At 71.4% G+C, this 57,671-nt stretch carries 44 protein-coding genes and 2 pseudogenes (1 of these 46 running past the window's edge); 18 read left to right on the forward strand and 28 right to left on the reverse strand.

All coding sequences use genetic code 11. From position 1 onward, the window contains the following. Positions 1–123 precede the first annotated feature (123 nt). The 6 genes from FLX07_RS32045 to speB all read right to left on the reverse strand — a co-directional run bounded on the left by FLX07_RS32045 (position 124) and on the right by speB (position 6,543). Positions 124–1,131 (reverse strand): PDR/VanB family oxidoreductase, encoded by a 1,008-nt coding sequence (locus FLX07_RS32045; protein ID WP_142575435.1) that lies wholly within the window; start codon positions 1,129–1,131, stop codon positions 124–126. Between the two features lie 84 nt (positions 1,132–1,215). After that, positions 1,216–1,437 carry a hypothetical protein gene (locus FLX07_RS32050; protein ID WP_142575436.1) on the reverse strand — a complete coding sequence of 74 codons (222 nt, stop codon included), beginning with the start codon at positions 1,435–1,437 and terminating at the stop codon, positions 1,216–1,218. Next, complete coding sequence (locus FLX07_RS32055) at positions 1,434–2,495, reverse strand: aromatic ring-hydroxylating oxygenase subunit alpha (RefSeq protein WP_208762493.1); 1,062 nt, start codon at positions 2,493–2,495, stop codon at positions 1,434–1,436. The genes FLX07_RS32050 and FLX07_RS32055 overlap by 4 nt, the downstream gene beginning before the upstream one ends. Then, a complete protein-coding gene (locus FLX07_RS32060; protein WP_142575437.1) occupies positions 2,492–4,045 on the reverse strand; it encodes an acyl-CoA synthetase in 1,554 nt (517 codons plus the stop codon). Before FLX07_RS32060 ends, FLX07_RS32055 begins: the two co-directional genes overlap by 4 nt. Positions 4,046–4,060: 15 nt before the next feature. Then, on the reverse strand, positions 4,061–5,419 hold the full coding sequence (locus tag FLX07_RS32065; RefSeq protein WP_142575438.1) for an MFS transporter: 1,359 nt from the start codon (positions 5,417–5,419) through the stop codon (positions 4,061–4,063). 176 nt (positions 5,420–5,595) lie between these two features. Next, on the reverse strand, positions 5,596–6,543 hold the full coding sequence (speB, locus tag FLX07_RS32070) for an agmatinase (RefSeq protein ID WP_142575439.1): 948 nt from the start codon (positions 6,541–6,543) through the stop codon (positions 5,596–5,598). 493 nt (positions 6,544–7,036) lie between these two features. Here speB and FLX07_RS32075 point away from each other — a divergent pair, with 493 nt between their 5' ends. After that, positions 7,037–7,870, forward strand: a complete 834-nt coding sequence (locus FLX07_RS32075) for a PaaX family transcriptional regulator (RefSeq protein ID WP_229689934.1) — start codon at positions 7,037–7,039, stop codon at positions 7,868–7,870. A gap of 61 nt (positions 7,871–7,931) precedes the next feature. Here the strand turns inward: FLX07_RS32075 and FLX07_RS32080 are convergent, their stop codons facing one another. Continuing rightward, a complete protein-coding gene (locus FLX07_RS32080) occupies positions 7,932–9,389 on the reverse strand; it encodes an extracellular catalytic domain type 1 short-chain-length polyhydroxyalkanoate depolymerase (RefSeq protein ID WP_142575440.1) in 1,458 nt (485 codons plus the stop codon). A 256-nt stretch (positions 9,390–9,645) separates the two neighbouring features. Here FLX07_RS32080 and FLX07_RS32085 point away from each other — a divergent pair, with 256 nt between their 5' ends. Continuing rightward, the gene (locus tag FLX07_RS32085; RefSeq protein ID WP_142575441.1) at positions 9,646–10,113 is read left to right on the forward strand and encodes a MarR family winged helix-turn-helix transcriptional regulator; all 468 of its coding nucleotides are present in this window, start codon (positions 9,646–9,648) and stop codon (positions 10,111–10,113) included. A gap of 28 nt (positions 10,114–10,141) precedes the next feature. On the opposite strand, the gene FLX07_RS32090 is transcribed toward FLX07_RS32085, so the two are convergent. The 8 genes from FLX07_RS32090 to FLX07_RS32125 form a co-directional block, all read right to left on the reverse strand. After that, positions 10,142–10,597 (reverse strand): GNAT family N-acetyltransferase, encoded by a 456-nt coding sequence (locus tag FLX07_RS32090; RefSeq protein ID WP_142575442.1) that lies wholly within the window; start codon positions 10,595–10,597, stop codon positions 10,142–10,144. 134 nt (positions 10,598–10,731) lie between these two features. Beyond that, the gene (locus tag FLX07_RS32095) at positions 10,732–12,009 is read right to left on the reverse strand and encodes an SGNH/GDSL hydrolase family protein (RefSeq protein ID WP_142575443.1); all 1,278 of its coding nucleotides are present in this window, start codon (positions 12,007–12,009) and stop codon (positions 10,732–10,734) included. A 100-nt stretch (positions 12,010–12,109) separates the two neighbouring features. Continuing rightward, entirely contained in the window at positions 12,110–14,176 is a 2,067-nt protein-coding gene (locus tag FLX07_RS32100; protein WP_229689933.1) for an alpha-glucuronidase, read from the reverse strand. Beyond that, positions 14,163–14,897 (reverse strand): hypothetical protein, encoded by a 735-nt coding sequence (locus FLX07_RS32105; protein WP_229689932.1) that lies wholly within the window; start codon positions 14,895–14,897, stop codon positions 14,163–14,165. The genes FLX07_RS32100 and FLX07_RS32105 overlap by 14 nt, the downstream gene beginning before the upstream one ends. Further along, positions 14,894–16,447: a GH39 family glycosyl hydrolase gene (locus FLX07_RS32110; RefSeq protein ID WP_142575445.1), complete on the reverse strand. Its 1,554-nt coding sequence runs from the start codon at positions 16,445–16,447 to the stop codon at positions 14,894–14,896. The genes FLX07_RS32105 and FLX07_RS32110 overlap by 4 nt, the downstream gene beginning before the upstream one ends. 70 nt (positions 16,448–16,517) lie before the next feature. Continuing rightward, on the reverse strand, positions 16,518–18,182 hold the full coding sequence (locus FLX07_RS32115) for an ABC transporter substrate-binding protein (RefSeq protein WP_142575446.1): 1,665 nt from the start codon (positions 18,180–18,182) through the stop codon (positions 16,518–16,520). Positions 18,183–18,245: 63 nt separating this feature from the next. Beyond that, positions 18,246–19,118 (reverse strand): carbohydrate ABC transporter permease, encoded by an 873-nt coding sequence (locus FLX07_RS32120; protein ID WP_208762494.1) that lies wholly within the window; start codon positions 19,116–19,118, stop codon positions 18,246–18,248. Then, entirely contained in the window at positions 19,115–20,107 is a 993-nt protein-coding gene (locus FLX07_RS32125; protein ID WP_142575448.1) for an ABC transporter permease, read from the reverse strand. The genes FLX07_RS32120 and FLX07_RS32125 overlap by 4 nt, the downstream gene beginning before the upstream one ends. A 291-nt stretch (positions 20,108–20,398) precedes the next feature. On the opposite strand from FLX07_RS32125, the gene FLX07_RS32130 reads away from it, so the two are divergent. After that, positions 20,399–21,487 (forward strand): LacI family DNA-binding transcriptional regulator, encoded by a 1,089-nt coding sequence (locus FLX07_RS32130; protein WP_142575449.1) that lies wholly within the window; start codon positions 20,399–20,401, stop codon positions 21,485–21,487. Here the strand turns inward: FLX07_RS32130 and FLX07_RS32135 are convergent. Together FLX07_RS32135 and FLX07_RS38940 are read right to left on the reverse strand one after the other, a co-directional pair. Beyond that, on the reverse strand, positions 21,435–22,466 hold the full coding sequence (locus FLX07_RS32135; protein ID WP_229689931.1) for a beta-galactosidase: 1,032 nt from the start codon (positions 22,464–22,466) through the stop codon (positions 21,435–21,437). The genes FLX07_RS32130 and FLX07_RS32135 overlap by 53 nt on opposite strands. Then, a pseudogene (locus FLX07_RS38940) lies at positions 22,412–22,633 on the reverse strand (beta-galactosidase); the annotation flags it as partial. The gene FLX07_RS32135 and the pseudogene FLX07_RS38940, both read right to left, overlap by 55 nt. A gap of 381 nt (positions 22,634–23,014) precedes the next feature. Between FLX07_RS38940 and FLX07_RS32145 the strand changes: the two are divergent. After that, the gene (locus FLX07_RS32145; RefSeq protein ID WP_142575451.1) at positions 23,015–26,413 is read left to right on the forward strand and encodes a tetratricopeptide repeat protein; all 3,399 of its coding nucleotides are present in this window, start codon (positions 23,015–23,017) and stop codon (positions 26,411–26,413) included. A gap of 20 nt (positions 26,414–26,433) precedes the next feature. Here FLX07_RS32145 and FLX07_RS32150 read toward each other — a convergent pair whose 3' ends face one another. The 4 genes from FLX07_RS32150 to FLX07_RS32165 are packed head-to-tail and all read right to left on the reverse strand — an operon-like array spanning position 26,434 to position 29,812. Further along, positions 26,434–26,709, reverse strand: a complete 276-nt coding sequence (locus tag FLX07_RS32150; protein WP_167748472.1) for an MFS transporter — start codon at positions 26,707–26,709, stop codon at positions 26,434–26,436. A gap of 57 nt (positions 26,710–26,766) precedes the next feature. After that, positions 26,767–27,672, reverse strand: coding sequence for an MFS transporter (locus FLX07_RS32155; RefSeq protein ID WP_208762496.1), 906 nt, complete (start codon positions 27,670–27,672; stop codon positions 26,767–26,769). After that, positions 27,669–28,565: a polysaccharide deacetylase family protein gene (locus FLX07_RS32160; RefSeq protein ID WP_142575453.1), complete on the reverse strand. Its 897-nt coding sequence runs from the start codon at positions 28,563–28,565 to the stop codon at positions 27,669–27,671. The genes FLX07_RS32155 and FLX07_RS32160 overlap by 4 nt, the downstream gene beginning before the upstream one ends. Then, positions 28,562–29,812, reverse strand: coding sequence for an ROK family transcriptional regulator (locus tag FLX07_RS32165; RefSeq protein ID WP_167748473.1), 1,251 nt, complete (start codon positions 29,810–29,812; stop codon positions 28,562–28,564). The genes FLX07_RS32160 and FLX07_RS32165 overlap by 4 nt, the downstream gene beginning before the upstream one ends. A 122-nt stretch (positions 29,813–29,934) precedes the next feature. Between FLX07_RS32165 and FLX07_RS32170 the strand changes: the two genes are divergently transcribed. From FLX07_RS32170 to FLX07_RS32180, 3 genes are all read left to right on the forward strand, one after another. Continuing rightward, positions 29,935–31,029 (forward strand): ADP-ribosylglycohydrolase family protein, encoded by a 1,095-nt coding sequence (locus FLX07_RS32170; RefSeq protein ID WP_167748474.1) that lies wholly within the window; start codon positions 29,935–29,937, stop codon positions 31,027–31,029. 229 nt (positions 31,030–31,258) lie between these two features. Next, positions 31,259–33,079: a DUF2075 domain-containing protein gene (locus FLX07_RS32175; protein ID WP_229689930.1), complete on the forward strand. Its 1,821-nt coding sequence runs from the start codon at positions 31,259–31,261 to the stop codon at positions 33,077–33,079. A 123-nt stretch (positions 33,080–33,202) separates the two neighbouring features. Then, complete coding sequence (locus FLX07_RS32180) at positions 33,203–33,973, forward strand: phosphotransferase (protein WP_208762497.1); 771 nt, start codon at positions 33,203–33,205, stop codon at positions 33,971–33,973. Positions 33,974–33,997: 24 nt separating this feature from the next. On the opposite strand, the gene FLX07_RS32185 is transcribed toward FLX07_RS32180, so the two are convergent. After that, positions 33,998–34,417 (reverse strand): MarR family winged helix-turn-helix transcriptional regulator, encoded by a 420-nt coding sequence (locus FLX07_RS32185; protein WP_142575457.1) that lies wholly within the window; start codon positions 34,415–34,417, stop codon positions 33,998–34,000. A gap of 65 nt (positions 34,418–34,482) precedes the next feature. Here FLX07_RS32185 and FLX07_RS32190 point away from each other — a divergent pair, with 65 nt between their 5' ends. Further along, on the forward strand, positions 34,483–35,967 hold the full coding sequence (locus tag FLX07_RS32190) for an MFS transporter (RefSeq protein ID WP_317984482.1): 1,485 nt from the start codon (positions 34,483–34,485) through the stop codon (positions 35,965–35,967). Positions 35,968–35,978: 11 nt separating this feature from the next. Here FLX07_RS32190 and FLX07_RS32195 read toward each other — a convergent pair whose 3' ends face one another. Further along, complete coding sequence (locus FLX07_RS32195) at positions 35,979–36,593, reverse strand: O-methyltransferase (protein ID WP_142575458.1); 615 nt, start codon at positions 36,591–36,593, stop codon at positions 35,979–35,981. Between the two features lie 182 nt (positions 36,594–36,775). Between FLX07_RS32195 and FLX07_RS32200 the strand changes: the two genes are divergently transcribed. The 4 genes from FLX07_RS32200 to FLX07_RS32215 are packed head-to-tail and all read left to right on the forward strand — an operon-like array spanning position 36,776 to position 40,093. Further along, positions 36,776–37,963, forward strand: coding sequence for a thiolase family protein (locus tag FLX07_RS32200; protein WP_142575459.1), 1,188 nt, complete (start codon positions 36,776–36,778; stop codon positions 37,961–37,963). Next, positions 37,960–38,637 (forward strand): 3-oxoacid CoA-transferase subunit A, encoded by a 678-nt coding sequence (locus FLX07_RS32205; protein ID WP_142575460.1) that lies wholly within the window; start codon positions 37,960–37,962, stop codon positions 38,635–38,637. The genes FLX07_RS32200 and FLX07_RS32205 overlap by 4 nt, the downstream gene beginning before the upstream one ends. After that, the gene (locus FLX07_RS32210; protein WP_142575461.1) at positions 38,634–39,317 is read left to right on the forward strand and encodes a 3-oxoacid CoA-transferase subunit B; all 684 of its coding nucleotides are present in this window, start codon (positions 38,634–38,636) and stop codon (positions 39,315–39,317) included. Before FLX07_RS32205 ends, FLX07_RS32210 begins: the two co-directional genes overlap by 4 nt. Positions 39,318–39,346: 29 nt before the next feature. Beyond that, the gene (locus tag FLX07_RS32215; RefSeq protein ID WP_142575462.1) at positions 39,347–40,093 is read left to right on the forward strand and encodes an SDR family NAD(P)-dependent oxidoreductase; all 747 of its coding nucleotides are present in this window, start codon (positions 39,347–39,349) and stop codon (positions 40,091–40,093) included. A gap of 10 nt (positions 40,094–40,103) precedes the next feature. On the opposite strand, the gene FLX07_RS32220 is transcribed toward FLX07_RS32215, so the two are convergent. Further along, positions 40,104–40,523, reverse strand: coding sequence for a hypothetical protein (locus tag FLX07_RS32220; protein WP_142575463.1), 420 nt, complete (start codon positions 40,521–40,523; stop codon positions 40,104–40,106). 94 nt (positions 40,524–40,617) lie between these two features. Continuing rightward, a complete protein-coding gene (locus tag FLX07_RS32225; protein WP_142575464.1) occupies positions 40,618–41,214 on the reverse strand; it encodes a DedA family protein in 597 nt (198 codons plus the stop codon). Positions 41,215–41,301: 87 nt separating this feature from the next. On the opposite strand from FLX07_RS32225, the gene FLX07_RS32230 reads away from it, so the two are divergent. The 3 genes and pseudogenes from FLX07_RS32230 to FLX07_RS38105 all read left to right on the forward strand — a co-directional run bounded on the left by FLX07_RS32230 (position 41,302) and on the right by FLX07_RS38105 (position 42,915). After that, a complete protein-coding gene (locus tag FLX07_RS32230; RefSeq protein ID WP_208762498.1) occupies positions 41,302–42,093 on the forward strand; it encodes a TetR/AcrR family transcriptional regulator in 792 nt (263 codons plus the stop codon). A gap of 64 nt (positions 42,094–42,157) precedes the next feature. Further along, positions 42,158–42,421 (forward strand): annotated as a pseudogene (locus FLX07_RS38945) (FAD-dependent oxidoreductase); the annotation flags it as partial. 155 nt (positions 42,422–42,576) lie between these two features. Next, positions 42,577–42,915 (forward strand): FAD-dependent monooxygenase, encoded by a 339-nt coding sequence (locus FLX07_RS38105; protein ID WP_142575465.1) that lies wholly within the window; start codon positions 42,577–42,579, stop codon positions 42,913–42,915. On the opposite strand, the gene FLX07_RS32245 is transcribed toward FLX07_RS38105, so the two are convergent. From FLX07_RS32245 to FLX07_RS32255, 3 genes are all read right to left on the reverse strand, one after another. Beyond that, complete coding sequence (locus tag FLX07_RS32245; RefSeq protein ID WP_142575466.1) at positions 42,896–43,567, reverse strand: maltokinase N-terminal cap-like domain-containing protein; 672 nt, start codon at positions 43,565–43,567, stop codon at positions 42,896–42,898. The genes FLX07_RS38105 and FLX07_RS32245 overlap by 20 nt on opposite strands. Positions 43,568–43,676: 109 nt before the next feature. Continuing rightward, positions 43,677–44,519 (reverse strand): NAD(P)H-binding protein, encoded by an 843-nt coding sequence (locus FLX07_RS32250; RefSeq protein ID WP_223854035.1) that lies wholly within the window; start codon positions 44,517–44,519, stop codon positions 43,677–43,679. A 503-nt stretch (positions 44,520–45,022) separates the two neighbouring features. Then, entirely contained in the window at positions 45,023–45,625 is a 603-nt protein-coding gene (locus FLX07_RS32255) for a dihydrofolate reductase family protein (protein ID WP_142575467.1), read from the reverse strand. A 42-nt stretch (positions 45,626–45,667) separates the two neighbouring features. On the opposite strand from FLX07_RS32255, the gene FLX07_RS32260 reads away from it, so the two are divergent. The 3 genes from FLX07_RS32260 to FLX07_RS38595 all read left to right on the forward strand — a co-directional run. Next, positions 45,668–48,313: a LuxR C-terminal-related transcriptional regulator gene (locus FLX07_RS32260; RefSeq protein ID WP_142575468.1), complete on the forward strand. Its 2,646-nt coding sequence runs from the start codon at positions 45,668–45,670 to the stop codon at positions 48,311–48,313. A gap of 369 nt (positions 48,314–48,682) precedes the next feature. Further along, a complete protein-coding gene (locus tag FLX07_RS32265; protein ID WP_208762500.1) occupies positions 48,683–52,462 on the forward strand; it encodes a LamG-like jellyroll fold domain-containing protein in 3,780 nt (1,259 codons plus the stop codon). A gap of 99 nt (positions 52,463–52,561) precedes the next feature. Continuing rightward, positions 52,562–57,671, forward strand: partial view of an RHS repeat-associated core domain-containing protein gene (locus tag FLX07_RS38595; protein ID WP_142575469.1) — the 5' portion only. It continues 1,367 nt past the right edge of the window; only the first 5,110 of its 6,477 coding nucleotides appear in the window; its start codon is at positions 52,562–52,564; its stop codon lies off the right edge, out of view.

Consider the following 57,671-nt stretch of genomic DNA (forward strand, 5'->3'; position numbering starts at 1 on the left):
GCCACGTCCGGTGAGTGCACACGAGCATCTCCCGGCCAAGGCCGACACATCCCGTTGAAGACCCGAAGTCAGTCAGAGTTTGAGTCAGACCCTGCCGGGAGGTGCTCACCTACATCATCTCTGTCAGAGTTCGAGGACGAGGCGGGGCGAGCGGGCCCGCGACACGCAGATGAACATGACGTCCCCGGCCTCGCGCTCCTCCTCCGTGAGCAGGTCGTCGCGGTGGTCGGGGACGCCCCCGAGCACCGCCGTCTCGCAGGTGCCGCAGGTGCCCTCGCGGCAGGACGACAGCACCGCGACCCCCGCCTCCTCGACCACCTCCAGGATCGAGCGGCCCTCCGGCACCGTCAGCGTCGTGCCGGTCAGGGCCAGCTCCACCTCGAAGGCGCCCTCCGCCGGACCGGCCGCCGTGCCCTCCGCCGCGTCTTCTGCCGTACCTTCTGCCGTGCCCGCGCCGCTCCTGGCCGACGGCACGAAGCGTTCGACCCGCAGTGCTCCCTTCGGCCAGGAGGCGCACCGCTCCTGCGCCGCCGCCAGCAGCGGCTCGGGTCCGCAGCAGTAGACGAGGGTGTCCGCACGCGGGACGCCGAGCAGCGCGTCCAGGTCGAGCAGACCCGTCTCGTCCTGCGGGCACAGTTCCACCCGGCCCGGGTGCTGCCGCGCGAGCCGCTCGGCGAACGCCATCGAGGCGCGGGTGCGCCCGCCGTACACCAGCCGCCAGTCGCACCCGCGCCGCGCCGCCTCCTCGATCATCGGCAGGATCGGCGTGACGCCGATGCCGCCGGCGACGAACAGGTAGCGGGGTGACTCGGCGAGGCCGAAGCGGTTGCGGGGACCGCGCACCCGGATCGTGTCGCCCTCGGCGAGCCGGTCGTGCACGTACGCCGAGCCGCCTCGCCCGCCGGGCTCCCGCAGCACCGCCACCTGGAAGACCGAGGGGTCGCCGGGGTCGCCGCACAGCGAGTACTGCCTGACCAGTCCCGGGCCGAGCAGCAGGTCGACGTGTGCGCCCGGCGTCCAGACGGGCAGCGGGCCGCCGTCGGGGCGGACGAGACGCAGCAGGACGACGCCCTCGGCGACGGGCGCCTTACCCGCCACCTTCACGTCGAGCTCCGGTTCCGTGGCGGGCATGGTCGCCGAGGCTTCCTTTCTGGAGCAGGTCGCGTCAGATCAGGTCGCGTCAGATCAGGTACGTCAGATCTGGAGCAGGTCGCGTCAGACGAGCGCGGCGGCCGGGGCCGGGGAGTCCTGCGCCGCCGCGGGGCCGGGCAGGTGGCCCTCCGGGTGGCCGAGCAACCAGTCCCACAGGACCACCGGGTCCTCGAACTCGCGCTCCGCCCCGCAGAAGCAGGAGGCGTGCAGCCGGTCCGTCCCCGGCAGCCAGCGGATGCGGTAAACAGTGCGGCCGGCCCGCGCGCCGGAGTCCCGCGCGTTCATCGAACGGCGGTCTGCGCGGGCGCGGAGCCGGCCATCCGGGCGAGGAGGCGGCGAGCGGCCAGCCCGCCGGTGTCGATGTTCACCGACAGCTCCTGGTATCGGTCCGGCTCCGCGGCGATGACCTGCTCCAGCGTGTTGAGCGCGGTCACGTCCTGCAGGACGACGGTGCGGTTGCTGTCCCGCAGGAAGTCGGAGACCTTCTCGTCGTCGAGCGCGAAGTCGCGCGCCACCGCCCAGAAGTCGTAGGTGGAGTTCTCCGTCGACGGGGTGATCGCGTACACGACCTCGACGTGGAAGGCGTGCGAGTCCGTGCCGTCGTCGGCGGGCGGGGGCGACCCGACCGGGGCGATGCGGCTGTGCAGCAGATACAGGCACGGCGGGTGATACTCGATGTCCTGCCAGCGGGTGATCCGGCCCTTGATGCCGGTCGACTCGGCGTAGAACGGCGGGCAGGCCGCGTCGTCCATGTGGCGGCTGACGTAGACGACGCCCGCGTCCTCGTCGACCTCCGTCGTGATCGGGGTCTCGGCCACCTCGGGGGTGCCGATGTACCCGCCGTGCAGGTACGTCTCGTGGGAAAGGTCGAGGAGGTTGTCCACGAGCAGGCCGTACCGCGCGTTCAGCGGCTCCATCCCGCACACCGTGGCGTAGTCGGGCGAGACCAGCCAGGGAGCGCGCGGCGGCAGCACGTCGCCCGGCTCGCGGTCGCCGATCCACACCCAGACGAACGAGTCCTGCTCCACCACGGGGAAGGTGCGTAGCCGCGCGGTGCGCGGGATGCGCTGCTGGGCGGGCACGGCGACGCAGACGCCGTCCGGGCCGTAGGTGAAGCCGTGGTATCCGCAGACCACACGGTCGCCGACCAGGTGACTGGGCGACTCCGACAGGGGGAACCGGCGGTGCACGCAGCGGTCGGCCATCGCCACCGCCCGCCCGTCCTCGGTGCGGTAGAGCAGGATCGGCTCGTTCAGGATGGTGCGGCCGAGCTGACGCCGGCCCACCTCGTGGCCGTATGCGGCCACGTACCACTGGTTGCGCGCGAATTCGGTGACGATCACGGGTCACTCCTCGGGGCCGGCGGTAGGGGCCGCCTGCGCAGGTCGGGTTTGTGGATCTTACCGGAACCGGTCTTCGGCAGCGCGTCGACGACGTCGACGTAGGCCGGGATCTTGTACTTCGCGAGCCGGGGACGGAGGAAGTCGCGCAGCGCGCCGGGGGTGACGTCCGCACCGTCGCGCGGCACGACGAAGGCGCGGCCGACCTCACCCCACGTGTCGTCGGGCACCCCGACCACGGCGGCCTCCGCCACGGCCGGGTGCTCGAAGAGCACGCCCTCGACCTCCGCCGGGTAGACGTTCTCCCCGCCGGAGATGTACATGTCCTTCACCCGGTCGACGATGTGGAGGTGGCCCTCGTCGTCCAGGGTGGCGAGGTCGCCCGAGTGGAACCAGCCGCCCTCGGCCAGCGCGGCGGCGGTCGCCTCCGGGTCGCGCCAGTAGCCGGGGGTGACGTTGGGCCCCTGCACGAGCACCTCGCCCGGCTCGCCGGGCGCCACGGGGGTGAGGTCGGGCCGGACGACGCGCACGTTGGCGAAGAAGACCGGCACCCCGGCGGAGCCGACCTTGCGCACGCTCTCGCCCGCCTCCAGGAAGGTCGCGCCCGGCGAGGTCTCGGTCATCCCGTAGCCCTGGCAGAAGACCAGGCCCCGTTCCTGGTAGGCGCGGATCAACGCGACCGGGATGGCCGCTCCCCCGGACATGAGGGTGCGCAGCGAGGACAGGTCGGCGTCCGCCCACCGGGGCGAGCGCGCGAACGCGGCGAACATCGCGGTGACCCCGAACATCCAGGTGACCCGGTGCCTCTCGATGAGGTCGTAACACCGGTCGACGTCCCATGAGGGCATGATGACCGAGGTGCCGCCTTTGAGGAAGGTCGGCAGCAGGGTCTGGTTCAGCGCCGCGACGTGGAACAGCGGCGCGCTGATCAGCGTGACCTCGGTGCTCGTCACGTCCACACCGATCATGATGTGGAAGCAGTTCCACGTGAGGTTGGCGTGGCTGAGCATGGCGCCCTTGGGCCGTCCGGTGGTGCCGGAGGTGTAGAGGATGAGGGCGACGTCGTCGAGCGCGACCGGGGTGTCGATCGGCGTGGGATCGCCCTCCGCGAGCCAGGTCTCGTAGTGCCGCTCCCCCTCAGCCGGGGACTCCAGCGCCACCACCGTGCGCGGCCCCGACCGGTGCGGCCGGTCGCGCACCGCCGCCGCGCACTGCGCCGCGCATTCCGGGGCGTAGACGAGGACCGACGCGCCCGAGTGCTCAAGCATGTACGCGATCTCGGGCGCGGCCAGCCGGAAGTTCAGCGGGACGAAGATCCCGCCGAGGACGTGGGTGGCGAACATCGTCTCGGCGAAGGCGACGTGGTTGGGGCCGAGGTAGACCACCCGGTCCCCCGGCCGCACTCCCGCCTCACGCAGCCGCGACGCGAGCCTCGTCGTCCGCTCGTGGACCTCCGCGTAGCTGAGCGGCCGCTCCCCGTGGACGAACGCGGTGCGGTCCGGGCTCATCTGCGCCCGGCGCGCCGGCCAGCCTCCCAGTCCTGCGTTGCGCATCCGTGAGAACCCCCGTCAAGTGGTGGACGGTTTCGCCGTGCCGGCCGCACCCGTCTGGGGCGTCACCGCCGAGGCGACCGAGGTCAGGTCGTGCCGGCTGGTCTCCCGCAGAGCCAGCACGCAGACCACGGTCAGCAGGCAGGCGGCCGCGATGATCACTGAGATCGTCGTGGTCGCGCCGCCGCCCGACGACGCGTCGACCTGGGCGAACAGCAGCGGAGCCAGCCCGGCGCCGAGCCCGGCGATCTGGTAGCCGAGCGAGGCTCCCGTGTAGCGGCTCCGGGTGGTGAACAGCTCGGTGTACAACGCCGCGAGCGGGCCGTACATCAAGGGGTGGAGGACCGACTGTCCGAGCACGAGCGCAATGGTGAGCACAGCCGTGCTGCCGGAGTCAACCATCGGGAAGAGCACGAAGCCGAACACCGCCATGAGCACCGCGCCGGTCAGCACGACCGGGCGGCGTCCGACGCGGTCCGACAACGCCGACCATCCGACGATGCTCAGGACGGCCAGCGCGGACGACAGGGTGAGGCCGTTCAGCACGTCCTGCCGGGGGAAGCCGGCGCGCACGCCGTACGCGATGAGGTAGGTGGTGAGCGTGCCCTGGGCCACGAAGGCCGACAACCCGACGCCCACTCCGAGCAGGAGCGTCTTCGGGTGGTTGTGGAGCACGTCGAGCAGCGGCGCCTTCTGGCGGGAGGCCTCGGTCCTGGCGGCCTCGAACACCGGGGTCTCCTCGACCCGCAGCCGGACGAACAGGCCGACCACCAGCAGGACGATGCTGAGCAGGAACGGCACGCGCCAGCCCCAGCTCAGGAACGCCTCCTCCCCGAGGAGCGCCCCGGTGCCGGTCAGCGCCGCCGTGGACAGCACCATGCCGAAGGGCGCCCCGGCGTTGGTGAAGCTCGCCCACAGTCCCCGGCGGCTGGTCGCGTGCTCGGCCGACATCAGCACCGCGCCGCCCCACTCGCCGCCCACGGCGAGGCCCTGCAGGACCCGGAGCACGATGAGCGCGATGGGCGCGAGGCTGCCGATCTGCGCGTAGGTGGGGAGCAGGCCGATGAGGAAACTGGCGACGCCCATCAGGGTCATGGTCAGCACGAGCATGCGCTTGCGCCCAAGCCTGTCGCCGAAGTGGCCGAAGATCACCCCGCCGAGCGGCCTGGCCAGGTAGCCGGTGGCGAACGTGCCGAAGCTCGCGACCGTCGCCGTGAGCGGGTCGAGGGAGGAGAAGAAGACCTTGCTGAAGATCACGGCCGAGGCGGTCGCGTACAGCAGGAAGTCGTAGTACTCGATGACGCTGCCCACGAAGCTGGAGGTCACCGCGCGGCGGAGCTGAATCCGGTGGGGGGGTGCGACTGACAGGTTCGGCATGACCGAGCTCCTCGTCCGGGAGCGAGCTTAGACTCTCGCCTTCTCGTCCGGAGGTTAGGCAGATCCATAACGGAGGTCAATACTCTGCCCAAGATGGGTGCGGCAGGGCCGGTCCGGGCGCACGGCCGGACCACGACGAGGCCTCCGGACAGGACCAGGCCCGCCGGTGGCCTCGCTCACTTCTCCTCCTTGAGCGCGAGCAGGCCGATCAGGTCGTAGGCCACGTGGGAGGCCGCGATGGAGGTGATCTCGGCGTGGTCGTAGGCGGGCGCGACCTCCACGACGTCGGCGCCGACCAGGTCGGCCCCGGCGAGGCCCCGCAGGATCTCCAGCAGCTCCCGGCTGGTTAGTCCACCGGCCTCGGGAGTGCCGGTGCCGGGCGCGTGCGCCGGGTCGAGCACGTCGATGTCGATGGAGAGGTAGAGCGGGCGGCCTCCGACCCGCTGCCGCAGCGCGTCCGCGACCTCGTCCACACCACGGCGCAGCACATCGGCGCTGGTCACGATGCCGAACCCCAGCCGGCGGTCGTCACCGAGGTCCTTCTTGCCGTACAGCGGGCCGCGGGTGCCGACGTGGCACATCGCCTCGGTGTCGAGGATGCCCTCCTCGACCGCCCGGCGAAACGGCGTGCCGTGCGTGTACTCGGCCCCGAAGTAGGTGTCCCAGGTGTCGAGGTGGGCGTCGAAGTGCAGCAGCGCGACCGGGCCGTGCCGCCGGGCGGCCGCCCGCAGCAGCGGCAGCGCGATCGTGTGGTCGCCGCCGATCGTGACCAACCGGGTGCCGCCCTCCATCAGCCCGGAGGCGGCCTCATCGACGGTCTCGACCGCCTCGCGGATGTCGAACGGGTTGCACGCGATGTCGCCCGCGTCCGCCACCTGCATCCGCGCGAACGGCGAGACGTCCAGACCCGGGTTGTACGGCCGGAGCAGGCGGCTGGCCTCGCGGACGGCCGAGGGGCCGAACCGGGCGCCGGGGCGGTAGGAGACCCCACTGTCGAACGGCACGCCCACCACCGCCACATCGGCGTGCCCGACCTCGTCCAGCCGCGGCAGCCGCGCGAAGGTGGCCGGTCCGGCGAATCGCGGAACCCGTACGGAATCGACGGGCCCCCGGGGCAGGCTCATACCTGATCCTTTCTCTCCGCCGCGAAGCCGCGGTTCAGGGACCCATTGATCGACAGTCTGCACACAACCCAACTAAACCGGCAACGGGTGCAAAAACGAAGAGTCAGCGGCACCGGTCGGTGGATGAGAACAACCGCGGACGACCCGGCGGCCAGTGCCGCCGGGGCCAGGGCAAGGCGGGCGAGTCCTGCGCGCCGCACGTCTTCGAGCGTGGCCACCGGCGGCCGATCACGACCGGGTGCCGCCCGCACCACCCGTGCCACCGGGCTTTCCTGAAGGCGCGGTCCGGCATCGCGGATCGTTCGGGGGTGGGATATACACCCTGTACGCCGCACGCATGCTCGCGTTCCGACATGCCTTGCCGCGCTCGTCAGTAGAAGGAGAAAGGCATGAGCGCTTCACGCTCCGAGTTGTCCCGGCTTCGCCGGGCCGCCCCTTGCGAGGTACGGGTTCCTCCCGTCCCCGGCGAGCCGGCCTTCCTCTGGAGGATTCGGTGACCCTCGGCGGCGAAGACGACCAGACGGCGCCGTCACTGCGCCCACAGTCCCTGATGTTCAGCTTCCTCGGCATCTACGTGCTGCATCGCGACATCGCCGTCTACTCCGGGAGCGTCATCGACGTCTTCGCCCGCCTCGGCGTCTCCGAGGAGGCCGTACGGTCGACGCTCGCGCGGATGGTGAAGCGGAACCTGCTGGCACGGCATCGGCAGGGCCGGAAGGTGTATTTCGGGCTCACCTCGCATGCCGTGGAGGTGCTGGAGGACGGGCGCAAGCGGGTGTGGGAGACCGGCGCGGTGAATCGCGACTGGGACGGCACCTGGACGCTCGTCGGCTTCTCCATTCCGGACAGCCGCCGCAGCACCCGGCACGACCTGCGGTCGCGGCTCATCTGGAACGGCTTCGGCCTGCTGCAGAGCGGTCTGTGGATCGCGCCGGGCGTCAGGGATGTCACCGACGTCCTCGCCTCCCTCGATCTGGGCGACCACGTGACCGTGCTGACCGCCAGGGCGTTCACGCCGACCGAGGCGGCCGACCTCGTCGGGAAGGCGTTCGACATCGAGCAGATCGCCGCGCGCCACCGGGCGTTCCTCGCCCAGTGGGACGTCGCGCGGCCGCTCCCCGGCGCACCCGACGACCTCGCGCGGCAGCTGCTGCTGCACACCGACTGGCTACAGCTCGTCCGCCAGGATCCGCACCTGCCCGCCGAGCACCTGCCCCGGGACTGGCCGGCGATCCAGGCCGAGCAGACCTTCCAGACCCTCGCCCAGCGGTACGAGCAGCCCGCCGCCGAGCTGGCCGCCGCGGTCCTGGACACGCTGGCCGTCTGACGCCCGGCCGCGCCGCCCCCCGATGGATCGAAGCGGCGCGGCCGGGCGCGGCCGGAGCCGGTCAGCCGGTGGCGCAGGCCGCGCCGTTGAGGGAGAAACCGGCCGGTGCGGTGTTGCTGCCGCCGTAGGTGGCCTGGAAGCCGAAGTTCGTGCTGCCTCCGGCGGGGATGGCGGGGTTGTAGGAGACGTTACGCGCGGTGACCTGGGCGCCGGACTGGGTCACGCCGGCGTTCCACGCGTTGGTGACCTGCTGGTTGCCCGGCCACGTCCAGGTGACGGTCCAGCCGTTGACCGGCGTGGTGCCGGTGTTCGTGATCGTGACCTCCGCCGTGAAGCCGTTGTTCCACGAGTTGGGCCGGTAGGTGATCCGGCAGGATCCCTGCTGCGGATTCGACGGGCTCGCGGACGGACTCGCGGACGGGCTGACGCTGGGGCTGGGGCTGGCGCTCGGGCTCGCGGACGGACTCGGGGACGGGCTGACGCTGGGGCTCGCGCTCGGGCTCGCGGACGGACTGGCACTCGGGCTCGGGCTCGGGCTCGGGGACGGGCTGGCGGACGGGCTGGCGCTCGGGCTCGGACTCGGGCCGCTACCGGTGAGGCCGAAGAACTGGATGGCGACGGCCGCCATGCCGCTCATGGGGAGACTGTGGCCCGCGCCCTGGATGGTGTAGGCCTCGACCCGCACCGTTGCGGAGGAGTCGGCGTAGCGGCGACGGTTCCACCCGGCCTGCGGGGTGTCGCTGGAGGTCGGCGTCTGGCTCAGGCCGTGCACGTTCGTCCACTGCTTGATTTCCTCCTCCAGCTCCGAATAGGCCACGACGTTGTCGGAGGTGCCGTGCCACAGCTGCATCCGCGGCCAGGGGCCGTGATAGGAGGGGTTGGCGTTGCGGACCACGTCGCCCCACTGCTGGGCGGTCTTGCCGACGCACGGCGCGGAGTTGCCGCCGGGCTGGTAGGCGGCCTCGTTCGGGAAGCAGGTGAACGGCACTCCCATGAACGCGGCGCCCGCCTTGAACACCTCGGGATACAGGGCGAGCATGGCGTTGGTCATCATGGCGCCCGAGGAGGCGCCGGTCGCGAACACCCGGTTCGAGTCGCCGTGATACTGCTGCTCGACATAGGTCACCATCGACATCAGCGAGACCGGGTCGGTCTGGCCGCCGCGCACCTTGGACGCCTCGGACCAGTTGTCGAAGCAGTTGGCCTTCTTCGACGCCGACGGGTAGATCACGATGAAGCCGTACCGGTCGGCCAGCGACGCGAATTCGGTGGACGAGTAGAAGCCCGGCCCCGTGCCGCCGCACGTGTGCATGGCCAGCACGATCGCCGGGTTCTGCTGGGCGCTGTTCGGGACGTACACGTACATGCGCAGATTGCCGGGGTTGGCGCCGAAGTTGGTCACCTCGGTCAGCGTGGCCGCGGCGGCGGGGTGCGCGGACACCAGCACCGACGCCAGGGCCGCGGCGGCGCACAGCACCGCGGCGACGGCACCGGCGAGCGCCGCGAGTAATCGCCTCATCCGCTCCTCCTTTTCGATCAGTGGCGGTTCCTTCTTTTCTTTGTGCCTTTCCGCACACGCTCCAGAATCGCCGTCCGCTCAGATATCGTGACGTCAGCCGGTATAGAAGCGGTGTCGTCCCGCAGTCAAGGCATGACCGCGAGGGCCTCGGCGATCAAATAGGCGTTTCCGCTGAATATCAAGGTACTTGCTATCAAGTAACTTGATAGGAATCCGCGAAACTTACATCGTGATGATCGCGCGGTATGGTCGTCCGGTGACCGCCCGCCGCCCCCGCCCCGCCGCCCAGCCGGCCGCCTCCGGGGCACGCCTGAGCTACCTGGTGTTCCGCCTGGAGCGCCGCATCCGCGCCCGCCTGGACGACACGCTCGCCCGGCACGGCGTCACCACGACCGAATACATGGCGCTCAGCGAACTGCGCACGCGCGACGGGGCGTCGTCGGCGGAGCTGGCCCGCATCGCCTTCGTCACGCCGCAGGCGATGAACCTCGTCATCCGCGACCTGGAACGGCGCGGCCTGATCCGCCGCGACCCGCACCCGGAGGGCGGGCGCACACTGTGCGCCCGCCTCACCGCCGAGGGGGTGTCCGTGCTGCGGCGCTGCGACATCTCGCTCGACGACATCGAAGCGGTCATGCTCGCGAAGGTCGACGACACGACGCGTGAGACCCTCAGAGACGGCCTCACCGTGTGCGCCCGGGCCCTGCGTCCCGACGCGGACTGACGCGGACCGACGCGGACCGGCGAGGTCGTCAGAGCAGCCTGGTCATGAACACGCTGTGCGGATCGGGCCGGTAGTCGGCGAAGGGTTCGCAGTAGCCGAACCCGAACTTCTCATAAAGCCTTCTGGCGGGCAGGAAGAAGTCGGCCGAACCGGTCTCCAGGCTCAGCCGGGTGAAGCCCATCCGCCCGGCCTCGGCGAGGATGTGGCTCAGCAGCAGGGACGCGATCCCGCCGCGCTTGCGCGCCACAGCGGTGCGCATCGACTTCAGCTCGGCGTGCGCCGGGTCGAGCCTCTTGAGCGCGCCGCAGCCCACGACGGTGTCGCCGTCCATCACCGACCAGAACGTGACCTCGGGCGTGCGCAGGCCGTCGAGATCGAGGGCGTGCTTGCTCTCCAGCGGCGTGATGGACCGCATCTCCCGCACGTGTTCCCGCAGGAACTCGGCGATCCGCGGGCCGGACAGGTCGTCCACGACGATTCTCATCGCGCTCGTTCGTCCATCGGTGCTCGGTTCACATCGGTGCTCGATTCACATCGGCGCTCGGCGACATCGGTGTCGGTGCTCGGTATCTGTGGTCGGGGGGACCACGGCCGGACGCCACTCTAGCCGCCGGTGCGTCAGGCGAATCCGAAGCCCGGGGGCAGCGGCTCCCGCCGGAACAGGTGCGCGGGTACGGCGTCGGCGAGGGCCTGATATCCCGCCGGGTTCAGGTGCAGGTGGTCACCCACGTCGTACGCGGCGAGCAGCCGGCGGGGATCGGCCGGGTCGCGGGCGGCGCGGTCGAAGTCGATCATGGCGTCGAACCGGCGGCCGGCCCGGATCCATTGGTTGACCGCCTGCCGGGCCGCCTCCCGGCAGCCCTGCGCGTCGTCGTAGGAGGAGTTGCCGCCGAACGGCGTCAGCGTGGCCCCGTAGACACGGATGCCCCGGGCATGCGCCCGCGTGATGATCTGGTCGTAGGCGAAGACCAGGTCGTCGGCCACCTGCTTCTGCGCGGCCGGGGTCGCCTCGGCGGTGCCGATGTCGTTGACCCCCTCGAACAGGACCAGCCACGCCACGCCGCTGTGGGCGAGCACGTCGCGGTCCAGCCGGGCCAGCACGTTGGGGCCCAGGCCGTCGTTGAGCACCCGGTTGCCCCCGGCCGCCTGGTTGACCACCGCCACGCCGTCCATGCCGTGCCGGGACCGCAGGCGGTCGAGCAACCGGTCGGGCCAGCGATCGTTGCCGTTGGTGGTCGAGCCCCGGCCGTCGGACAGCGAGTCGCCCACCACCGCCACCGCGGCGACCGAAGGATCGGCCCACACCTCCACTCCGCTGAGGAAGTACCAGTGATCCACCGCGGTCGCACCGGGCAGGTCCTCCGCGTCGGCGTGGTCGCCGGGCAGCAGGTAGGAGGTGGTTCGCGAGCCCGGATGCGAGGTGATGCCCGCCGAGCGCTGCCCGTCGGCCAGATGGACCGTCACCGTCAGGTTCGACCCGGGCGCCGGCTCGACGTCCAGCGGGTCGGAGACCGCCTGCGCCCCTGCGGGGATCGTCAGCGACGGGCGCCCGTGGAAGGTCACCGGCCGCACCGTTCCCGGCTGGACCGCGCTCACCCCCGCCCGCCCCTCGGCCGGTGCCGCCACGGTCACCTTCGTGATGGGCAGCGCCGCGCCGCCGAAGGCGTTCGACACCCTCACCCGCATCCGCCACCCGCCCACCGAGACCCGGACCGTCTGGCGCAGCGTCGCGTTCGCGAGAACGAGGTCGTCCCGGAGGAACGGTGAAGGCGGCATGTTGTCCGGCTCCGTCAACTGCGGCATCGCCGTCCAGGTGGGGACCCAGTGCCCGTTCGCCTCCAGCACCACGGGCATCTCGGGCGTCTCCGGCATCATGGGCATCTCCGGCAGGGACATCGTGGGCCCCGCGGCATCTCGGGCACCACGGGCATCTCGGGCGCCACATCGGGCTGCGAAACCACGGGCTCCCCCGGCATGCCGTGGCGGTCCGGCGCCCTCACGGTATGCGCCGGCCGCGGAGGTCGGGCACGCCCGACTTGCGGAAGAAATAGGCGTTGACCTGGTCGCGCCACTCCTCCGCGCAGCGGACCTGCTCGTCGAGGAGCCGTTCGACCCGGGCGTGCAGGGACGGGTCGAACAGCCCTGCGGCCTCCTGCCATCGCCGTCTGGCCTCGACCGCCTCCTCGGCCCCCGCGAAATGCGTGTCGTAGATGTGCTGGATGACGGTCGATCCGCTGTGCAGCACGTGCCCGTACGGGACGTGGTGGAAGAACAGCAGCAGTTCGTCGGGGCACCGGTCGAGCGACTCGTACACCTGCGACCACGGCGGCGGATACTGGCCGGTGAAGCCGGTCCCGGTGGCGCGGGTGCGGTCCACGCCGACGCCGTCCCGGTCGGCGAAGTGATAGGTGCCCCACGGCGTGTACTCGTATCCGTCCACGTCGGGCCCGTAGTGGTGGCCGGGACGGACCATGAATCCGACACCCAGCGGCGCGGTGTACCGCTCGTAGGTGCGCCAGGAGCCGCCCATGATCGCATGCAGGGTGCGGCGCAACCGTTCGGTCTCCGCGGTCCCCGCAGGCTCCGCGTCCCCGTTCGCCGTCCCGGACGGCGTCGCCGGCGTGAAGGTGAGGTCGATCCACTCGTCGAGGATCGCCGCCGGGTCGGTCCCCGGCGTCCAGGCGAGCCTGCCGAAGGCGTACAGGTTGGCCTGGGCGAGCGGGTGGCCGGTCCAGTAGGGGTCGTCGCCCACGTTGGAGACCCCCACCAGATCGCCGCCGCCGACGAGCTCCGCCACGTCGGCCCCGCCGTCTCCCCAGGGGCGGAAGCCGAGCACCTCGCGCCACATCGGGGGGAGGTAGCAGACGTGCCGCTGCTGGCCGGTGTACTCCTGCGTCACCTGCAGTTCCACGGCCAGGCGGGTGGCGGGCATGGCCGCGATCACCGGCGACACCGGCTCGCGCACCTGGAAATCCACCGGGCCGTGCTTCACCTGCAGGATCACGTTGTCGCGGAACCGCCCGTCGAGCGGGGCGAAGTGGTCGTACGCGGCGCGGGCCCGGTCGGTGGACCGGTCGCGCCAGTCCTGCCGGTGGTTGTACACGAAGGCCCGCCAGTGGACGACCCCGCCGTACGGCTCCAGCGCCTCGGCCAGCAGGTTCGCGCCGTCGGCGTGGTCGCGCCCGTACGCGAACGGGCCGGGCTGCCCCTCGGAGTCGGCCTTCACGACGTAGCCGCCGAAGTCGGGGATCGCGTCGTACACCCGCTCGGTGACGCCCGCCCACCATTTCCGCACGTCCTCGTCGAGCGGGTCGGCGGTCGCCGGCCCCCCGAGGACGACGGGCGAGGCGAAGCTCACCGACAGGTGGACTCCGATCCCGTACGGCCGCAGCACGTCCGCGAGCGCGGCGACGTCGCCGAGCCGGTCGGTCAGCAGGTGGGCCTCGGTGGCGTGCACGTTGACGTTGTTCACGGAGATCGCGTTCACGCCGCACGCGGCCAGCAGCCGCCCGTAGGCCCGCACCCTGGCCAGGTCGCCGCGTGGCGCGCCGTCGCGCCAGAAGATCGACCCGCCCGCGTAGCCGCGTTCGACCTGGCCCATCACCGGATGGACGTCGACGTTGTCCCAGTGGTCGAGCATGCGCCGCCGCATCGCGGGCCGGTGATGCTCGGCCTGCCGCTCGCCGGCGAACGCCCGCTCACCGAGCCGCACGACGTGGAACAGGCCGTAGAGCAGCCCGGCGGGCTCGTCGGCGAGGACCACGGTGACGCCGTCGCGCCGCGCGAGTACGTATCCCTCGGCGCCGATCGCGGAGCCGGGCCGGACCTCGCCCGCGACGCCCGGCAGCGGTTCCGCGGTGGTGAGCGCGAGCACGAGGTCGTGCGGCCCGTCTCCGGCGCCCCGGCGCACGCGTCCGCCGTGCCGGGCACAGGCGTCCGCCACCTCGTCGTGCACGGTCCCGGCGAGGAGCCCGTCGCCGAGCACGAGCGTGCGGCGCGAGCCGATCGCCCGGAACGCCTCCGGCGGCAGCCACGCCGGATGGACAGGATCAGGAAGCGTCACGAGGCCTCTCCGGGGAATCGCCCTGCACGGTATCGCCCTGAACGGTGAACTTCTCCGTGACCTCGGCGATCAGCGACCGGCTGTTCAGCAGCAGCGCCGCCGCGAACACCGAGGCCAGCAGCGCCAGCGCGGCCTCGGAGCCGACCAGCGTGACGCCGGCCGCGACGACGAGCAGGCAGGCGTCGGCCAGCGCGACCCGGGGCGAGGAGAACAGGAAGTAGGCGGCCAGGCGGGCGACGTCTCTAGCCCGGAACGTGAACAGCGATGTGATCACGAGGGCGTTCGCGCCCCAGAGAGCCGCCGCCAGCGCGATGAGGACCAGCAGGATCGCCCACCACCCCGGGACGCCTGCGGCGCCGAAGTTCCCCAGCGTCGATCCGACGACGGTCAGCAACGCCAGCAACGGGATCCAGAGCTTCACCACCCCGCCGACGTTCATCCGGTAGCCGCGCCAGAACGCCGTCGCCGGGTGGAGATCCGCCAGGTCCAGCCGGCGGTGGTGCACCGCGTACAGCGCGGCCGACAGCGCCGGGCCGGCCGGCAGCGCGCAGACCGCGGCCAGCGGGACGTTGGCGGCGTCGTGGTCGAGCAGCACGAGCCCGGCCAGGCCGGGCACGGTGGTGGCCAGGACCAGGAGCTCGACCACGAGCAGGGTGTAGATCAGCGCGGAGGCGCGCGAGAGCGGTCCCTGACCGAAGCGCCGCATCGTCGTCTCGGTCACAGCGCGGATTCCTCACCCGAGACGAGCGGGTCCAGGCCGAGCAGGCGGCGGTCGTCCCACCTGTCCCCCCAGGGCGGGGTCTCGTCGGCCACCGGCGTGATCTCCAGCAGGGTGACCTCGTGGCGGTCGAGGGTGACGTCCAGGACGACCCTTCCGTCCTCGATCGGCAGGCTGCGATGGCTGCGGACCGGCTCCGCCGCCTCCCGCAGCGCGTCGAGCTGCCGTGGGCCGGGCGAGGCCGGGCGGCCCATCTCGCACCACGCCCTCCAGGCGTTGCCCTTCTCCTCGCTCACCGACGAGCGCAGCAGGAAGGCCCGGCCGGACGGGGAGCCGACCGGGACCGACAGCCGCACGGTGTGCCCGTCGGCGGGCGGGCCGCCGGTGACGTCCACCGGCGCCCAGGCCAGCGCGGTGACCCGGCCGGCGTCGTCCCGCGTGACCAGGTGATCCTCTCCGCGCGCCAGGATCTCCTCGCCCATTCGGGCCATGAAGGCGTACAGGTGGTAGGTCGGCTTCTTGATCTGACGGTGGGTCAGCAGGCCGAAGCCGCCGTGGAACAGCGACGTCGGCACCCCCGCCTCCTCGAACACGTCGCAGAAGGTCCAGTAGGAGAAGGAGTCGGCCAGGTCTCCCCCGGCGGCCAGCACCGGCGCGAGGTACGCGGCGTGGAACGCCGTGTCGTGGATCGGGTTGTCCGGCCGGTAGGAGGAGTTGAACTCGGTGATGTGCACGGGCAGGTCCGCCAGCGGGCCGCCCCGGAGCTGCCGCCGTGGGGTGGCGAACTGCTCCAGCAGCCGCGACGGCGGCGCCAGCGTCTGGTGCACGCCGAACGGCACGTGCTGGGCCGGGCCGGAGGTGTAGGCGTGCCGGCTGACGAAGTCGATCGGCACAGACCGTTCGACGACGAAGTCGGCGAAGCGCACCAGCCACTCGTCGGAGCCGGGAGAGATGGCCGGTCCGCCCACCTGCAGTGAGGCGTCCACGTCCTTGACGGTGTTCGCGGTCAGCTCGTACAGGCGGTGGTAGGCGGCCTCGTCGGCGTCGAGCCAGAACTCCTTGAGGTTGGGCTCGTTCCACACCTCGATGGGCCAGGTGCGCACCTGGTCGAGCCCGTACCGGCCGACCAGGTGCGTCACCGTGGCCCGCACCAGCGCGGCCCACTCCTGCCAGTCCCGGGGCGGGGTGACGTTGCCCCGCCACCAGAACACGGTCTGCTCGCCGGACGCGAGCCCGGAGGGCATGAAACCCAGCTCCAGGAACGGCTTGACGCCGAGGTCGAGGTAGGCGTCGATCACCTGGTCCACGTAGGTGAACGCGTGCCGCACGCGCCGGGTCCCCCCGTGCTCGTACGGCCGGTGGACGCCCACCCCGTCGCTCAGCAGCCCGTGCCCCCGGATGTGCCGGAAGCCGATCTCCCGCTGCACCAGCGCCAGCGACTCCTGGTAGTCCCGGCGCAGGGCCAGGTCGAACCGGCCGGTGCCGACGCAGAACCGCCAGGCGTCCGTCAGCCGGCTCGGGGTCTCGTGGACATCGGGGGCAGGGCTGGGCATCATCGTCCTTCGCTCGCCGTCGGATGGGGCTCGCGCCGGCCGCGGGACAGGCACGGCCGGCCTGGCCCGGTCAGCCGTGCTCCTTCTTGTAGCGCTCGTACGCGCCGTTGACAAGGTTCACGTAGGACGACATGTTCTTCGCCTCGAGCTCCTTGACGTACGCGTCCCACTCGTCGAAGCTCCGCTTGCCGAGAATGAACTCGAGCGTGTTCTGGGTGGCGTGGTCCTTCAGCGGGGTCTGCCACAGCGCGGCCTGCTCGCGCTCCTCGTCGTTGAGCGGGCTCGGCGGCTTCGGCGGCAGCGCCTGCCTGGCGTTCATCGTCTTCTGCCATTCGACCTCCTCCTCGGAGAAGGTCGACTGGAGCAGCTCGGTGCTGCCGCCGTAGGCGAACACGCCGTTGGAGAAGCCGAAGTCCTTCTGCAGGTGCTTGGGCGCGCCGGGGTTGAGGCCGATGAAGTCGACGTCCTTCGTGAGCTCGAACTTGCCGGAGCCGTCCTTGGTGTAGGTGGTCCCCTCAATGCCCCACTTGGCGAACACCTGGCCCTCGTCGGAGTACCAGAGCCAGTCGATGAACTGCATCATCGCGACGAAGTTCTTGCTGTCGCGGGCCTTCTTGGAGATCATGATGCCGTTCTCCAGCCGGCTGTCGTTGGCGTCGGCCTTGACCGGCCCCTGCGGCCCGATGGGCACCGGGATCTTGATGAGCGTCGCCTTCGGGTTGGCCTTCTTCAGCGGCGGGCGATACTCGTTCACCAGCGTCTGGGCGTTGCCGCTGATCACGAAGGACTTGCCGGACGCCAGCTTCTGGATCGCCTGGTCGTCCTGCTGAGTGAAGCTCTCCGGGTCGAGCAGCTTCTCCTCCACCAGCGTGTGGAGGAACTGCAGCATCTGCTTGTACTGCTCCATCGCGCCGGTGAAGGCGAACTTCTGCGCGTTGGGATCCCACGTGATGCCGGTCGTGAAGCCCCAGCCGCCGCGTGCGCCGCTGCCCAGGCCGAAGACCTGGTTCAGCATGGCGCCGCCCGGCGTGGGGATGCCCCATCGGTCCGAGTAGGGGTAGGAGTCGGGATACTCCTTCTTCATCGCCTTCAGCATGTTGTGCACGTCGTCCCAGGTCTGCGGGATCTCCAGCCCGAGCTTGTCGAGGATGTCGCCGCGCACCACGAGCGTGTAGTCCGTCCAGTAGTCCTCGTGGAGGCCGGGGAGCAGGTAGAAGCGGCCGTCGGCCTGCCGGAGCGTGTCAAGGTCGGGCTGCAGGTTCCACTTGGCGATCTTCTCCTTGAAGTTCGGCATCAGGTCGAGGTAGTCGCTGACCGGCAGGACACTGCCCGAGGCGACGAAGGGGGTCTCCTGGCCGGGGTAGGTCTTCGGGATGATCATCGGGGCGTCGCCGGCCCCGATCATCAGGCTGCGCTTGTTCTCGTAGTCGCTCAGCGGCACCACGTTCGGCTGCAGCGTCACGTTGGTCCGCTTGGTCAGCTCCGACCAGAACAGCCAGTCGTTCTTGATGGGATAGAACGGGTGGTTGTTGTAGAGGACGCTGAACGACAGCGGAGCAGCGGCCGTGAACTGCTTGCCCACGCCGTAGTCGGCCATCGCGCCGTCGCGGTTCGCCGCGAAGTCGTCACCGCTCTTCTTGGCGCCGGCGCCGGAATCGCCGTCGGTGCTGCAGGCGGCGAGCGCGAGGAAGGCTCCCACGGCGACCATCGCCTGACGCCGGTTGATCTCATACATGAAAGGGGGGTCCTTTCCCTTCGGAACGGGGCTGGGTGAAAGTCGGTGAGAGATCCGGCGTGGCTATCCCTTGACCGCGCCGAGCATGACGCCCTTGACGAAGTACCGCTGGAGGAAGGGGTAGACCACCAGGATCGGGATGACCGTGAGCACCATCGTCACGGACTTGATGTTGGTGGCCACCGTCATGTCGGTGGCGTCGGCGCCGACGGACGTGCCCGTGGTGGCGCCGGCGATGAGGTTGCGCAGGTAGACGGTCACCGGGAACAGGTCGTTCTGGCTCATGTAGAGGAAGGCCGCGAACCACGAGTTCCAGAACGACACGGCGTAGAACAGCACCATGGTCGCGAGGACCGCCTTCGACAGCGGCAGCACGATCCGGAGCAGGATGCCGTAGGTGCTCATGCCGTCGATCGCGGCGGCCTCCTCCAGCTCGGCCGGCATGCCCTCGAAGAACGCCTTCATCACCAGGAGGTTGAAGACGCTGACCGCGTTCGGCAGCACGATGGCCCAGATGCTGTCCTTCAGCCCGAGGCTGGAGATGAGGATGTAGTTGGGCACGAGCCCGCCGGAGAAGAACATCGTGAAGACCGCGATCCCGATCAGGAACGTGCGGCCCTTCAGGTGTTTCTTCGACAGGACGTACGCGTAGCACGTGGTCATGACCATCGCGATGGCCGTGGCGACGACCGTGTAGACCACGGTGTTGCGGTAGTTGATCCAGAACGTCGGGTCGGAGGCCACGAACTCGTACGTGCGGAAGGTGAACCCGACGGGGACGAGGTTGACCTTGCCGGCGCGGATGGCGAACTCGTCGCTGAGCGAGCGGGCCACGATGTTGATGAAGGGGTACAGGGTCACGACCACGACGCCGGTCAGGATGACCGCGTTGACGGCCCGGAACACCCGCTGACCCCGGGTCCTGTCGACGGTCACCACAGGCTCGTCCCCACCGTGCGCCGGGAGATCAGGTTCGCCGACATGACCAGGGCCAGCCCGATCACGGCCTCGAAGAGGCCGATCGCCGCGGCGTAGCTGAAGCTGTTGGACACGATGCCCATCCGGTAGAGGTACGTGGAGATCACATCGGCGGTGGGATACGTCAGCGGGTTGTAGAGCAGCAGGACCTTCTCGAAGCCCACCGCCATGAACGTGCCGATGTTGAGGATCAGCAGGGTGACCGCGGTCGGCCGGATACCGGGGAGCGTCACGTGCCAGACCTGCCGCCAGCGGCTCGCACCGTCGATCCTGGCCGCCTCGTACAGCTGATCGTCGATGGTCGTGAGCGCGGCCAGGTAGATGATCGTCCCCCAGCCGACCGTCTGCCACATCTCGGAGGAGACGTAGATCGTGCGGAACCAGCCCGCTTCCTGCATGAACGCGATGGGCTCGTTGCCGGCCGCGCGCAGGAGCTGGTTGACCGGCCCGTCCACCGACAGCATCTCCATGACCAGCCCGGCCACGACCACCATCGACAGGAAGTGCGGCAGGTAGGACACCGACTGGACGAACCGCTTGACCTTCCGGCCGCGCAGCTCGTTGATCAGCAGGGCGAGCACGATCGGCGTCGGAAAGCAGAACAGCAGGGTCAGCCCCCCGATGACCACGGTGTTGGTGAACACCTGCCAGAACGACGGGTCGTTCAGGAACATCTTTATGTAACGCAGGCCGACCCATTCCTCGCCGAACACGCTGCCGCCCGGCTGGAACTTCCGGAAGGCGATGACGTTCCCGAGCATCGGCAGATATCGGAAGATCACGAAAAACAGCAGCGGAAGAATCGCCAGCGAGTAGAGCTGCCAGTCACGGCGCAGCGCCTGGCGCCAGGTGCGGCGCGGCGGGCGCTGCTTACGGGCCGGATCGGACCGCGCCCGCCGGGGATCCCCGGTGTCCGGCGACGCGTCGATCGTCCTGGTGGTGCTCATCCCGTGCCTCCGGTGCCATCCGAACGGATCCAGGGCGGCGCGTGCGGCCGCCGAAAGGGGCGGCTTCGCGCACCCCGCCCCGGAAAACGGCACGGCAGCGCGAACCGAAAGTTTCGAAAGTTGCCATTAATATTGCGGAAATATAGGACCCGGGCATGAGTGCGTCAAGAGGGAAGTCAATCACCGAGACGCTCCCGGCGCCACGCCCAATACCGGCTGGATCTCGGTATATCTCAGGGCCCTCCGATGGTAGAGTTTCGCGAAACTTTCGGAGAAACGACGAGCGGACAGATGACCAGCCCTTCCCCCGCCCGCGATCCACGCCCCGCCACGATCGCCTCCATCGCCGAAGAGCTCGGCGTCTCGGTGACCACGGTCTCCAAGGTCCTCAACGGCCGGCCCGACGTCGCGCCCGACACGCGGGAACGCGTCGAGGCGAGCCTCGCGCGGCACCGGTACCGCCGCCGTTCGAAGCGGCGCACGCTCAAGGGGCAGATCGACCTCGTCTTCCACGAGTTGAACTCCATGTGGTCGATGGAGATCATCCGGGGGGTCGACACCGTCGCCTCCGCCGCGCGGATCGAGGTCGTCCTGTCCCAGCTGAAAGGGGCGCACCGGCCGCCGGAGGAGTGGCTGGACGGTGTGCTCGACCATCGGCCCCTCGGCGTGCTGTTCGTCATGTCCAGCCCGTCCCAGTCGCAGCAGCAGAAGCTGCGGCGGGCGCAGGTCCCGTTCGTCGTCGTCGACACCGACGGAGAGATCGCCGAGTCCGTGCCCGTCGTAGGCTCGAACAACTGGGACGGCGGCCTGCTCGCCACCCGTCATCTCCTTGAGCTGGGCCACCGCCGCATCGCGGTCGTCTCCGGCCCGAAGGACGTGATGTGCAGCAGGGCACGCGTCGCCGGCTTCCGGGTCGCCCACGACGAGGCGGGGATCACCGTCGACCCCAGCCTCGTCAGGTACGGCAACTTCTACGTCGACGCCGGATACAAGCACGCCATGGACCTGCTGTCACGCCCGGACCGGCCGACCGCGATCTTCGCCGGGTCGGACCTGCAGGCGCTCGGCGTCCTGCGCGCGGCCCGGCGGCTCAACCTCGACGTGCCCGGGGACCTGTCGGTGGTCGGCTACGACAACGTGCCTGTCGCCGACTGGGTCGAGCCCGCCCTGACCACGGTGGGCCAGCCGCTGTGCGACATGGCGACGGTCGCGGCCCAGATGCTGCTCGACCTGGCCCGCGGCGTGGAGCCGGCCACGAGCCGGATCGACCTCGCCAACGAGCTCGTGGTCCGTGAGAGCACCGCGCCGCCGAAGAGCCGGGCCACGGTCACGCCCGCCGCGCCCGGCGGACGACCGCCGCGCCGAGGGGAGGCACGGTGATCTCCCCTGACGCCGACCGCCCGGTGAGGAGATCCGTGCCCGACCCCACCGGGACGGCGACGGGCGCCTCCGCGTCATGGTTGAGCAGGAAGAGGTATTCGTGCCGCTCGTCCTCGCGGACGGCGCATTCGAGGTGGGCGGGGAGTCCGTCGAAGCGGTTGTCCACGCCCGCCGCTGTCAGCTCGCCGATCAGCACCCGGTCGAAGGCGTCCTGTTCCAGGAGGGTGGCGAAGTAGACGACCCGGCCGGCTCCGAAGTCGTTGGCGACGACCGCGGCGCGTCCCGCGAGCAGGCCGTCCGCGTAGGTCGCCAGTGCCGTCCCGGTTTCGAGGTGGATGTCCTCACGCCACCAGTCCGCCGTCGCCGTGCGTCCGTCGGTGAACTCGACCGTGAACCGTTCGCCGGGCCGCGCCGGCCAGTACTCGTCGATCTTCGCGCCGATGAGGCGGCGGAACGCGCCCGGGTAGCCGTCCGGGCGGACGCGGTTGCACGCGTCCACGACGCCCGAGAAGAACGACATCACGACGGTTCCACCGTCGCGGGCGAACTCGGTGACGGCGTTCACTCCCTCGTCGTCCATCAGGTAGGCGTTGGGCACGACCAGCACCTTGTACGGCGACAGGTCGCTGTGGGGCGACACGACGTCGGCCGCGTAGTGGTGCTCCCACAGCGGCCGGTAGTGCCGCATGACGGTGTCCACGTAGCTGAAGTCGTTTCGGGCAAGGCCCCACAGCTCCTCCAGCCCCCACCAGCCGTTCCAGTCGAACAGGACCGCGACCTCGGCCCGCGACCTCGGCCCGCGTCGTCGTCCCCGCCACGGGCGACAGCAGCCCCACCTCGCGGCCGAGCTCGGCGACCTCGCGGAAGGTGCTCGCGGTAGATAGGGGACGAGGGATCGTAGTGGAGGCGGTTGCCGAAGCCGAACCGCTCGCCGTCGGCCATGACGGGGAGGACCTCGGGGTGCCGGTGGGTCAGCCACGCGGGCGGCGCGGCGGTGGGGGTGGCCAGGTTGACCGCGATGCCGTTCTCGTGGAGCAGGTCCATGACCTCGTCGAGCCAGCCGAACTCGTATTCTCCGGGCTCCGGTTCGAGCGAGGCCCACGCGAAGACGCCGAGCGACACGAGGTTCACCCCCGCCTCGCGCATGAGCCGGACGTCCTCCCGCCCACGCCCGGGTCCCACTGCTCAGGGTTGTAGTCCCCGCCGTACGCCAAGCCGCCGAGGCGGTCCCGGAGGGCGCGCATGCGAGCGTCTGTCATCTGTCACGCCCGGGCTGCGAGGTCGTCGCGTCCCCGTCCGTTCCGTACGCCGTCGCGAGCTGCCACCAGAGCTGATCGGACGTACAGGGATGAGTCAATCGACGACCGGCGCACGAGCATACGCCGACGGCTTGCCCCGGATTATCCGGGGTCTTTCCGGTGGCCGCGACTGCCGTGCAGAGCGGCCTATCCGGTTTTAGCCTGAAATCACCGCCGAAGCTGGTGGTACCGGGGACCTGTCGGGGGAGGACAGCGAAGGAGCCACGACATGGCTAATCCGCCCAGCGACCACGGCGACGGTATGCGACTCTTCCTCGATTACCTGGTGGGGGCGCGGGCGGCGGCCTGGAACCCCTCGGCGCAGTGGCTGTCCCGCCACTCCGGTATCCCGAAGACCACGGTCGAGTCGCTCATCCACGGCACGCGTAAGCGGCTGCCGAGCTGGAGCGAACAGGTCGAGCGCCTGCTGGAGGCCTACCGCAAGAAGGTGACAGAGGACAAGCGCGGGGATCCCGACGCGGTGCTGGGCGACATGGCGGCGTGGAAGCAGGCCTATGACGACGCGCAGAACGGACGGCCGCCGGCCTGCCCTCTCCCGACAGCCGCCTTCCCCACCCCGCCCCCGGCCGCGGCGGAACCAGGCCGGCCGATCGGACAGTTCCGGCCGCTGGACCTGGAGGTCCATCCGGCGATTCGCGTGGACACCGCCGGTCGGGAGCTGGAGGAGTTGCCCGCCTACGTCCCTCGGGCGCATGACGAAGCCCTCGCACAGATGGTCCGCCAGGTACAGACAGGGGCGTCCCGGCTGGTCGTGCTGGTCGGCGACTCGTCGACGGGCAAGACCCGCACTTTGTGGGAAGCGGTCCGGACCCTGCCCGAACCGTGGCGGCTGTGGCACCCGATCGAGCCGAGCCGTCCGGCGGCGGTCCTCACCGAGCTGAGGTCGATCGGCCCGCACACCGTGGTGTGGTTGAACGAGACCCAGCACTATCTGCTCACCGCCGATCCAGCCGTCGGGGAGCGGATCGCCGGCGGGCTCCGGGAGTTGCTGCGTGCTCGGGAGCGAGGGCCGGTGCTGGTGCTGGGCACCCTGTGGCCCGCCTACTGGAAGACCCTCACCGCGGTCCCGCACACCGGTCAGCCCGATCCGTACGCTCAGGCCCGCGAGCTGATCAAGAGCGCCAGCATCCGCCTTCCCGAGTCCTTTGCCGACGCCGATCTCGATGCCGCAGGCCGACAGGCGGCGAACACCGGCGATCTCCGTCTGGCCGAGGCGTTGCGCCGGGCCCCGGAGGGGCGGTTGACCCAGTACCTGGCGGGTGGTCCGGCTCTGCTGGAGCTCTACGACAACGCGGAACCCGGTGCCCGCGCCGTCCTGGACGCCGCGATCGACGCCCGCCGGTTCGGTCACGGCCCAGCCCTGCCCCGTCTCCTGCTCGTGGAAGCCGCCCCCGGCTATCTCAGTGACGAACAATGGCATCTACTCGACGACGACTGGCTCGAACGCGCCTTCGCCTACCTGACCGATCACCGCCCGTGCCGGGGAGCCCGCCCACCGCTGGCCCTGATCAAACCCCGTCCCGGCACCGGTCACGCTCCCGCCGCACACAGTGGAGGCGAGCCGGCCTATCGCCTCGCCGACTATCTCGAACAACACGGCAGCCGCACACGCCGCTTCCTCTGTCCCCCCGCCACCTTCTGGAACGCCGCCACCCGCCACGCCGCCTCCGTGAGCGACCACCGCGCTTTCGCTCGGGCCGCCCGCGACCGCGGGCGCCACCGTCACGCCTTCGCGCTGTACCGAGCAGTCGCCGACGCGGGCGACACCACCGCGCTGCGGGAGCTGACGCGGATCCGGGAGCAGGCCGGCGACCACGAAGGCGCAGAACGCCTCGCCCGGGCCGCCGCCGACGCGGGCGACACCATTGCGCTGCGGGACCTGGCGCGGACGTGGGAGGAGGCCGGCGACCAGGAAGGCGCAGAACGTCTCGCCCGGGCCTTGAACGACGCCGGCCGTACTTCCGCGCTGTACAGCCTGACCGAGATGCGGAAGCAGACCGGCGACCACGAAGGCGCAGAACGCCTCGCCCGAGCCGCCGCCGACACCGGTGACGTCCTCACGCTCTACAACCTGGCACGGACACGCGATCAGGCCGGCGACCTCGAACGCGCCGAACGCCTGTACCAGGCAGCCGCAGACGCCGGCTTCACCAGCGCGCTGATCGATGCGTTCTACATGCGCGAGCTGGCCGGCGACCATGAAAGCGCAGAACGCCTCGCCCGAGCCGCCGCCGACGCCGGCCACACCACCGCGCTGCGGCACCTGGCGGAGCTGCGGCAGCAGGCCGGCGACCACGAAGGCGCAGAACGCGTCGCCCAGATGGCCGCCAACGCCGGCCACCCCTTATCACTGAGGTATCTGACCAGGCTCCGCGAGCTGGCCGGCGACTACGGAGGCGCAGAACACCTCGCCCGGACCGCCGCCGACGCCGGCGACACCGACGCTCTCCTGGTTCTCGCGCATCTCCGGCGACAGGCCGGCGACTACGGAGGCGCCGAACGCCTGTACCAGGCCGCCGCCGACGCCGACGATACCAGCAGGCTGCACGAGCAGGCGTGGATGCGCGAGCGGGCCGGCGACCACAAGGGCGCCGAACGCATGTTCCAGGCCGCCGCCGACACCGGCGACAACCTCGCGCTGCGGGAGCTGGCGCGGCTGCGCGAGCTGGCAGGCGACCACGAAGGCGCCGAACGCCTCGCCCGGGCCGGCGACACCACCGCGCTCCCGATTCTGGCGCGGATGCGGCAGCAGGCCGGCGACCACGAAGGCGCAGAACGCGCCGCTCGGATGGCCGCCGACGCCGGTGCCCGCGACGCCGCCGCACTGCTCCAGAACCTGGCCGAGATGCGGCAGCAGGCCGGCGACCACGAAGGCGCAGAACGCCTCGCCCGCGCCGCCGCCGACGCCGGCCTCACCGCCGCGCTGCAGCACCTGGCCGTGATGTGGGAGCAGGCCGGCGACCACGAAGGGGCAGAACGCATGTTCCAGGCCGCCGCCGACACCGGCCAGATCGACGCGCTTTACGGCCTGGCACGAATACGGGAGAAGGCCGGCGACCACGAAGGCGCCGAACGCTTCACCTGGGCCGCCGCCGACGCCGGCCTCACCGCCGCGCTGCACGCCCTGGCGCGGATGCGGCACGAGGCCGGCGACCACGAAGGCGCAGAACGCATGTACCAGGCCGCCGCCGACACCGGCGACACCGCCTCGATGTCCGCCCTGGCGGAGCTGCGGCAGCAGGCCGGCGACCACGAGGGCGCAGAACGCCTCGCCCGCGCCGCCGCCGACGCCGGCCACACCTTCCCGCTGCAAGAGCTGGTGCGGAGGCGGTACCGGGCCGGCGACCACGAAGGCGCAGAACGCCTCGCCCGCGCCGCCGCCGACGCGGGCGACACCACCGCGATGCGCAATCTGGTTCAGATGCGGGAGCAGGCCGGCGACCACGAAGGCGCCGAACGCCTCGCCCGGACCGCCGCCGACGCCGGCGGCACCACCGCACTGTACGACCTGGCCAAGCGGCGAGTGCAGGAGGGAAAGGGGGGCCGGTGGGCAGACCTGGTGCGGTTCGGGCTGGAGGCGGACGGGTCGGCTGCCCGGCCATGGTGAGGCGATAAGCCGGCGCCCGGTCACGACTGCGGGCGGCCCTTTCCGGACTCCCGGGCCGCGACGGACTCCCGGCCCGCGACGGACTCGCGGGCCGCGACGGACTCGCGGGCCGCGACGGGAGAACGGTGCGACCCGCCGTCACGCAGCGGGTAGAGAAGGAAGCAGCCGAAGGCCAGCGCCAGCACCACCAGGGGCACCACGCCCATCATCAGCCGGACGCCGGTCACGACGGAGTCCGGCTGCACCGCGGCCCCGTTGTGGTAGCCCGATCGGGACAGCACGACCGTGGTGATCACGGCCTGGAGGGCACCGCCCAGCGGACGATGAACCCGTTCATGCCGAAGTACATCCCCTCACGACGGGTGCCCGTCCTGCGCTCGTCGTCGTCGATGACCTCGGCGAGCAGGATCTCCAGGAGCCCAGGACGACGGTGTTGGCGGAGTCGGCCTCGCCCAGGGCGTACTTAGTGAAGAACGGGATCCCCGCCTGCAGCAGGGCGAAGGTGAGCTGCAGCAGGAAGCTGCCCGTGACGTATGTGACGAAGGCGCGGTTGGCGAGCGTGTAGCGGAGCGCGGCGAGGAACCCGAAGCTCTCACGCTCCGCGTGCACCCGCTCGGCCGAGCTCGCGCAGCGACAGCGCGAAGAAGGCCAGCGCCACGACGCCGAAGGACACGCCCATGGCACGATGGCGCCGTACAGCAGGGGCGCCGCGGCGACGCCGCGATCATGCCGACGATGGCGAACATCTGCCGCCACGACGCGGCGCCGGCCCGCTCGGCGATGGTGGTGAACATCTCGGGGAACAGCGCCACATAGTCCAGGACCACGACGACGAACAGCACATCGTAGACGAGGACCACGACCAGGAAGTACCAGAACCTCGCGGTCGCGCCGTCCACGAGCGGGATCCAGATCATGGTGAAGGCCGCGGCCAGCGGCGCCATGCCGATCGCGATGTACGGCACCCGCCTGCCCCAGCGCGTGCGAGTCCGGTCGGAGACGTGCCCCACGAGCGGGTTGAGCACCGCGTTGACGATGCCGTGGATCACCATGGCGACGCCGATGAGCGACGGATCGACGCCCAGGTGGTCGACGTAGTAGAAGGTGGCGAAGGTCGCGAACGCCTGGCTGAGCAGATTGACCGACAGGTTGCCCGATCCGTAGGCCAGCATCTGCCCGCGCCGCACCAGACCCTCCGAGCCGCGCAGCATCTGGCCCTCCGGGCCGCGCGTCACCGGGCCCTCTGGACCGCGCTTCATCGGGCCCTCTGGGCGGTGCGGAGATCCGACCAGCCGATGAGGCGGACGCCCTCCTCCGCGATGGCGCGGCGGACCTCCGGATCGGTGAACAGCCGCAGCTCCATGCCGCGTTTGGCGTGATGCGGCATGATCTGCTGGAGTTCGCCGTCGTCCTCGAACGGGTGGATGTAGATCTTGGTCACGCCGGGGCGCAGCGCCCGGACCAGCCCGATCATGTCGCTTCTGACGCTCTCGTACGTCTCCCCCTCGGCCAGTTCGAGGGGCAGCGTCCACAGCCGGTCGAGGATCACCACGCCCGCCGCGTCCGCGGCCTCGGCCCTCGCCCGCGCGAACGGCTCCAGCTCCTCCGGCAGGCCCATGCCGTCGAGGGTCCTGGGCAGCCGGAACGGCAGGCCGTGCTCCGCGCACACCTTGAAGACGACGTCGAGGAAGTCACGGCCGGTCGCCAGGCCGTACAGGCTGCCCATGTGGTTGTCGGCGTGCGACGGGTCGAGGCCGAGGGCGACGGCCCTGCGGATCTGCGCGTCGATCTCCGCCCGGACCTCCTCGGGGTCGGCCCGCTCCTCGACCGTCCGGCTGTCGGCGGGGAAGTAGCCGGCCTCGTCCACGAGCGAGGACACCGCGCGGTCGCGGGTCACCGGTCCCCACCGGTATCCCTCCCACTCGCTGGTGAACGTCAGGTGGACGCCCACGTCGTAACCGCCCGCGACGGCCCTACGGACCGCGTCGGGGGCCCACGGGCACGGCGTCATGACGGTCGCCGAGCTGATCGCGCGGGCGGCGAGCAGCGAGGTGATGCCGGTGTTGGCCGCACGGCACATGCCGTAGTCGTCGGCGTTCACTATCAGCAGCCGGTCGTCCGGCCCGGCTCCGAGCCGTCGCGCGAGGTTCACGTGATGTCCCCTTTCCCTGCCCCGGTGAGGTCCGTGTCGTTCGGTCCGCCGGTCGCGGTGTCGTACGGTCCCCCGGCTGCCGTCTCGTGTGGCCGCCCGCCCACGGCGGCGGCGAAGGCGCGTTCCCGCGCACGATGGCGGGCGAGCCAGGACGCGCCGCGCAGCACCGGATCCCCGGGGACGCCGCTCGCGACGATCCTGATCGGGAGCGGCGCGGCGTCCCTCGCCAGGTGGCGGCGGATGCGGCCCAGCAGCAGATCGGCGCTGGCGCCGAACGCGCCGCCGAGCACGAACAGCTCCGGCTTGATCACGAGGGCGACCGACGCCGCGACGTGGGCGATCCTGCGGGCGGTCGCGTCGACCACGGCGAGTGCCCTCTCGTCGCCGGCCCTGGCGCTGTCGAAGATCTCCCGCGTGGACGGGCTGCCCTCGATGCCGGCCTGCCTGGCCTGTTCGGCGATGCGGCGGGCGCCGAGCACCTCGGTGCCGAGCTCGGTCGCGGGGTGGGGCAGGAATGCGACCTCGCCCGCTCCCCCGGCGAAGCCCTGGTGGAGCCGGCCGCCCAGTACGATCCCGGCGCCGAGGCCGACCCCGACGCCGAGCAGGACGAAGTCGGCGACGCCGGCGCACGCGCCGAACCGCTGCTCGGCGACGGCGGCGAGGTTGACGTCATTCTCCAGCAGCAGAGGCACGGGCAGGTCGCGCTCGATCGCCTCGGCCAGGCCGCGGCCCCCCTGCGGCAGCCCGTAGGCCCGCCTCACGGTGCGGCCGTCGCGCGCCACGACCGCGCGGACGCCGACGACGGCCTGACCGACGGCGCCCGGCTCGGTCCCGGCGCGTCCGGCGCACTCGGCGGCGAGTGCGGCCACCGCCGCTGCCGTGTCGGCCACCCTGCGGCGCGGCGCCCGGGTCTCCGCCTGGGCGAGCGTCTCCCCCACCGCGTCGACGAGTACGGCGCGGATGCGCAGGTGGCCGATGTCGACGCCGAGCGCGAGCGCGCAGCGGGGGGCGATCCGGTAGAGGGTCGCGGCGGGCCCGCGACGAGTGGTGTCGGCGCCCGCCTCCTCCACGGCCCCGCGTGCGACGAGCTCGCGCAGCGCCTGGGCGACGGTGGTCTTGGACAGGCCGGTGGCCCTGGTGATCTCCGGTCGGCCGAGCGGCCCCTCACGGTCGATGACGTCGAGCACCGCGCGGGCGTTGATCGACCAGAGCAGGCCCTGCGGCCCGGCCAGGTAGTTCGCGCTCACGCTCACCTCGGGTCCCGGCCCGGGTAGGCCGGACGGTTTCTCCTCAGAGTGAGCCGTTCCATCCGATCGGCCACCACGCGACAAGACCGCTACCGTTCTTGGGAGGCAGAAAGGGGATCATCGTGAGCAATGCCAATGCGGGCGACATTCCATTCGGGGCGCGAGTGCGCGGCTGCCTGCTCGCCGGGGCCGTCGGCGACGCCCTCGGCGCGCCCGTGGAATTCGACTCGATCGCCGTCATCCGCCGCAACCACGGCAGGGCGGGGCTGACCGATCTCGCGCCCGGCTGGCACGGCAAGACCGGCCTGGTCACCGACGACACGCAGATGACGCTGTTCACCGTCGAAGGGCTGATCCGCGCGGACGTGCGCGTCAGGGAGAAGGGCATCGGCGGCGGTGAGGTGCAGGTGGTCCGCCACGCCTACCTGCGCTGGCTCGACACACAGGAGCACCGCGTGCCGCCGCCCGCCGACGGCCTCGTCCGTACCGGCCGGCTCCGCGAGCAGACCTGGCTCTACTCCCGTCGCGCGCCCGGCAACACCTGCGTGTCCGGGCTGCACGCCGACCTCGGTTCGCTCGCGGCCCCCGGTATGCCCGGGCCGGTCAACCCCGGCTCCAAGGGCTGCGGCACCGTCATGCGCTCCGCCCCGTTCGGACTGGCCGTCCGCGACCCGCGGGCGGCCTTCACGCTCGCGGCCGGCTGCGCCCAGATCACGCACGGGCATCCCACGGGCTATCTGGCGGCCGGCGCCTTCGCCGCGCTGGTCTGCTCCCTGTCCCAGGGCGCGCCGCTCGCGACGGCCGTGCACGACACCCTGGGCCTGCTCGCCGAGTTGCCCGCGCACGAGGAGACCACCGCCGCGATCGAGGCGGCGGTCGCCCTGGCCGGCACGGCGGAGCCGTCGCCCGAGGCGGTGGAGACGCTCGGCGGCGGGTGGGTGGCTGAGGAGGCGCTCGCCATCGCGGTCTACTGCGCGCTGGTGAGCGGCGACGACATCGAGCGGGCCCTGCTGCTGGCGGTCAACCACTCCGGCGACAGCGACTCCACCGGCTCCCTGTGCGGCAACCTCCTCGGCACGGTGCACGGCGACGCGGCCCTCCCCGGGCACTGGGTGTCCCGGCTGGAGGGCCGGGACACCGTCATCGAACTCGCCGACGACTTCACCACGCATTTCACCGGCGGCCGCATCGACCGCGACAAGTACCCCGGCTGCTGACCCCGCCACCCGATCCGGCCCGAACGGCATGAGACGCCCGCATCACCGGATCATGCCGCATGGAACGGTGTAATCTTCCGGGCGTACTGGTGATGCGGCCCGACGGGCTTCCGTTCTCTCGTCCGGGAACGGACATGCCCCCATACCGCACGAGTCTTTCGTGCTGCCTGGGGGTAGGTCCGTGGCCGTTGTCCGGCATTCCGCGGAAGGTCTGCTTCAGCTCGCGTCCGTGCCGGAGAGGGTGCTCAGCGAGGTGATCGCCGAGCAGCTTCGCATCACTCAAGGCGTCAATCCCGGCAGGAGCGAGCGGAGGTCATGGGACCGCAGCCTGCCCGTTCTCGCCCGTGACCTCGTCGAGGCCGGGCTGGGCAGCGTCGAGATGCTGCTGGAATACCAGTTACCGCTCACCAGCAAGCGGGCCGACGTGATCCTCGCCGGCGTCGACCGGCACAGTGGTGACGACGCGTACGTCGTCGTGGAGCTCAAGCAGTGGAGCCACGCCGAGTTGTACGAGGACGACGCCGACCTCGTTCTCGTCCCCGGCATGGGCAACCACCCCAAACTTCACCCGGTCGTGCAGGTGCACGGCTACTGCGACTACCTCGCCGACTTCGTCGGCGCCCTGGAGCATCGCCGTCATGCCGTACGCGGCGTCGCGTACCTGCACAACGCGAACGACCTCGACATCCACGACCTGTACGACCGCGTGGAGGACGAGCGGACCCGTCTGTTCAGCCAGAGCCGTCGTGGTCAGTTCGTCGACTACCTTCGGGCGCAGTTCGCGCCCGAACCCGGTGCGCGCGCCGCCGACAGGCTGCTGGCGTCGGCGATCCGGCCGTCCAAGCAACTGCTGAAGGTGGCCGCGGCCGAGATCAAGCATCGGGACCAGTTCGTCCTGCTGGACCAGCAGCGCCTGGCGTACGAAATTGTGCTGCACGCGGTGGAGAAGGCCAGGGCGTCCGACTCCAAGGAAGTCGTCATCGTCACCGGCGGTCCCGGGTCGGGCAAGAGCGTCATCGCCCTGTCGCTGCTCGGCGAACTCGCCGAGCGCGGCTATCCGGCACACCACGCCACCGGATCGCGGTCCTTCACCGAGACCATGCGCCGCCACGTGGCCAGGGGATCCACGCGCACGAAGGCGATGTTCAAGTACTTCAACAACTTCATGACCGCCAAGCCCAACGACCTCGACGTACTCATCTGCGACGAGGCCCACCGGATCCGCGAGACGTCGGCCAACCGCTTCACCAAGGCCGTCGAGCGGACGGGGCGGTCCCAGCTCGACGAGCTGATGAGCGCCGCCCGCGTTCCCGTCTTCCTCCTCGACGAACACCAGGTGGTGCGGCCGGGCGAGACCGGGACCGTCGCGGACATCAGGGCACACGCACAGACCCGCGGCCTGGCCGTGCAGCAGGTGGATCTCGACGCCCAGTACCGCTGCGGCGGCAGCCGGGCGTACGAGGAGTGGGTGCTGCGGCTGCTCGGCCTGAACGGTGAGGATCCCGAGCCGTGGACCGGCGACCCCCACTTCGAGGTCACCCTCGCCGACTCGCCGTACGAGTTGGAAGGACTGCTGCGGGGGAAGCTGAACGACGGCTACTCGGCCCGCATGACGGCCGGTTTTTGCTGGCGGTGGAGCGACCCCGACGGCGACCGCCTCGTCTCCGACGTGCGGATCGACGGCTGGTCCAAGCCGTGGAACGTCAAGGGCGACCGCGCTGTCGGCGACGCCCCTCCCAGCGCGCTGTGGGCCACCATGCCGGGCGGCTTCGAGCAGGTCGGCTGCGTGTACACCGCCCAGGGCTTCGAGTACGACTGGAACGGCGTCGTGCTGGGCCCTGACCTCGTCTACCGGGACGGCCGTCTGATCACCGTGCGCGGCGCCAGCAAGGACCCGGCGCTGATGAAGAAGTCCGTGACGGACGAGCAGGCTGACCGGCTGATTCGCAACACCTACAAGGTGCTGCTCACTCGCGGCATGATCGGCACGGCCGTCCACTCCGTCGACGCCAGGACACAGGAGTTCCTCACCACTCTGCTTGATCGATAGGGTGGCGCGGCGCGCACATTCGTGCGGTCCCATCGCCTACGTGACCCTGCCGGCGCACGAGCACTCCGTCCCGATGGCTGTCAGGGCCCGCGGAGGCGGCGCCGGGAAGTCATCATGGGACGCGTGATCGAAGAGCGACGTCTTCCGGGCGGAAACACGAATGGGGCGGTCCGGGTCGGCGACACGGTCCGGCGTGTCCCCGGGCCCTGGACGCCCGCCGTGCATGCGCTGCTCCGGCATCTGGAGGACGCCGGTTTCGACCGGGCCCCGCGTGCGCGAGGGTTCGACGACCAGGGGCGGGAGGTCCTCTCGTACCTGCCGGGAGAGGTGGTCGGGACCGCGCGGCCGTGGCCCGCCTGGGTGCACAGTGACGACGCGCTCCGTCAAGTGGCCGTCTGGCTGCGCGACTTCCACACCGCGGTGGCGAGTTTCGTCCCTCCGCCGGACGCGGTCTGGCGCGAGGGAGAGACCTGGCGGCCCGGCCTGGTCGTCGGCCACAACGACGCGGCGCCGTACAACGCGGCGTGGGCCGACGGGCGCCTCATCGGTTTCTTCGACTGGGACTTCGCCGCTCCGGTCGCCCCGGAGTGGGACCTCGCCTTCACCGCCTTCTCCTGGGTGCCGCTCCACGCCCGCCATGTCGTGGCGGCGGACGGGTTCACCGCGTTCGCCGAGCGGCCCCGGAGACTGCGACTGTTCCTCGACACCTACGGCTGGGACGGCCCGGCTGGCCGGTTCATCGAGACGGTCCGCCAGCGGGTCAGCGCCTCCGCCGACGGCATCCGGCGTCTCGCGGCGGCGGGCGACCCGGCGTATCGGAAGCTCGTCGACGACGGCGTCGACAGGTCATTGGACACGGCGGTGGAGGAACTGACCGGCTTCCCCGGCGAGTGAGGCCGGCGCCTGCGAATCCGCTGCTCAGGGGCGGGGCCAGGGCCGTCCGGCGAGGTTTTCGATATCGGTGTTGAAGCGTCTCAGGTAGGCGGCGAAGGCCGTGACGTCCTCGGCTGTCCAACCGGCCAGCACCTTCTCCAGGCCGAGGATGTTCTTCTCACGCTCCTCACCGAGCCACCGCTCGCCGTCATCGGTCAGGCGGAACTTGCGGGCGATGCCGCCGCCGGGGTCCGGGATGCGTTCCGCCAGCCCGGCGCGCAGCAGGGCCGAGGTGTGCCGGTTGAGGGTGGACACGTCCAGCCCGAGCGCCTCGCTGAGCTGGCCGATGGACATCGGGCCCGTGATGTGGATGCGATTGAGCAGCAGGTATGCGCTGCGGTCGAGGTGCCGGTGCCGCCCGAGCAGCATGGTCTCGAACTCGATGAGATGCGTGGGCTTGTCCATGCCGGTTCCTTCTCACAGATATGTGCACCCTACACGAATTGTGTGTGTAACACATGATGTGTAGGGTGCACATCGTTTTGACCATCTATCTAAGGGAGACCCTCGTGGGAGGCTCCACGTCCGCCGCTCGCCCCGGCGGCATCGTCAGCGTGATGGCGGTGGCCGGCATCGTCGCCTCGCTGATGCAGACCCTGGTGGTGCCGCTGATCGCCGAACTGCCGAACCTGCTGAGCACCACCGCGTCGAACGCCTCTTGGGTGATCACCGTGACGCTGCTCGCGGGAGCGGTGACGACCCCGGTCACCGGGAGGCTCGGCGACCTGTACGGCAAGCGCCTCATGATGCTGGTCTGCTCGGCGCCTCTGATCGCGGGCTGCGTCGTCTGCGCGCTGGCGGGCTCCCTGACCCCCATGATCATTGGCAGGGGCTTGCAGGGCATGGGCATGGGCATGATCCCCCTGGGCATCAGCGCCCTGCGCGACCTGCTGCCGCCCGAGCGGCTCGGTCCCTCCATCGCGCTGCTGAGCTCGTCCATGGGCATCGGCGGCGCGCTCGGACTGCCGATCGCGGCGGCGGTCGCCGAGTACGCGAGCTGGCGGGTGCTGTTCTGGGGCTCGGCGGTGCTGAGCGTGCTGGTCGCGGTGCTGATCTGGCTCCTGGTCCCGGTCACGCCCGGCCGGGCTTCCGGCCGGTTCGACGTCGCCGGTGTGCTCGGTTTGGGCTCCGGGCTGGTGTGCCTGCTGCTTGGCGTCTCCAAGGGCGCCGACTGGGGCTGGACCAGCGGCACCACGCTCGGCCTGCTCTCCGTGGCGCTGGTCGTGTTGCTGCTGTGGGGCTGGTGGGAGCTGCGCGTCAAGGACCCGCTGGTCGACCTGCGTGTCACCGCGCGGCGGCAGGTGCTGCTGACCAACCTGGCCTCGATCGTGGTCGGCTTCTCGATGTACGCCCAGGCGCTGATCGTCATGCAGATCCTGCAACTCCCCGCGGCCACCGGCTACGGCCTGGGCCAGTCGATGCTGGCGGCCGGCCTGTGGATGGCCCCTTCCGGCCTGATGATGATGGCCGTCTCGCCGCTCGGCGCCCGTCTGTCGGCCGTCCGCGGCCCCAAGGTCACCCTGATCGCCGGCAGCCTGGTCATGGCGCTCGGGTACGGCTCCTCGACCGTCCTGCTGGGCTCCACCTGGGGCCTGCTGATCGTCACCTGCGTGTGCAACATCGGCGTCGGCCTGGCCTACGGGGCGATGCCCGCCCTGATCATGGGCGCGGTCCCCCGTTCCGAGACCGCCGCCGCCAACAGCTTCAACACGCTGATGCGCTCCATCGGCACCACCGTCTCGGCCGCGGTGGTCGGCGTCGTCCTGTCGCAGATGACCATCCGGCTGGGCGGGCACGTCCTGCCGTCGGAGGGCGGCTTCCGCGCCGGGATGCTGATCGGCTGCGCCACCGCCCTCGTCGCCGCCGCCGTCACCCTGGCCCTCCCCGCGCGCGCGGCGGGCCGTACGACCGGCCGCGACGTCCCTGCCGAGCCCGTCACCGCCGCCACGACCTGAGCGGCCCCGTCTCAGTCGGCGGGCGCGCCGTCGAACCGGCGCGTGGCCACGAGCGCGGCCAGATCCGCCGCGAGGCGAAGCTCGGCCGCGTCCAGCCCCGGGTGGTCGAGCCAGTGCATCCGCGCCCGGTCGACGGCGCCGTCGAACCGCGGCGGCCAGTGCCGGGCCGGGGTCAGGTCGTCGATGACCAGCGTGCCTCCCGGCCTGAGCAGCCGGTGCGGATCGGCCGGCTGCTCACCGCTCTTGCCCTGGCCGCCGCCGTCGAGCACGAGCAGGTCGTACGGCCCGTGGCGATGGATCTCCCGCCAGTCGCCGCGGATGACCGAGACCTGCGGGTGATCGGCGAAGACCTGGGCGGCCAGGGACGCTCGACGTGCGTCCCGTTCGACGCTGACCAGCCGGGCCCCCGGCCGGGCGCCCGAGACCAGCCAGGCCAGGCCTACTCCGCACCCGGTGCCGGTCTCCCCGATGGTCTCGGCGCCGCCCGCCATGGCGTACAGCAGCCGTCCCTGCTCCGGCCGGCAGGAAGGCGCGAAGCCCGCCTGCCGGGCCACCCGGACCGCGCGCTCAACCAGCGGAGGCAGCTCCGTGAGATCGGCGTATGCCGCCGTACCGTCAACCGACATCGCCCCAGGTTAGGCCGGACGATGTCAGTTCTCCAGGGGAAGCCGGCGCGGCGGGGAAGCTCGCCGACCGGCCGCGAACGCACCGGCCGCGAACGCGCCGGCCGCACGCCGACGCCATCGACTATGCTCATGATGTTCGCAAAATGAACCGACGTTCGCATAGCGAACAAGAGGGGAACGTCATGGGCTCGGCCTTCGTCTACGCCGCGGCGCGCACGCCGTTCGGCAGGTTCAACGGCGCGCTCGCGGACGTCCGCCCGGACGACCTGGCGGCCACCGCGTTACGCGGTGTGCTGGCCAAGCTGCCCGGGCTGGATCCGGCGGAGATCGGCGACGTGGTGTGGGGCAACGCCAACGGCGCGGGTGAGGACAACCGCAACGTGGGCCGGATGGCCGTGCTGCTGGCCGGGCTGCCGGTGACCGTGCCGGCCACCACGGTGAACCGGCTGTGCGGGTCGAGCCTGGACGCCGCCATGATCGGCTCGCGGACCGTCGAGAGCGGCGACGCCGACGTCGTCGTCATCGGCGGCGTCGAGTCGATGACACGGGCGCCGTGGGTGCTGCCCAAACCCTCCCGGGCCTTTCCCGCCGGTGACGTGACCGCGGTCTCCACCACGCTCGGCTGGCGGCTGGTGAACCCGCGCATGCCGAAGGAGTGGACGGTCTCCCTTGGGGAGGCCAACGAGCAGCTCGGCGAGAGGTTCGGCGTCTCGCGCGAGCGGCAGGACGCCTTCGCTGCGCGGTCCCACGTGCTGGCCGACGCGGCCTGGAACGACGGCTTCTACGACGACCTGGTCGTCCCGGTGGAGGGCGCCGGCCTGGCGCGGGACGAGGGCATCAGGCCCGGCTCGACGCCGGAGATCCTCGCCGGGCTGAAGCCGGCCTTCCGCCCCGACGGCGCCATCACGGCCGGCAACGCCTCCCCGCTGAACGACGGCGCGTGCGCGGTCGTGCTCGGCTCGCAGGCCGCCGCGGACCGGATCGGCGCCGGCCCGATCGCCCGCGTCGCCGGTCGCGGGGCCTGCGCGCTCGAACCGCAGATGTTCGGCTACGCGCCGGTCGAGGCCGCCAACCAGGCGCTGCGCCGGGCCGGCATCGGCTGGGACGACGTCGGCGCGGTCGAGCTGAACGAGGCGTTCGCCGTGCAGTCACTCGTGTGCCTCGACGCCTGGAAGGTCGATCCCGCGATCGTCAACACCAGAGGCGGCGCCATCGCCATCGGCCACCCCCTGGGCGCCTCGGGCGGGCGCATCCTCGGCACGCTCGCCCACGTGCTGCGCGAACGGCGCGAGCGGTGGGGCGTGGCCGCGATCTGCATCGGCGTCGGGCAGGGGCTGGCCGTGGTGCTCGAGAACGTGAGCGCGTCATGACCGCCGTGTTCAGCGACCCCGGCGATGCCGTGGCGGGCATCGCGGACGGCTCCACGGTCCTGATCGGCGGCTTCGGCATGGCCGGCATGCCCGTCCAGCTCATCGACGCGCTGATCCGGCAGGGCGCGACTGGCCTGACGGTGGTCAGCAACAACGCGGGCAACGGCGACACCGGCCTGGCGGCGCTGCTCGCCGCCGGGCGGGTGCGCAAGATGATCTGCTCGTTCCCGCGCCAGAGCGACTCGTGGGTCTTCGACGGCCTCTACCGCTCGGGGAAGATCGAGCTGGAGGTCGTCCCGCAGGGGACCCTGGCCGAGCGCATGCGCGCGGCCGGGGCCGGCATCGGCGCCTTCTACTGCCCCACCGGGGTCGGCACGCCACTGGCCGAGGGCAAGGAGACACGCACCATCGACGGCCGCGACCACGTGCTGGAGTATCCGATCAAGGGCGACGTCGTCCTCATCGCCGCCCACGCCGGCGACCGGATGGGCAACCTCGTCTACCGCAAGACCGCCCGCAACTTCGGGCCCGTCATGGCGACCGCCGCGGCGCTGACGATCGCGCAGGTGCATCACGTCGTCGAGACCGGCGAACTGGACCCCGAGGCCGTGGTCACCCCCTGCATCTACGTCGACCGGATCCTGGACCTGAACGCGAAGGAGGCGACCCCGTGAACAGCGCCGTGAAGACCGTCGAGCATCTCGGCCGCGGCCCGCTGGGCCGTGACGAACTCGCCGCCCTCGTCGCCCGGGACATCCCGCCCGGATCCTTCGTGAACCTCGGCATCGGCCAGCCGACGACGGTCGCCGACCATCTCCCGGCCGGCTCCGGGGTCGTCCTGCACACCGAGAACGGCATGCTCGGCATGGGGCCCGCCGCACACGGCGACGAGATCGACCCCGATCTGACCAACGCCGGCAAGATGCCCGTCACCGAGCTGCCGGGCGCCTCCTACTTCCACCACGCCGACTCCTTCGCGATGATGCGCGGCGGCCACCTCGACGTGTGCGTGCTCGGCGCCTTCCAGGTCTCCGGACGCGGCGACCTGGCCAACTGGCATACCGGCGCCCCCGACGCCATCCCCGCCGTCGGCGGGGCCATGGACCTGGCCACCGGCGCCAAGCAGGTGTTCGTCATGATGACGCTGTTCGCCAAGGACGGCACGCCCAAGCTCGTCCCCGAATGCACCTACCCGCTCACCGGGCTGGCCTGCGTGAGCCGCGTCTACACCGACCTGGCCGTCTTCCACATCGACCGCGGGGGCGTCACCGTCGTCGAGACGTACGGCACGAGCGCGGCCGAGCTCGCCTCCCGGCTGGAGATCGCCGTGCGCACCCTCGACCGGGAGCCGTGATCGGACGAAAGGGACGATAGTCTCCCCCTGTGAGTGAGCGAGCAGTCCTTGTCACCGGTGCCTCGCGCGGAATCGGGCGGGCGATCGCGCTGGCCTTCGCGGCCGCCGGCGACCGCGTCGCGATCCATCACCGCGACTCCCCCGACCTGGCCGAACGGGTCCGCGCGGAGCTGCCGGGAGAGGGTCACACCGTCGTCCGGGCCGACGTCGCCGACCCCGCCGACGCGCGGCGCATGGTCGAGGAGGCGGCGAACGCCCTCGGCGGGATCGACGTCCTGGTCAACAACGCGGGGGTGTTCGTGCACCACCCGATCACGGAGACCTCGTACGAGGAGTGGCAGGCGGTGTGGCGCGAGACGCTGGCCGTCAATCTCGTCGGACCGGCCAACGTCATCTGGAACGCCGTACGGCACATGGCTCCGGGCGGCAGGATCGTCAACGTCTCGTCACGCGGCGCCTTCCGCGGGGAACCGGACAGCCCCGCCTACGGGGCCAGCAAGGCGGGCCTGAACGCGCTGGGCCAGTCGCTCGCCATCGCCCTGGCGCCCCTCGGCATCGCCGTGGCGACCGTTGCGCCCGGCTTCGTCGAGACCGACATGACCAACGAGCATCTCAAGGCGCCGCGGGGCGACGCGATCCGCGCCCAGAGCCCGTTCGGGCGGGTGGCGAGGTCGGAGGAGATCGCGGCCGCGGTCCTCTATCTGGCGTCGCCGGAGGCCGAGTGGGCCAGCGGCACGATCGTCGACCTGAACGGCGCCTCCTACCTGCGCAGCTGAGCCGCGACGATCAGTTGGGCGCCCGGTATTTGACCAGGACCTTCTCCAGCCTGCTCACGACCGGCCGCCAGGTCGGGGGCAGGCTGTACCGCGTCGCCCGGTGTCCCTTGTAGGCCAGGCGGTAGGCGATGAAGTCGGCCCCCGGCGGCCGCGACTCGGAGGGCCCGAGCCGCAGGTGCTTCAGTGACCCGCGCAGGCCGCGCCACTCCGCGGCGGTCAGGCATCTGCGGACCGCCGGTCCGGTGCGACGGCTCAGCACGGCGCAGCCGTCCGTGTAGACGGCCACCCGGTTGTGCAGCCCGGCGAATCCGCCCTCCTCCCGCAACTCCACCAGCAGCTTCCTGGGCGCCGTGGCCGCCTCGGCGGGGGCCGTGACGGCCAGCACGGACAGGGCCGCCAGCGGCAGCAGCGCGATACGCGAACTCCTCATGCCCTCTATGACGTATCGCGGCGCCCTTCGGCTCACCGAGGACGTCCCTGCCGACCGGCCCGCCGGTTCACCGATTCGCCGGCCCGCCGGGGGCTCAGCGGTGCCGCCGGACGCGCCACACCACCAGAGCGGTCACGGCGACCACGGCGAGAACGGCCGCGACCGCACCGCCGACGGCCGACTGCACCTGCTCGTACGCCGCCCCGGCGAAGAAGCCCAGGAGGGTGTAACCGACTCCCCAGAGCACCCCGCCCAGGACGTTGAACAGGAAGAACCGCCGGTAACTCATGCGCGAGACCCCGGCCAGGGCCGGCATCATGGCGCGGAGGAACGCGACGAACCGCGCGAAGAACACCCCCTGAGGGCCCCACCGGCGGATCAGCGCCTCGGCCCTGTCCACGTGGTCGCGACGGCGGTGCAGAAACCGTACGTCCAGGGCACCGGGGCCGAGGCGGCGGCCGATGAAGTAGCCCGCGCTGTCGCCGGCTATCGCGGCTGCCGTCACCACGAGCCCCAGCCAGTACACCGACAGCCTGCCCTGGCCGGCGAGCACGCCGCCCAGCACGACGGCCGTCTCCCCCGGCACGACGAACCCGACGAACAGGGCGTCCTCGGCGAAGACCAGCGCCGCGACGACCGCGTAGAGCGCCGTGCTCGGCAGGCCCCAGAGCCAGTTGTTGATCGAGTCCACCCGTCCTCCATGCGCCTCCCCGTTGTCGTGTCCCCAGGAGGTGCGCTTACGCGCGGAGATATTCAGACTTGTTACTGAGTGGTAGGCATGTCTGACACCCGCGACAAGGCCCAGAATTCATCCATCACGGATGCGGAGGACGCGGTGGCGGGCAGGATCACCCCGGCGGCGGGCCGGTATGGCGGCAGGTCGGCGGCCGAACGGCAGGCCGAGCGCCGCGAACGCTTCTTGAAGGCGGGCCTCGACCTGTTCGGCGCCGGCCCCGGCTACCGCGCCACCAGAATCACGGACGTCTGCCGGGCCGCGGGCCTGTCCAGCCGCCAGTTCTACGAGGAGTTCCACACCCTGGAGGACCTGCTGGCCGACCTGCACCTGCACGTCAACGACATCGCCCAGCAGGCGGTCCTCGACGTCCTGCCCCAGGTGCGGCACCTGGATCCCATCGACCGCTGCAGTCAGCTGTTCCGCGCGTACGCGGCCGGGGCCACCGCCGACCCCCGCCACACCCGCATCGCGTTCGTGGAGATCATCGGCGTCAGTCCCCGGCTCGACCGCCAGCGCCTGGACCGCCGGGCCCGATGGATCGACTTGGTGTGCGAGCAGCTCGACGACGCCGCCGGCCGCGGCGGGATCGTGCCGCGCGACTTCCGCGTCACGGCCGCCGCGTTCATCGGAGCCATCAACGGACTCATGCACGACTGGGCCGTCGGCTGGGTCGACGCCACCCGCGACCAGATCGTGGACGAGCTCCTGCTCATGCTCCTGGGCAGGCTTCAGGCCACCGACGAGCGGGGCGACGCGCAGGGCGACGGCGAGGCCGGCCCGCCCATAGCGGGGCCCTCGCCGGCTGGCGCCGTCCCCCTCCCCGGGGGAGGATGACGGGGCGACGAGGGTCGGGCGCTGCACGCGCGGTCCACGTCCTCGCACCGAAGATCACGGTCAGGTGGATCGTTCTCGGGAGAGGCACATGGCAGAAGTCGTCATCGTCGGAGGCGGCCCCACCGGGCTGTGGCTCGCGGCGGAGTTACGTCTCGCGGGGGTCGAGGTCACGGTCCTGGAGAGGCGGGCGGAACGCGACCCGCACTCCAAGGGCTTCACGATCCACCCCCGCACGATGGAGCTGTGGGCGTCGCGCGGCGTCGAGGAGTCGTTCGTCGCGCAGGGCAGGCGGGTGCCGGACTCGCATTTCGGTCTCCTCGACCATCGGATCGACTACGGGACGCTCGACACCCCCTTTCCCGTACGTCCTCCTGCTCGCGCAGCCGAAGGTCGAGAAGCTGATGGAGGGCTACGCCCGCGACCTGGGGGTGGACGTGCGGCGCGGGCACGCCTTCCGCGTCGGCCCAGGAGCCGGACCGGGTCGTGGTGCGGGCCGATGGCCCGGGAGGGCCCTACACGACGGAGACGGCGTTCCTGGTCGGCTGTGACGGAGCGGGCAGCGCGGTCCGCTCGGCCGCCGGGATCGGCTTCCCGGGAACCGGCTCCTCCGCACACGCCTGGGTCGCCGACGTGACGCTCGACGACCCCCCCGCGGGGCTCCTGAACCCTGCGGCGGCCGAGTGCCACGACGGCGACGAGACCCCCGCCGACGGTCTCACCCGACGACCGGACGGCTCATCGGGGGTCACGGTCAGCGCGGGGTCACGGCCAGCGCGGGGTCACGGCCAGCGGAGGGCCGCGGTCAGCGGGGCGCGTCCGTGACGACGGCGAACACTCCGCGGACCTCGGCTCCGTCCGGCAGCCGCCAACCGGCCACGACGTGACCCAGGACGCCGGCGACGTCCGCTTCGCCGGGCCGCAGGACGCGGGTCACCCGCATGGTCAGCCGTCCGCCCAGGCCACCGTCCGCGGCGTCTACCACGATGTCGGTGGCGTACGGCGCCTCGGCCACGGCGGCCGGCCGGATCGGGCCCGGCGCGGCGGCTCCCGTGAAGCCTGCGGTGACCGCCGGGTCGGGGGTGTCGCTGAGGCTCTGATGCTGCGCCTTGGCGTCCCCCGCGACCAGGGCGTGGAGTTGTGCGACGAGGACCGGATCGTGGGTGCCGTCATAGATCCACCGCCGCCCCAGGACGCCGTGCTCCGCCGTCCCGATGAGTGCGTGGCCGGCCCCCTCCAGCGGCGCCCCCCGGTAGGTGAGCGGCACGTGATAGGAGACGGGACGGTCGCCCGACACGTCGGTCACCACCATGAACTCCATGCCGACCTCGCCCTGCGGGTCGTCGAGCCGGAAGCCCCCGGCCTTCGTCAGCTCCGGTCGCCGTCCGTCGCCTCCGTACCAGGGCTGAGCAGGAAGCCACGTCGTGAGCAGCTCCAGCTTGGTGGGCGTCAGCGTGGTGCGATGGATGACTGCCATCCCGTGAAAACCCTTCGTCGGCGTCCCGTCACCGTGCTCCCCGGCGCGACCGCCGGGGGGCGGATCATCGTCTCACACGCCCCGCGGCGGCCGCAGTCCGAAGAGCGCGTCAATCGGCAAAGTCCGCGACGTGGTCGCGGGCCCAGGCGGCGAAGGTGCGGGGAGCGTGGCCGGTGACCTGTTCGACGGTGTCGGTCAGCGGCACGGGGCGGCCGTCGTTGGCCCGCCAGTAGTCGAGCAGGGCGTCGGCGTAGGGGCCGGGGATGTGGTCGGCCATCTCCTGCTTCCATTCCTCGGGGGTGACGTGGTCGACGGCGATCGGCCGGCCGATGATCTCGGCGAGCCGGTCGATCTGTTCGCCGAACATGAGGCTCTCCGGGCCGGTCAGGTGCAGGCACCGGCCCTGGTGGCGCGGGTCGGTGAGCACGGTGAAGGCCACTTCGGCGAGGTCCCGTTCGTGGACGGGGTCGGTGTGGGAGCCCGGGTAGGGCAGGCGCACCGGGCTCCCGGCCCTGACCGGCCAGGCCCAGGCGCGCGCGTTTCGGGCGAAGGAGCCGGGTCGCAGGATCGTGGTGGTGAGCGGTGCGGCGAGCAGTGCGGTCTCGACGTCGAGATGGGACTTGGCCAGCGGGTCGCCGGCCGCGCCGGGAGCCAGCACGCCGGCGGACGACAGCAGGACGACGTGCTCGACGCCGGCCGTGACGGCCGCGTCGGCGAACTCGGCGATGTGCGAGGCCCCGGCGTACAGGAAGACGTCGGTCACGCCGGCGAGAGCGGCCGGGAAGGTGGCGGGATCCCGGAGATTGCAGGTGACGGCCGTGACGCCGTCGGGGACCCGCAGCTGTCCGGGGTCGCTGGAGCCCACGCGTACGGGACGGCGGGCCTGGAGCAGCAGGGTCAGCAGGTGGGTGGCGACCGCGCCGCGGCCTCCGGTGACGAGAATCATGGACATGCTCCGGTGATCGGTGCGGATTGGACGCGGATGCCTTCCGCGAGCGGCTGAGCGGACAGACGCTCCCCGGCCTGGAACCAACGGGATGCTCGTCACGCGTGCCGCGGGGGCGGCCACGCGTGGGACACCGTGGTGCTCGGCAGATCGAGCACGTCGGCGGCGACCACGAACGGGTGGATCGCTCATGCGGGTGGGAACAGGGTTGCGGGCATGGCGGGCAAACTCTCCGCTGAGAGATCCAGACAGCCGTCGTTGAGGCTGTCGTGCCGGCCGGATGTCCCGACACGCTCGTGAACGAGCGCCGCACCTTACGATCAGGAAATTAGCACGAAACTCACCTACCGGAGAACCCCACGCGGGTCGCCGGGGACGGCCCATCCGCCAGAGGCTCATCGCGGCCCGGCCCGGCCGGGCCGGCTGGTCAGGGGCGTGGCCGCCGGTTTCCTCGCCCCGACCCGGACCGATCACGTCTCACACGGCGCGGCGGCGATGAGCCGACCGGCTCAGTCGCTGTCGCGGACCTTGTCGTACAGCAGGCACAGTGCCCCGCTCGCGGCCTGAGCGACGGAGACAGGCCGCCAGCCCGTGGCGGGAAGGCCGTCGGCGAACAGGCGGGGCCCGTCGCCGACCAGCTCGGGCGCGAGCGTGATGCTCAGCCGGTCGAGCTCTCCGGCCCGCAGCAGGGCCTGGATGACGCTGGTGCTGGCCAGCACGACGATGTCGCCGCCGTCCTGCTGCCGCAGCTCCTTCACGACCTCGGCGGGGCCGGCGGCGGCGATGCGGGAGTTCTGCCACACCGCCTCGGTAAGCGTGGTGGAGAAGACGACCTTCTCCACCGTGTTCAGCCACTGGGCGAAGGCCCGGTCACGGGGGTCGGCCGACTCGTCCTCGGCCACCGCGGGCCAGAAGCCACCGAAGCCCTGGTAGTTCGTGCGGCCCAGCAGCGCGGTGGTGGCCCCGGAGGTCACCTTCACCATGTGGTCGCGGGCCGCGTCGCTGACGGCGTGGGGGACGATCCAGCCCATGTCGTACTCGCCGCCGGGGCCGTGGATGCGACCGTCGAGGGAGAGGGTGATGTTGCCGATTACGGTGCGGTTCGTTGTCATGCGGCAAGTGTTGCCGGAGCGACACTCACTAACATCGGCCAGATGGCCGATATGCCAGATGCGAACCTGGCCGACGACGGCGCTCCGCCACCGGAGCTGACCTCGTTCGTCGGCCGCCGGGCCGAGTTGCACATGATCGGAGCGGCCCTGGGCGAGGCCCGCCTGGTCACCCTGACCGGCGCCGGAGGCTGCGGCAAGACCCGGCTGGCGGCCCGGCTCGCCAGGCGGCCGGTGTGCCCGCCGCGCGACGGCGTGTGGTGGGTGGATCTCGCGCAGGAGACCGACCCGTCCGCCGTGCCACGCCTCGTCGCGACGGTCCTGCGGGTGCTCCTGACCGGCGACTCGGACGAGACCGCCGCCCTGTCCAGGCAGCTGCGCGAGCGCGAGCTGCTCCTGGTGCTGGACAACTGTGAACACCTGCTGGGCGGTGTCGCCGACGTGGTGGCGGGCCTGCTGCGCCACTGCCCGCACGTCACCGTCCTGGCGACCAGCCGGGAACCGCTCGGCCTGCCCGGCGAGCTGGTCTGGCGGGTCCCGCCCCTGGACGCGCACGCTGGAGTCGCCCTCTTCCTCGACCGGGGCCACGACGTGCCGCGTACCGAGGAGGCCCTGACCGCGGTGCGCGGCATCTGCGCCCGGCTGGACGGCATCCCTCTCGCACTGGAGCTGGCCGCCGCCTGGACCGGCACGCTGACGCCTCAGGAGATCGACGCCGAACTGGACGACCGGTTCGCGATCCTGGTCACCGGCCACCAGGGGGCGCCACCGCGGCACCGCACGCTGGCGGCGTCCATGGCCTGGAGCCACGACCTGCTCCGGGAGCGCGACCAGGTGCTGTTTCGCCGGCTGAGCGTGTTCGAGCCGGGCTTCACCCTCGCCGCCGCGGAGGGCGTGCTAAACGGCCATGGCCGCGTGGAGTTGCTCACGGGCCTGCGCCGGCTGATCGACAAGTCGCTGCTGCTGGCCGAGACCCGCAGGGGCGTCACCCGCTACCGGATGCTGTCGTCGGTCAGGCGGTACGCGTGGGAGCGGCTCGCCGAGGCCGGCGAGCCGGCCGCCGTGCGCGACCGGCACCTGGCCGTCTGCCTGGCCCTGGTCCGGGAGGCCGCCCCGCTGCTGGACAGCGACAAGGACACCTGGCGGGCCAGGATGCGCGAGGACTACCCCAACCTGCGCGCGGCGCTCGAATGGGGTCTGTCCGGCGACCGTCCGGGCCCGGCGCGCCGCCTGGCGGCCGAACTGGCCTGGCTGTGGCACCTGGAAGGCCGGCTCGGGGAGGGCCTGGGACTGCTCCGGCTGGCGGCCGAGCGGGGCGCCGGCGAGCACAGCGCGCTGCAGGCCCGGGTGCTCACCGGCCTCGCGCTCGTCGCCGACACCACGCACCCGGCCGGGCTGGAGTTCGACGCGGCCGACGCCGCCCGTGCCATGGCGCTCGACCACGGCGATCTGCGGACCGCCTGCCTGGCGGGGTCGCTCAGCGCCATCGGCATGCTGCTCACCTCCCCGGACGAGGCGCGGGTAAAGGCCGCCGCCGTCCGCGAGGAGGCCGTCGCGGCCGGCGATCCCTTCGTGGCCGACGCCGCGCAGGTCCTCATCGGCCTGGTCCACCACATGAGGGAAGAGCATCGCCAGGCGCTGGCGGAGATGGAGACGCCGGTCCGCGGCCTGCTGCGGCGAGGCGACCGCGGCGTGGCGGCGCTGGCGCTCGGCCTGATGGCCCTCGGCAGCGCCTGTCTCGGCGAGCTGCCCCGGGCCAGAACGCTGGCGGAGCAGGCGGTCGAGGTCGCCACCCCTCTCGCCGACTACCACCGTGCCGGTACGGCACGCGCCGTCCTCGCCCGTGTGTGCCACCTGCAATGCGACGACGAGGCCGCCGAGCTCGCCCTCGACCCGGTCATCCGGCTGGTGGACCAGGCGCCGTCGGCGCCCTTCGTGCCGGGGCTCGCCTTGACGATCGGGCGGCTCTGCCTGAGCAGGCGTGAACCGGTGCGGGCGGCCGAATGGTTCAGGAGTGAGACGGCCTGGCGCGGCGGCGAGCAGCCGGACGAACTGCTGACCCCGGAGACCCGCATCGCTCTGGCGGCGGCGCTGCGACAGGCCGGCGACCCGGGAGGCGCGGCCCTCGCCTGCGCGGCCGGCCTCGATGCCGCCCGGGCCCTCGGGATGCCGCGCCTGATCGCCGAAGCTCTTGAGCAGCAGGCGTTCCTCGACGAGGCGCGCGCCGTCGCGCTGCATCTGGAGGCCCTGCGCCTGCGCGCCGCCAACGGCCTCCGTCTGGCCTGCGTGGACAGCCTTGAGGCTCTGGCGGCGTTCGCCGACGCCACCACCGGCGCCCGGATCATGGGCGCGTGCGATCGGGCCAGGGAGGAGCTCGGCTACCCCCGGCCGCACCGGCCGAGCGTCCCGTCTGCTCCCGAAGGCCGCCGGATGGAGCTGGAGGAGGCCATCGCCTTCACCCGCCGCGCGCACGGCGGCCGTCGCCGTCCCGCCTCCGGCTGGGCCGGCCTCACCCCCGCGGAGCAGGAGGTCGTACGGCTGGCCGTGGCGGGCCTGTCCAACCCCGAAATCGGTGACCGGCTGTTCATGAGCCGCAGCACGGTCAAGACCCATCTGGCGCACGTGTACGCGAAGCTCGGCGTGGCCAACCGCACGGAGCTGGCGGCGCTGCGCCGCGACCACGACCACTGAGACGCGGTCGGCGCGGCCCGGGTCGCGGACACACGGTCCCGGCCGGGTCGCCGCCCTCCCGTCACTCAGCGTGAGTGCCCGCTCTCCGCGGCATGACATCCGTCGCGGAGGTCTGGCATGCCGACGCACATCGCGTGCATCGCAGTGTCAACTTGTCTGACTTACCGCCCTCATATAACTTATTTTCCCTTTGTGTAGAGAACATGACTTAACTCCTCAATGGGCGAAAAGATTTCATTGACAGGCGGTTACGGTAAACGTTTAATGTGGGCGATCTTGCGGATTTCGTACGGGAGATAACCCATGTTTAGGCTTCCCGGACTGCGGAGTTGGCGTGCGCTCACTTCCGTGGTCGTGGCGGGTGTACTGGTGGGAACCGGGGCACCCCCGGCCGCGATGGCGGCACAGGAAGGTCGGACGGGATCCGACACGGGCCGGCTCGACGGCTGGCAGCAGGCGCTGAAGCGCGCGGCCGAGATCCGGGAACCGGTCGAGGTGACCGACGCTCGGACCGAATTCACCACCACGTATGCCAATCCGGACGGCGAGTCGTTCCGGCTGGAGCAGTCCACCACCCCCGTCCGGGTCAAGGGAGCGGACGGGGCGTGGGTGTCACCCGACGCGACGCTGGAGCGGCGTGCCGACGGAAGCGTGGGGCCGGCCGCCGCCGCCGTGGGCGTCTCCTTCTCCGGAGGCGGCGACGGCGGGAACCTCGTCACGATGAACCGCGACGGCCGGACCCTCGCGCTGGGCTGGCCGGGAACCCTGCCGGAGCCGGTGCTGGACGGCCCGAACGCCACCTACCCGGACGTGCTGCCGGACGTCGACCTCAGGATGACCGCGACGACCGAGGGCTTCCGGCAGGTTCTGATCGTCAAAACTCCGCAGGCCGCGGACAACCCCGCGCTCGCGAAGATCCGGTACGCCGTGAAGTCGTCCGGGCTCAAGGTGGAGCAGACCGCGGACGGCGGCATGTCCGCGACCGACGGCAACGCCACCGAGGTCTTCACCTCTCCCCCCGCCGCGATGTGGGACTCCACCGGGGACCCCGCGGCAGGGCAGACCGGAACAGGGCAGACCGGAACGGCCGGCGCCCCCGCCGCGCCGTCCTCCCCTGCCCCGTCCACCACCGACTCCACCCCGTCCGCCGACTCCACCCCGTCCGCCGATTCCACCCTGTCCGCGAAAGGCGGCGCTCCCCAGGGCGCGCCCGCGGACGGCTCGGCGACCCCGGCGACGACACCGGAGCCGTCGTCACAGGCGACGCCCCAGCCCTCGGGAGGTGTCTCGGACGAGGGGCAGGCCGCCGACGGTCCCGCTCCCGGGGCGGGGCACGCCGAGCTGCCGATCGAGGTCGGTAAGGACACGCTCACCCTCGTGCCCGACGCCGGCCTGCTGCGCCAGAAGGACGAGTCGGCTTATCCCGTCTACATCGACCCCACGGTGACCTGGGGAGAGACCGACCGGACGCTGCTGCGCTCGGACGGCTACAAGTCGTACAACTGGGGGAACGGCAGCAACAACCAGGGCGAGGGCGTCGGCCACTGCGGCACCTGGAGCGGCTACTACTGCGGGCCCGGCTACACCCAGCGGCTGTACTTCCAGTTCTCCCCCGCGAGCCTCAAGGGCAAGCAGGTGCTGAGCGCGGCGTTCCGCGTCACCGAGCCCTGGGCGTTCCAGTGCAGCCCCCGCTGGGTGGACCTCGAGCGGACCAACAACTTCACCTCGTCCACCACCTGGTCGGGCCGGCCCAAGGAACTCGACCTGATGGTGGACCGGAACGTGTCGGCGGGCCGCGGCTCGGCCTGCGACCCCGACCAGCCGGCCGCGCCCATCGAGTTCAAGGACAACGCGGAGGAGACCAACGAGAACCTGACCCCGACCGTGAAGGACTTCGCGGCGGGCAAGTTCTCCAAGCTCACCCTGGAGCTGCGGGCGCACGACGAGGGCGACACCTCCGCCTGGAAGCGGTTCAGGAACGACGCCGTGCTCGTCGTCGACTACGTGGGGGTGCCGGCGCTGCCGACCGGCATCGGCCTGGTCACCGGGTCCGGCACCGTGTGCGAGACGAAGGAGTCCGCACCCGCGGTCGTCTCCGATCCCACGCCCGCCCTCGCGTCCACACCCCAGACCGCCCCGGGCGGCGAGTCGGGCGCGATGCTCCGGGCGGCGATGGACGTCGACAAGAAGAACGCCGACGGCACCTGGACCGACGCCTTCACCACGATGGAGCGGCCGACGACCGGGCACGTGGGCGACAACGTGAAGGTCACCGCCTCCACGCCGACGCTGTCGGAAGGGGTGCTGTACCGCTACCGCTCGTGGACACGCTCCTACTACAGCAACTACACCAAGCAGCTGCCGGGGCCGTCCAACGGCTCGACCACCGGATGGTGCTACTTCAAGGTCGACCCGACCGCGCCCAAGGCGCCCGCGGTCACGCTCGGCGCGCCGTACACCGCCTGCACCACCACGAGCTGCGCGCCGGCCGGCGGGCCCGGGCAGAGCACCACCGTCACCTTCGGCCCCGCGTCCGGCGACGCCAACAACGTCGCCTACCAGTACCGCGCGTCCAGCAGCTCGAGCTGGTCGTCCGACGTCGCGGGGGCCACGGCCAAGGCGGTGATCACCCCACCGGCCGCCGGCACGTACAGCCTGTACGTGCGCGCCAAGGACAACGTGGGCAGGTACGGCGCGACCACGGCCGTCGACTTCCTGGTCGCCGCGGGCGCGGGCCCGGTCGGCAGGTGGCACTTCGACGAGGACTCCGGCGCCGCCGTCGACCGGGGCAGCGGGCACCACGACGCCACGCTCTCCGGCGGCGCCGTACGGGACACCCGGGGACGCCGCGGCGAGGTCTGGTACGACGACGCGGGCACGGCGCTGGAGACCCCGAAGGCCGACAAGGGGTTGGGCCTGAACGGCACGTCGGCGTACGCCGCGACGTCCGGGCCCGTGCTGGAGACCAGGTCGGCCTACACGGTCGCCGCCTGGGTGCGGCTGGACAAGGTGAGCGACGACGGCATCGTGCTGTCGCAGGACGGCTCGGGCGGCTACAGCCCCTTCCTGCTCTGGCACGAGAAGGACTACGGCGCCTTCTGCTTCGGCGTGAAGGAGAAGGACGAGGCGACGGGCAAGGCCTACTTCGGGGTCTGCGGCAAGAACGGCACGTCCAGGGCGAACGTCTGGACCCACCTGGCCGGCACCTACGACCCGGCGACGCAGAAGCTGAGCTTCTACGTCAACGGCGTGCCGCAGGGCACCGCCACCGTGTCCGGCATGTGGTCGGCCACCGGGCCGTTCGAGATCGGCCGCTACAAGTGGGCCAACGTCTTCCAGTTCTACTTCCCCGGCTCGATCGACGAGGTCGCCGCCTGGCAGCGGGTCCTGACCCCGGAGGAGGTCGCGACGGAGGCGCGGTCGGAGTCCCCCGCCTCCGGGCGCAACGACGTGGAGCTGGTGGCCGACTGGGACCCGGCGGGCGTCGCGGGGACGCAGGTGCCCGACTCGCTGTCGGGGTACGGCCGGGCGCTGGCGCTGGCCGGCGGGGCGTCGCTGGACGGTGAGGGCCTGGTGCTCGACGGCGTGGACGACGCCGCCACCACCGCGGGCCCGGTCGTGGACGACACCGGCTCGTTCACCGTCACCGCGAAGGTCGAGCTCGACCGGGACAAGATCCTGACGAAGCCGGTCGGGACCGTCGGCCAGGTGGCGGGGCAGCGCACCGCCGACGGGTCGTCGTGGGGCCTGTGGTTCGAGCTGACCGGCAAGGAGACGCAGCTCGACGACGACGGAAACGAGGTCAGCGTCCCGGTGGGCTTCTGGCGCTTCGGCCGGGTCGGCAAGGACGGCACGAAGACCTGGGTGAGCTCCGACACCCCTGCCAGCCTGGACAGCCCGGTCCGCCTGACCGGCGTGTACGACGCGCTGGCGGCGAACGGGCGGGTGGTGCGGCTCTACGTGGGCCACGAGCGCAACGACCTCGACCTGGCCTACACCGCCGTGCCCGGGTCGGGCGACTTCGCGGCCGGCAAGGGCTTCAGCGCGACCTCCTGGGGTCACTTCCTCCCCGCGAGGATCACCGATCTGCGGCTGTGGGCGGGCGCCATGGCCGACTCCGACCAGATGGACGCCGTCATCGGCGACTGACGGAGCGCGGGGACCGGCAGCCCGCCGGTCCCCGCGGCTCCCGCATCTTCCCCCGGTTGGTCCGCGGGTTCTCTCGTTTCCTCTTGAGGAGGTTGGGTCATGCGACGGCCCGGAATACGTGCTGCCCTGGTGGCCGCGCTGACGGTGGTGATCTCGTTACCGGTCGGGGTGACGGCGGCCTCGGCCGCTGTCGTCTCCGCGGAACAGGGCCCGCCCGGCGCCCCTCCCGTGCAGAAGCAACGGTCCAGCAAGGTCAGGGCCATGGACGCGAGCGGGGCGAAGGAGGCCAGGGAGCGGGTCGCCGCGTCCAGGGCACGCAACGACGCCGCCGCCGACCGGGCCGCGAAGGAGCGCGAGGCCGCCCGGTGGCCGAGCGCCGGCGAGGCCGACGTGCCGATCGGCGATGCGCGCAGCGTCAGCGTGGGCGGGCTCCCGGTGAGCCTGGACAGCGCCGCCTCTGACAGTGCGGCGCCGGCCGCCACCCAGGCCGCGGACCCAGTCACCACCCAGGTCACCACCCAGGCCGGCCCCGGCACCGCGGCCTCCCCGGACGTGCAGGCCGCCGGTTCGCGGACGGCCCGCGTGCGGGTGCTCGACCGCGCCGCCGCCGAGGCGGCCGGGGTGGACGGGGTGCTGCTTACCGCGTCGGCCCAGACCTCGGGTACGCAGACCCCGAGCACCGCCACGCTGAGCGTCGGATACGCCGCCTTCGCCTCCGCGTACGGCGGCGGGTGGAGTGGCCGGCTGCGGCTGGTCCGGCTGCCCGCCTGCGCCGTGACCACGCCGGAGCGGGAGGAGTGCCGCACGCGGACCCCGCTGGACACCGGCAACTCGGCCGCGGCGCAGACCCTCTCGGCGGCGGTCGCGTTCGACGCCGCCCCGGCCGTGCTGGCCGTGACCGCCGACACCCCCGGCGAGGGGGGCGAGGCGGCCGACGGCAGCGGCAACTACGCCGCCACCCCACTCGCCGCGTCGTCCACGTGGGAGGCGGGCGGCAACTCCGGCTCCTTCAGCTGGTCCTACCCGATCGCCCCGGTGGAGCCGGCGGCGGGACCCGCGCCGGCGCTCGACCTGTCGTACGACTCGGGCGGCGTGGACGGGCGCACCTCCACCACCAACAACCAGGGCACCTCGATCGGCGAGGGCTTCGACACCGCCGCCACCTCCTACATCGACCGCCAGTACGGCAACTGCGACGAGGACGGCCACGACAAGCAGTACGACCTGTGCTGGAAGTACGACAACGCCTCGCTCGTCCTCAACGGCAAGGCCACCGAGCTGGTCAAGGACGACACCAGCGGCACCTGGCGGCTGAAGAACGACGACGCCTCCACGGTCACCCACTCCACGGGCGCCGACAACGGCGACGACGACGGCGAGTACTGGACCGTCGTCACCGGCGACGGCACGAAGTACGTCTTCGGCCTGAACAAGCTGAGCGGCGCGGGCAGCCAGCGGACCAACTCGGTGTTCACCGCCCCGGTGTACGGCGACGACTCCGGTGAGCCCGGTTACAGCAAGGGCGACTCCTTCGCCGACCGCTCCGTCACGCAGGCGTGGCGGTGGAACCTCGACTACGCCGAGGACACCCACGGCAACGCCATGACGTACTGGTACACGGCGGAGACGAACTACTACCGGAAGAACAAGTCGTCCACCGCGACCACGTCCTACGTCCGCGGCGGCTACCTCGACAAGATCCTCTACGGGCAGCGGTCCGACACGCTGTTCACGGTGGACGCGCCCTACAAGGTCGCCTTCTCCTACGCCGAGCGCTGCACGGCCTCCGACTGCGGCAGCCTCACCAAGGACACCGCGGAGAACTGGCCCGACGTCCCCTTCGACGCCATCTGCAAGAAGGACGCCGACAAGGACGACTGCCACGCCGAGAGCCCGGCCTTCTTCAGCCGCAAGCGCCTGGTGAAGATCGAGACGAGCGTCCTGTCCGGAACCGCGTACAAGCCGGTCGACTCGTGGGCGTTCACGCAGAAGTACCTGGACGGCGGCGACATCGGCAGCTCCGCCGACCAGACGCTGTCGCTGATGTCGATCGTTCGGACGGGCTCGGCCGGTGACACGCCGCTGACGCTCGACCCCGTCTCGTTCACCTACGCCATGCGGCCCAACCGGGTGGCGGGCGGCACCCAGCCGGGAGGCGGCAACATCCTGCCGCTGACCAGGCCGCGCATCGAGACGGTCACCTCGGAGACCGGCGCGATCACCACGGTCAGCTACAACGAGCCCGAATGCGTGCGCGGCTCGACGATGCCCAAGGCCGAGGACGACAACGCGCTGTCCTGCTATCCGCAGTTCTGGCACGTCAACGGCGCCACCGACGCCTCCATCGACTGGTTCAACAAATACCGCGTGCTCGCGGTGAACATCGCCGACCCGGCAGGTCACAACCCGCTCGTCGAGTACGCCTACGAGTACGCCACGCCCGGCTGGCGCTACAACGACAGCCCGTTCACCCCTTCCGACGAGCGCACCTGGTCGCTGTGGCGGGGCTACCAGAAGGTCACGACGTACGTCGGCGACACCGACGGCACCCGCACCAAGACGGTGTCGGTCTACCTGCAGGGCATGAACGGCGACCGGCTGCTCAAGTCGGCCGACCCGAGGACGGTCGATCCCGACAGGCGGCGCGCCGCCACCGTGCCGGGCCTCGACGTCGCCGGTCTCGACGTGCCCGACCTCACCGACTCCGAGCAGTACGCCGGCTTCACCCGCGAGGAGGTCAGCTACGACGGGGCCGTCCCGGTCGACGTGACGGTCAACGACCCCTGGTCGGCCAAGACCGCCACCCAGCACAAGTCGTACGCCGACACCGAGGCCTACTACGTGCGCATGGGCAAGACGTCGGAGCACACCTACCTGACTGTCCCCAAGACCTGGCGCACCGTCACCACCTCGACCACCTACGACTCGTACGGCATGGCGGTCAGGGAGGACAGCACGGGCGACACCGCGAAGAGCGGCGACGAGACCTGCACCCGCACCTGGTATGCCCGCGACGACGCCAAGGGCCTGAACTCACTGGTCTCCCGCACCCGCGTGGTCGGCCGCGCCTGCTCGGTGCAGGAGGCCGACCTGTCGCTGCCCGCGAGCTCCGCCACCTCCGGTGACGTGCTGTCCGACACGGCCGCCGTGTACGACAACACCGCCGCGACCGGCTGGTCGGCGAACCAGAAGCCGGTGAAGGGCGACGCCACCTGGACGGGACGGGCCACCGGCTACCCGTCGGCCGTCACCGGCGACGACCGCCCGCCGACAGGCTGGCAGCGCGCCGAATCGACCACGTACGACGCGCTGGGCAGGCCGCTGACCGTGACCGACGCGGGCGGCAACCCCACCGCCACGGCGTACACGCCGACCGGCGCCGGGGTCCTCACCAAGACGGTGGAGACCAACGCCAAGCAGCAGAAGGTGACGACGTTCCTCGACGCGACGCGCGGCCTTCCGGTGCGCACCTACGACCCCAACAACGGCAAGACCGAGCAGACCTACGACGCCCTCGGCAGGCTGACCGGCGTGTGGCTGCCCGACCGCAGCAAGGACGGCGGGCAGACCCCCACCTACGCCTACTCCTACGTGTACGAGCGGGGCAGGGCGCCCGCGATCGGCACCTCGACCGTCAAGTCGTCCACCACGGCCAGTTGGTCGTACGAGATCTTCGACTCGCTGCTGCGGCCGATGCAGACGCAGAGGCCGACCCCGAACGGCGGGCGGCTGCTGACCGACACCCGTTACGACTCGCGCGGCCTCGCCTACGAGGCCTACGCCGACATCTTCGACTCCAAGCAGACGCCGAACGCCACCTACACCCGGGAGGAGTACGGCGAGGCGCCCAAGCAGACGAACCTCGTCTTCGACGGCGCCGGCCGGGCGGTCCGCAGCACGTTCCTGTCGTACGGCGTGGAGAAGTGGACGACCACCACGACCTACACCGGTGACTCCACCGCCGTCAGCGCGCCGACCGGCGGCACGGCGACCCGGACCGTCACCGACGCGCTCGACCGCACGGTCGAACGGCGCGAGTACAACTCGCCCTCCCCCGCCGACACCCAGTACGGCGCGCTGACCTCCAGCGGGTACACCTCCACGTCCTTCACCTACCGCGCCGACGACAAGGAGCTGACCGTCACCGCTCCCGACGGCGCGAAGTGGTCCTACACCTACGACCTGTTCGCCAGGCAGAACGGCATCAGCGACCCCGACAAGGGCGCGAGCGCCCTCCGCTACACCGCGCTCGACCAGACCGACACGGTCACCGGCGCGAACGGCACGGTCCTGCTGTACGGCTACGACGAGCTCGGCCGCAAGACCGGGCTGTGGTCGGGGTCGCGGACCGACGCGAACAAGCTGGCCGCCTGGACCTACGACACCGTGGCCAAGGGGCAGCTCACCTCGTCCACCAGTTACGACGGCGGCGTCTCCGGCAAGGCGTACACGAAGAAGGTCCTCACGTACGACGGCCAGTATCGCGCCACCAGCACGGAGATCGACATCGACCCGAACGACCCGATGGTCCTGTCCGGGGCGGCGAAGACCAGCTACGTCTTCGGCAGCGACTACAACCTCGACGGCACGCTGAAGAGCTCCACCGAGCCCGCGGCCGGCGCTCTGGCCGAGGAGAGGATCAGCCTGTCCTACACGCCGACCGGGCAGGCCAACGGGGTCACCGGCGTCACCGACTACCTGCAGAAGGCCGACTACAACGCGCTCGGCCAGCCGCTGCAGTTCACCCTCGGCCTGTCGGGGGCCACGCAGGCCAAGAAGACCTTCCTCAACAACACCTACGAGGAGGGGACCGACCGGCTGAAGCGGTCCTTCGTCACCACCCAGTCCACGCCGGTGAAGCCGCAGGACCTGACCTACCACTACGACGACGCGGGCAACGTCACCGAGATCGCCGACACCCCCACCCAGGACGGCGCGGGACAAAGCGACATCCAGTGCTTCGCCTACGACGGGCAGCGGCGGCTCACCGAGGCGTGGACGCCGGCCACCGACGACTGCACGAGCAGGACGCTGGGCGGCGCGGCGCCGTACCGGACCGCCTACACCTACAACTCCTCCGGCCTGCGGGCGACGGAGACGCGCTACAGCGGCTCCACCGCGACCACCTCGGCGTACTGCTACGGCGACACCGCCAAGCGGCACGCCCTGACCGCGGTCGTGACCGGCTCCTGCACCGGCGCGACCGCGA

Source organism: Microbispora bryophytorum (assembly GCF_006874465.1).
Lineage (GTDB): Bacteria > Actinomycetota > Actinomycetes > Streptosporangiales > Streptosporangiaceae > Microbispora > Microbispora bryophytorum.

Excerpts from the sequence above, each read along its gene's own strand:
- FLX07_RS32045 (WP_142575435.1), bottom strand. The coding sequence starts at position 1,131 with ATGCCCGCCACGGAACCGGAGCTCGACGTGAAGGTGGCGGGTAAGGCG.
- FLX07_RS32050 (WP_142575436.1), bottom strand. The coding sequence starts at position 1,437 with ATGAACGCGCGGGACTCCGGCGCGCGGGCCGGCCGCACTGTTTACCGC.
- FLX07_RS32060 (WP_142575437.1), bottom strand. The coding sequence starts at position 4,045 with ATGCGCAACGCAGGACTGGGAGGCTGGCCGGCGCGCCGGGCGCAGATG.
- FLX07_RS32065 (WP_142575438.1), bottom strand. The coding sequence starts at position 5,419 with ATGCCGAACCTGTCAGTCGCACCCCCCCACCGGATTCAGCTCCGCCGC.
- speB (WP_142575439.1), bottom strand. The coding sequence starts at position 6,543 with ATGAGCCTGCCCCGGGGGCCCGTCGATTCCGTACGGGTTCCGCGATTC.
- FLX07_RS32080 (WP_142575440.1), bottom strand. The coding sequence starts at position 9,389 with ATGAGGCGATTACTCGCGGCGCTCGCCGGTGCCGTCGCCGCGGTGCTG.
- FLX07_RS32090 (WP_142575442.1), bottom strand. The coding sequence starts at position 10,597 with ATGAGAATCGTCGTGGACGACCTGTCCGGCCCGCGGATCGCCGAGTTC.
- FLX07_RS32095 (WP_142575443.1), bottom strand. The coding sequence starts at position 12,009 with ATGTCCCTGCCGGAGATGCCCATGATGCCGGAGACGCCCGAGATGCCC.
- FLX07_RS32110 (WP_142575445.1), bottom strand. The coding sequence starts at position 16,447 with ATGCCCAGCCCTGCCCCCGATGTCCACGAGACCCCGAGCCGGCTGACG.
- FLX07_RS32115 (WP_142575446.1), bottom strand. The coding sequence starts at position 18,182 with ATGTATGAGATCAACCGGCGTCAGGCGATGGTCGCCGTGGGAGCCTTC.
- FLX07_RS32125 (WP_142575448.1), bottom strand. The coding sequence starts at position 20,107 with ATGAGCACCACCAGGACGATCGACGCGTCGCCGGACACCGGGGATCCC.
- FLX07_RS32130 (WP_142575449.1), top strand. The coding sequence starts at position 20,399 with ATGACCAGCCCTTCCCCCGCCCGCGATCCACGCCCCGCCACGATCGCC.
- FLX07_RS32145 (WP_142575451.1), top strand. The coding sequence starts at position 23,015 with ATGGCTAATCCGCCCAGCGACCACGGCGACGGTATGCGACTCTTCCTC.
- FLX07_RS32155 (WP_208762496.1), bottom strand. The coding sequence starts at position 27,672 with ATGAAGCGCGGTCCAGAGGGCCCGGTGACGCGCGGCCCGGAGGGCCAG.
- FLX07_RS32185 (WP_142575457.1), bottom strand. The coding sequence starts at position 34,417 with ATGGACAAGCCCACGCATCTCATCGAGTTCGAGACCATGCTGCTCGGG.
- FLX07_RS32195 (WP_142575458.1), bottom strand. The coding sequence starts at position 36,593 with ATGTCGGTTGACGGTACGGCGGCATACGCCGATCTCACGGAGCTGCCT.
- FLX07_RS32200 (WP_142575459.1), top strand. The coding sequence starts at position 36,776 with ATGGGCTCGGCCTTCGTCTACGCCGCGGCGCGCACGCCGTTCGGCAGG.
- FLX07_RS32205 (WP_142575460.1), top strand. The coding sequence starts at position 37,960 with ATGACCGCCGTGTTCAGCGACCCCGGCGATGCCGTGGCGGGCATCGCG.
- FLX07_RS32220 (WP_142575463.1), bottom strand. The coding sequence starts at position 40,523 with ATGAGGAGTTCGCGTATCGCGCTGCTGCCGCTGGCGGCCCTGTCCGTG.
- FLX07_RS32230 (WP_208762498.1), top strand. The coding sequence starts at position 41,302 with ATGTCTGACACCCGCGACAAGGCCCAGAATTCATCCATCACGGATGCG.
- FLX07_RS32245 (WP_142575466.1), bottom strand. The coding sequence starts at position 43,567 with ATGGCAGTCATCCATCGCACCACGCTGACGCCCACCAAGCTGGAGCTG.
- FLX07_RS32250 (WP_223854035.1), bottom strand. The coding sequence starts at position 44,519 with ATGTCCATGATTCTCGTCACCGGAGGCCGCGGCGCGGTCGCCACCCAC.
- FLX07_RS32255 (WP_142575467.1), bottom strand. The coding sequence starts at position 45,625 with ATGACAACGAACCGCACCGTAATCGGCAACATCACCCTCTCCCTCGAC.
- FLX07_RS32260 (WP_142575468.1), top strand. The coding sequence starts at position 45,668 with ATGGCCGATATGCCAGATGCGAACCTGGCCGACGACGGCGCTCCGCCA.